The organism is Streptosporangium sp. NPDC048047 (genome assembly GCF_040653115.1).
Lineage (GTDB): Bacteria > Actinomycetota > Actinomycetes > Streptosporangiales > Streptosporangiaceae > Streptosporangium.
Genome location: NZ_JBEZNH010000021.1, coordinates 1 through 55,846, shown reverse-complemented (window position 1 = coordinate 55,846; position 55,846 = coordinate 1). Strand labels below are relative to the sequence as shown.

Here is a 55,846-nt window from a genome sequence, read left to right as displayed (position 1 = left end):
GGGGCGCAGCTTGTGCTCGCGGAACAGGTCGGCGTGCAGGTAGGGAAGCTCGATGGCGTCCCTGATCTGCTCGATCTGCCGCATGAGCCCGCCGATCTCCTCGTAGGAGATGTCGGGCACCTCCTCCAGGACGAGCTCCTCGACCTCGGACTTGGGGATGCGCTCGTAGACGTAGCCGGAGCGTGGCTCCAGCAGCAGCGAGTCGCCGGCGCGGATCGGCTGGTCGAGCAGCGACTCCGCCAGCCGCACCACCCTCTCCTCGTCGGCGTGTGAGATGACCAGCGCGCGCTGGCCGTCCTCGAGCAGCTCCTTGAGCATCACGATCTCGCCGAGGTCCTCGTATCCGAGGGCCTCCACCACGTTGAGCGCCTCGTTCAGCATGACCTCCTGGCCACGCCTGAGCGACTCGGCGTCCACCGCGGGGCTGACGTTCACCCGGAGCTTGCGGCCACCGGTGAAGACCTCCACCGTGCCGTCTTCTCTGGCCTCGAGGAAGACGCCGAACCCGGACGGCGGTTGCGCCAGCCGGTCGACCTCCTCCTTGAGCGCGACGATCTGGTCTCTGGCCTCCTTGAGGGTTGCCACCAGACGCTCGTTCTGGCCGGTGACGGCCGCGAGATTCGCCTGCACCTCATGGAGACGCTCTTCGAGGACCCTGGCCTGCCGGGGAGACTCCGTCAGCTTTCGACGCAACGCGGTGATCTCCTCCTGCAGGAAGGAGACCTGCGTTCTGAGATCAGCGACCTCCCGTTCGCGCTGCGCGGCCCGAGCCTCGGCGTCATCGCGAGCTGCCACGGCGTCACCTCCTTCCCAGTCGAGACCGACTACTCGAAACCCTACCCATCGGGGGGCTGTCAGCTACCTGGTAGAGCAGTGTTCGTATGGCTACATTAAGTATTTGGCGATTAATCCCTTATGAAGCGTTTAGTGCTTGGAAGCATAAGAACACGATGATCTGGTGTCATGTAACACGCCGATGTGCTCTCGTGGCTGAATCGTCATCATGCGGTGGAAGTCGACTCCTCGCCATACGCTCCCTTTGCCGGACGCCTGCGCCGGGGTGGTGGGGTCACCCCGTCCGCCATGCGACGGGCGGTGACGAGGAATCCGGTGTGTCCGACCATCCGATGGTCGGGCCGTACGGCGAGCCCCTCGACATGCCAGTCGCGAACCAGGGTCTCCCACGCGTGGGGCTCGGTGAAACTCCCGTGTTCGCGCAGAGTTTCCACCGTTCGCGACAACTGCGTGGTCGTCGCCACATAACAGCAGATCACGCCGCCGGGCGTGAGCGCCTTGGCCGCGGCGTCCACGCACTCCCACGGAGCGAGCATGTCGAGGATGATCCGGTCGACGTCACTCTCGTCGAGCGACTCGGCGAAGTCCCCGACCACCAGGCGCCACTGCTCCATCGGGCCGCCGTAGAACTTCTCCACGTTCTTGGTGGCCACCTCCGCGAAGTCCGCCCGCCGCTCGTAGGACGTCACCCTGCCCTCCGTTCCCACCGCGCGCAGCAGGAAACACGTCAGCGCGCCGGAGCCCACCCCCGCCTCCACGACGCGCGCGCCGGGGAAGACGTCGGCCATCGCGACGATCTGCGCCGAGTCCTTCGGGTAGATGACCGCCGCGCCGCGCGGCATGGACAGCGTGTAGTCCTGGAGCAGGTGCCGGAACGCGAGGTACTGGGTGCCGCCGGACGAACGGACCACCGACCCCTCGGGCTGCCCGATGAGGTCGCTGTGCGGGATCGCACCCTTGTGGGTGTGGAAGACCCCGTCCTCCTTCAGCGTCACCGTGTGACGCTTGTTCTTGGGGTCGGTGAGCTGAACCTGATCCCCGGCCCTGAAGGGGCCATGCCTGCGAAAACCCATGAAGGCAAGGTTATCGGCGCGCGGAGTGCCCCCGGTCCAGGGCCGCGGGACCGCCGGACGCGCGGGGAGGCCGATTCGTTCGCTCCTTTCGGGAGGAGCTGATAGCACTTGGAGTGTGTTCCCCAGAGACGTCATCCCCGCCGGTTCCCTCCTCCTGCGCGAGACGACCCCCGCCGACCTGGAGCCGATGGTCAAGGCCTACGCCGACCCGCTGATCATCCGGTTCATCCCGAGCGTCCAGGTGCCGTACACCCTCGCCGACGCGTCCTCCTACCTCGAGGTCGCCGAACGGACGTGGGGCAACGGCGGCGCCTCCTTCTCCGTGACGGACGCCGACACCGGCGAGTGGCTGGGCAACATCAGTCTCAAACCGTCCGACCCGCGCGGCAACGCCGAGGTCGGCTACCTCATCGCGCCGTGGGCGCGGGGCCGCGGCGTCGCCACCGCGGCCACCCGGGCGCTGACGGAGCGGGCCTTCGCCCACGGGGTGGCGCGCGTGGAACTGCTGGCCGACGTGGAGAACCTCGCCAGCCAGCGGGTCGCGATGGCCGCCGGCTTCGGCCGCGAGGGCGTGCGGCGCGCGGCCGAGCCCCGCCGCGACGGCACCCGCGGCGACCTGGCGGCCTTCGCCCGGCTGGCCACCGACTCGGGCGAGCGGGTACGGCCGTTCCTCCCGGCCCTGCCCGGCGGCTCCCTGACCGACGGCGTCGTCCGGCTGACGCCGCTGGGCCCGGACGACGCCGACGACTACCACGCCCTGCAGAGCCTGCCGGACGTCGTGGCCCACAGCGTCCCGCCGGAGGCGCCCGACCCGGACGACAGCGAGCGGTTCTGCCGGGAGGCGGGCATGCTGTGGCTGGCCGGCGAACGGGCCGAGCTCGCCGTACGGGACGCCGCCACCGGCGCCTTCGCCGGGCACATCCAGCTCAGCGGGGTCATCCCCCCGTTGAGCGAGGCCATGACCGGCTACAGCATGCTGCCGGAGTTCCGGGGGCGGGGGTTCGCCTCCCGGGCGGTGGTCCTGCTCACGGAGTGGGCGCTGACGCGCACGCCGCTGGCCCGGATCGTGGCCGGCGCCTCACCGGACAACACCGCCTCCCACCGCGTGCTGGAGCGCGCGGGCTTCACCCGGGAGGCGCTCCTGAACGGCCGGCTGCCCGGCCCCGGAGGCACCCGCCTGGACGACCTGCTGTGGTACCGCGCCCGGACGGCCGGGGCCTGACCACCGGCCCCTGAGGACGCTTCCCGGGCCGCCTCCGTGCCTCTCGGTGCCTCTCGGTGCCTCCCGGCGCCTCTCCGCGCCGCCCGGCGCGGAGAGGCCTCCCGGGACCTAACGGTTGCGGTGCGACTCGTAGCGCATGGTGCGGGAGACCCCGATCCGCACGGTCGTGCCGGGCATGATCGTGACCGGCTCGTTCGGCGGGATGTCGTAGAAGTTGGGGTCGCCCGGCGGCTGGATCTGCGTGCCGTTGACCGAGCCGAGGTCGATCAGGTTGACGTCCCAGCCGTCCAGCGCCACCCGCAGGTGGCGGCGCGACACCGAGCCGTCGGGGCTGGTGACCTTCGCCGGGCGGACGGAGCCGTCGGCGACCTCCGGGGCGCGGTCGGGGTCGCGGCCGACGAGGTGGTCGGCGTCGAGGCGCAGGGTCATCCCGTCGTCGAGGAGCAGCACGCCCAGCGGCGGGCGCGGCCCCTGGTAGGGGGCGAGCGAACGCTGCACGAGGGCGATGCCGCACACCGCGCAGTACGGCACGCGCGGGTCGTTGAAGTGGTCGTTCTTGCAGTCGACCCCGTAGACGAGCGGCTGCTGCCCGGGGCCGGCCTCCGGCTCGGGGGCGGCCGGAGACGCGGGCCCCGGCTGCGGGCCGCCCTGCGCCGGCGGCTCGGGGGCGAACTGCCGCTCGCGCGGACCGGCGGGCTCGCCGCCCGCCCGCGGGGTCTCCGGAGCCTCCGGGGGCGCCGTGTCCTGCGGCGCGACGACCGGGATCGGGCCGGACCCCGGGCCCTGCTGGGCCGGGACCTGCGGCCCCGGCTCGGGCTGCCACGCCTGCTGCTCCGGCCTCGGCGGCGGGGCCGGGACCGGGACCGGCGGGACGGGGTCGGGGGGCCCCATCGGGTAGGGCGCCGGAGGCGGGACCTCCGCCGCGGGCGCCTCCGCCTGCCGCGGCACGGCGTTCCGGGCCGCGGGCGGGGCTCCGGCGGCGGCCGGGTCGCACAGGATTCCGCCGCCCACGATCACGCCGCCGTCCAGCCGGGCCAGCGGGTGCGCCGGGCCGGCCTCGGGCAGGCGCAGCTCGATGCCGGTGACCGGACCGGGGACCAGCCGGTCCGACCAGGTGAGGGCGTCGCGTCCGGCGAGCCGTACCTCGCCGCCCGGACCGGTGACCGCCGCGGAGGCGGGTCCGCTGACCAGGACGGCCACCCCGTCGCCCACCGGCCCGGCGACGGCGCACGCGACGGGCTCGCCCATCATCACGGCCAGCACCTGGGCCACCCGGCGGGCCAGGGCCCGGCCGTCACCGCCGGACGCGGCGGTGTCGTTCAGCGCCCCGAGAAGGTTCGCTGCGACGTCCTCGGCCGCGTCGCACACCAGCAGCAGGCCCTCCACGCGGGCGACCAGCCCGTCGCCCGGCAGCGGGCGCACCGCCCCCAGGCCGTCCCCGCTCACCGAGCACCCCCGGCATGACGGCCCCGTCCTTCTGCGCGGGGGGAAAACGCGGCTCGTTTCTGCATTCTGTCCTCTGAGTCTCGGTGGCGGGGATGGGGCGTCCGGCCGGCCCGGGAGGGGATGCGGCGGACCGACATCGCCGATGATTCCAGGCCGTAGGAAAAAGTACAGCAGACGGACCTGGGACGGACTCCCTCCCGGCGGCCGCCGGCCGGGCCTCCGGCGCGGGTCAGACGTTGCTGAACATCCGGTTGACGTCGGAGGTGGCGAGCACACCGAAGATCGTGCCGTCGCGCTCCACCAGGAGGTACTCCCCCGACGGGGACTGGCGCATGGCGTCGATCAGGGACTCCCCCGTCAGGTCGGCGGCCAGCACCAGCGACGGTTCGAGGCTGCGCGCCAGCGAGCCCGCCGTCACCCAGGGGCGGCGGTGCTCCGGGGTGGCCTCGACCGCCGCCTCGTTGACGATGCCCGTCGGGCGGCCGTCGTGGCCGACCACGACCATCGCGCCCGCGTGGGCCTCGCCGGCCCGGCGCAGCGCCTCGGCCAGCGGCACGTCCCCGGTCACGGCGACGGCCCGGCGGGCCAGGGAACGGGCGTTCAGCTGGGGGATGCGGGCCCGCAGCCGGGCGCCCTGCAGGGCCTGGGTGGCGCCGATCCAGATGAAGCTGGCCAGCAGCACCGACCAGATGACCGTGAACCAGCTGGGGTCCTGGCCGCTCATCAGCGCCAGGCTGACCGGCACCGCGATCAGGACGACGGCCAGCACGCGGCCCGCCCAGGCCGCGGCGATCGTGCCGGAGCCGGGGCTGCGGGTCGCCTTCCAGACCCCGGCGCGCAGCATGCGCCCGCCGTCGAGCGGCAGGCCGGGCAGGAGGTTGAAGATCCCGACGACCAGGTTGGCGAGCCAGAGCTGGAAGACCAGGACGCCGAGGACGGTGCCGGGGTCGATGAACATCGAGGAGGCGTAGCCGACGGCGGCCAGGCCCAGCGACAGCAGCGGCCCGGCGAAGGCGACCATGAACTCCCTGCCGGGCGTCTCCGGTTCGCGCTCGATCTCCGAGACGCCGCCGAGGAGGTAGAGGGTGACGCGCCGGACCGGCAGGCCGTACATCTTGGCGACCACGCAGTGCGACAGCTCGTGCAGCAGCACCGACACGTACAGCAGGACCGCGAAGACGAAGGAGACGACGTAGGTGAGCGGGGTGCTGAGCTGCGGCAGCCGGTAGGCCACGACCTCCTGGAATGTGAACGTGATGAACGCCGCCACCAGCAGCCATGTCGGTGAGACGTAGACCGGGATGCCGAACGGCCGCCCCATCCGCAGCCCGGGACTCTCCTGGCGCGGGCTCTCGCTGCTCACCGCTGGCTCACCGTTCCTCGCTCGCTCGCGTCTGTTGGCCTTGATGCTACGCGCCGGCCGCTCCGGGCGCGGACGCGCGGAGCCCACCCCGGGCCCAAACTGTCGTCACCGTGACCTACAGTGCGGGCATGTCACCGACCGAGCCCACGATCATCGGAGCGCTGTCGCCGTCCCGCGCCGGCGACTTCATGACGTGCCCGCTGCTGTACCGGTTCCGAGTGGTCGACCGGCTTCCCGAGCCGCCGTCGCCCGCCGCGGTGCGCGGCACGGTCGTCCACTCGGTGCTGGAGCGCCTGTACGACCTGCCTGCGCCGGGCCGCACGGTGGCCGCGGCCCTCGACCTGCTGGAGCCGCAGTGGCGCAGGCTCCTTGAGGAGGAGCCCGCCTACGAGGGCATGTTCTCCGGGGAGCGGGAGCGGACCGAGTGGCTGGCCGGGGCCCGCGCCATGCTGGAGCGCTACTTCACCCTGGAGGACCCCACCTGCCTGGAGCCCGCCGAGCGGGAGTTGTACGTCGAGGCGGTGCTGGAGAGCGGCCTGATGCTGCGGGGCTACATCGACCGGCTGGACGTCGCGCCCACCGGCGAGGTCCGCGTGGTCGACTACAAGACCGGCAGCGCGCCGGGGCCGGCCTTCGAGGCCAAGGCGCTGTTCCAGATGAAGTTCTACGCGCTGACGCTGTGGCGGCTGCACGGGTCGGTGCCGCGCCTGCTGCAGCTGATGTACCTCGGGGGTGAGGGCGAGGTGCTGCGCTACGCCCCCGACGAGGCCGACCTGCTGGCCACCGAGCGCAAGGTGCGGGCGCTGTGGGCGGCCATCGAACGGGCGCTGGAGACCGGCGAGTGGCGTCCCCGGCCCAGCCGGCTGTGCGACTGGTGCAACTACCGCGAGCTGTGCCCGGAGTTCGGCGGCACTCCCCCGCCGGTGCCCGCGCGGCAGCCGGGCGACACCGTGCGCAGCACCCGCCGTACGCCCAGGGCCGCCACCGACGAGCTCTGAGGGAAGCCGGGTGCTCACCGCGGCGCACTGCTCGGTGCCGGTCTCCGTCGGAGATCAGGCCGTGCGGGTGGGGCTAACTTCTGCTGGAGGGTTCATCAGTTTTTCCTAGTTTCTCTCTGTCATCATCAGCTACATGCGACTCAGTGATTGGGCGCGCATTCAGGGCGTTCACTATCAGACCGCCTGGAAATGGGCGCATGAGGGCAAGATGCCCGTACCGGTGGTGAAGACGGCCACCGGCCGGTATCTCGTTCTCACACAGGGCGAACAGTCCGCCGGTGGTGCCGCGTTGTACGCACGGGTGTCGTCGGCGGACCAGAAGCCGGACCTCGACCGGCAGGTGGCCCGGCTGACCGAGTGGGCCACCGGCAACAAGCTGCCAGTGGTCAAGGTCGTCTCCGAGGTCGGGTCCGCGCTCAACGGAGCCCGGCCCAAGCTCAAGCGGCTGCTCGCCGATCCGGACGTGTCCGTGATCGTGGGCGAGCACCGCGACCGGCTCGCCCGCTTCGGCGTGGAGTACATCGAGGCCGCGTTGTCAGTGCAGGGCCGTACGGTGCGCGTCGTGGATGACGGCGAGGTGGAAGACGATCTGGTGCGGGACATGACCGATGCCCTCACCTCGTTGTGCGCCAGCCTGTACGGCCGTCGCGCTGCCCGCGACCGGGCCGAGAAGGCGCTCGCCGCAGCGGCGCAGAACGCCGGATGAGTCACAAGCAGGGCTTCCGGGTCGAACTGGCCCCCACCGAGGAGCAGGCGATCCTTATGGGCCGTCACTGCGGCCTGTCGCGGGTCGTGGAGAACTTCTGCCTGGAGACCGTGCAGAAGAAGAAGGCCCAGCAGGAAGCGGAGAAGACCTATGGCATCACCGGCGAGGACCTGACCAAGGTCCCCTGGTCCGCCCCGGCGCTGGAGCGGGAGTGGCGGGCAGCCCACCCCGAGCGCTACCCGTGGTTCGCCGACGGCAAGCTGTCCTCCCGCGTGCCGAAGGAGGCGTGCCGGGTCCGGGCGGTCGGCATCAAGAACTTCTTCGACTCGAAAACCGGCAACCGCAAGGGCGCCAAGCTTGGCTGGCCGAAGTGGCGCAAGCGCAAGCACGGTTCCCGCTTCCGCTACGACGCCGACCGCGCCAAGCCCCTGGGCGCCCACGCCGTTCGCCTCCCGGCGATCGGCGACGTGGCGACGTGGCGACCCGTGAGGACATGTCCTGGCTCACCGACCGCATGGCCACCGGCAACGCCCGCATACTCGGCGCGACCATCCGCGAGCAGGCCGGACGCTGGTGGATCTCCTTCCAGGTCGAGGTGGACCGCGACGACATCAACAAGCGCCACCAGGTCGACGACGACGCACCCGCGTGTGGCATCGACCTCGGCCTGAAGACGTTCGCCGTCATCCGCGACAGCGACGGCACTCGTGAGGAGATCCACGCGCCCAAGCCGCTCAAGGCCGCCCTGCGGCAGTTGAAGCGGGCCAACCGCAAGCTGGCCCGCTCGGCTGAGGACTCCAAGAACCGGGCCAAAGCCCGCAAGCGCGTCGGGCAGGTCCACCTTCGGGTGGCCGACCGGCGAGGAGACTTCCTGCACAAGACCACGACCCGGCTGACGAGAACCAAGTCCGCCATCGCCGTGGAGACCCTGCACGTCAAGGGCATGGTCAAGAACCGCAGGCTGTCCCGCGCCATCTCCGACGCCGGATTCGGCGAGTTCATCCGCCAGCTCGGCTACAAGGCCGACTGGTACGGCTCCCGCATCTGGAAGGCCGACCGCTGGTTCCCCAGTTCGAAGACCTGCGGGCACTGCAAGCAGATCAACCGCGCCCTGGCCCTCGCCGACCGCGTATGGGTCTGCACCGGCTGCGGCACCCTGCATGACCGAGATGACAACGCGGCAGGCAACCTCCTCGCCGCGATGCTCGCCGACACGAACGCTTGACATCGCAACCCTCGCCGGGAAGTTGCCCGGAGAGGAGAAACGCCTCGTGGAGACCACGTAAGACCTCACTCTCCGGAGTTGGCTGCGGTCGATGAAGCAGGAAGAGACTCAGTGAGAGAACTACTGAGAATCACTCAACGGAACAACGTGTCCGCCACCGGCGGCGAATTCCGCAGGATCCCCCGGATCCTGCGCCACCCCGCCTGCTCAAGGCCGCCGGCTGCGGGGGGATCGCCTCCTACAGCGAGGTGGGCGCCGGCGGGAATCGCGGCTGGATCCTCAGCCAGGTCACCAGGCTGCCGTACAGCTTCTTCGGGGCGACGGACTGGGACCGTGACGGCCACCAGGACCTCATCACCCGCCAGGACACGACAGGCGACCTCCTCCTGTACCCGGGACAGAGCACCCGCGGCTACAGCACCACCCCACCGGTGAAGATCGGCAACGGCTGGTAGACGGGTCCGTCCGGTCTCGCCGGGGACGGGTCTCCGGCGAGACCGGACGGATTCGCGGGCGCCGGGGGGCGTGCCGCCCCTCTATGGTGGAGTCCTGCGGACCGGCCCGTGCGGAGGGCGGGTCCGAGGCCGGCGCCCGGTTCCCCTCGAAGGTGTGTGATGACGATCAGAGTGCTGCTGGTCGACGACCAGCCACTGCTGCGTACCGGTTTCCGCCTCATCCTGGAAGCCGAGCCGGAGATCACCGTCGTCGGTGAGGCCGGGGACGGCAAGGCCGCCCAGGAGCAGGCGCGGGCGCTGCTGCCCGACGTGATCCTGATGGACGTCCGGATGCCGGGCGTGGACGGCATCGACGCCACCCGCCGGATCGTCCGGGAGGCGGGGCGCGGCGCCCACGTGCCCAGGGTGCTGGTGCTGACCACGTTCGACCTGGACGAGTACATCGTGGAGGCGCTGCGCGCCGGGGCCAGCGGCTTCCTGCTCAAGGACGTCCCGCCCGAGGAGCTGGTGCAGGCCATCCGGGTGGTCGCGGCGGGCGACGCCATCGTCGCGCCGAGCGTCACCCGGAGGTTGCTCGACCGGTTCGGCGCGCACCTGCCGTCCACCCGCCGCCCGTCGGCCCCGGCCCGGCTGGGGCGTCTCACCGAGCGCGAGCTGGAGGTGCTGCGGCTGATCGCCCGGGGCATGTCCAACGCCGAGATCGCCGCCGAGCTGGTGGTGAGCGAGACGACCGTCAAGACGCACGTCGGCAACGTCCTCACCAAGCTGGGCCTGCGCGACCGCGTGCAGGCCGTGGTCCTGGCCTACGAGACCGGCCTGATCACCCCGGGCGCCCCCTCCTCCTAGGAACCGTCCGGGGCCGGTCACGTCCGCCGGGATGGCGGACGAGTCGGCGGCGACGGGCGTGGGACACCGGGCCGCGTCACCCGGCGGCGTCGAGCACCGCTTTGAGCGACGCCTCGAGGATGTCCACGCCGGCGTGCAGCTCGTCGTCGCTGATCGTGAGAGGCGGGGCGATGCGGAAGATGCCGCCCATCTCGGGCAGCTGAACGATGTTCATGTGCAGGCCCCGTTCGAGGCAGGCCGCGGTGATCGCTTTACCCAGCGCGTCGGCGGGCGCCTTGCTCTTCTTGTCCTTGACGAGCTCGACGCCCTGGAGCAGGCCACGGCCGCGGACGTCACCGACGACCTCGTAGGCGTCGCGCAGCGCCAGCAGCCGGTCGGTGAGCTGGTCGCCCAGCGCCGCGGCACGCTCCGTGAGGTTCTCTCGCTGGACGACGTCGAGGACCGTCAGCGCGACGGCGGCCGCCAGGGGGTCGGAGACGTGGGTGGTGTAGAAGAGGAAACCCCGGTCGTGGCATACCTGCTCGATCTCGGCGGTCGTGATGACGGCCGCCACGGGCAGTCCGGCTCCCAGGGTCTTCGACAACGTCAGGATGTCGGGTGCGACGCCGTCGCGCTCGAACGCGTACATCGTTCCGGTGCGGCCGAGGCCGGTCTGCGCCTCGTCCAGGATGAGCAGCATCCCGCGTTCGTCGCACATCTCCCTGAGACGACGCAGATACCCCGGCGGCAGGTCGATGATCCCGCCCGAGGACAGGATGGGCTCGATGAGGCAGGCGGCGAGGCTCCCGGCGGACTGCCGGTCGACCAGGGCGAAGCCGTAGGCGAGCTCGGCCTCCCAGTCATGTGACCCGTCGGAGGCTCGGAACGGCGAACGGTAGGCGTTCGGCGCGGGCAGCGCCAGGTTGCCCGGTGCCGGGGGGCCGTAGCCGCGCCGCCCGGCGGAGAAGGTCGCGGAGGCGGCCCCCTGGGTCATTCCGTGCCACGAGCGGTCGAAGGAGACGATCTCGAAGCGGCCGGTGGAGAGCTTGGCCATCTTGATCGCGGCCTCGTTCGCCTCGGCTCCCGTGGTGAGCAGCAGCATCTTGCCGAGCTCCGGGGGCAAGGTCGCGGTGAGCCTTTGGGCGAGTTCCAGCACGGGAGCGCTGAGCATGCCGCTGAAGAGGTGGTCCAGCGACGCGACCGCGGACGAGACCGTCGCCACGATGTCCGGGTGCGCATGGCCGAGGATGGAACTCATCTGCCCCGAGGTGAAGTCGAGGATCGGCGTGCCCTGGCGGTCGAAGACGTACGCGCCGGAGGCTCGTTCGATGACCCGCGGGGTGAAGCCGGCTCCGTAGCGGACCAGGAGGCGGTCCGCCTCGTCCCAGAACGTCGTGTCCATCGTCAACCTCTCTCACCGCGTCCGAGCAGATGTCGGATCTTCTGCTCGGTGCCATCCTGCATCGACGACAAAACTCGCAACAAGCAGACAAATACGACCTATCATTCGGCATTGCCTTACGATCGATGCCATGCTCAGCCCGCAACGCCTCGCGATCCTGCGCGCGGTCCTGGCCGCCGGGTCGATCAACCAGGCGGCGCGGAACCTCAGCTACTCCCCCGCGACGATCAGCCAGCACATGACCGCCCTGGCGAAGGAGACCGGGCTGGTCCTCTTCGAGAAACAGGGACGCGGCATCAGCCCCACCGACGCCGCGCGGCACCTGGCGGATGAGGCCCAGTCGCTCCTCGCCGACTTCGGGCGCCTCGAACGTGTCGTCGCGGACCTCAGGAGCGGTCAGGCGCAGCATCTGGCGATCACCTGCTTCGCCTCCGCGGCCGAGCGGTGGATCCCGGAGGTCGCGCGGACCGTTCGCCGGCACCGGCCGAACCTCACCGTCGAGATCAGCCTCAACGAACCCGTCGACGGGCGCGGTCGCCGGCGGCCGGACCTCGACATCCGGACCGAGCCCGCCGACGGGGCCGAGGTGCACCTCGACGGTTACCGGCGTCACGAACTCGCCGTCGAGGAACTCGTCGCCGTGCTCCCCGCCGCCCACCCCCTCGCCGATGCCCGCGAACTCGCCTTCCGGGACCTCGAAGACGAGCCCTGGGTGGACCACGACATCTACGACAGCCCGATCGGGCAGATCATCCTGACCGCCTGCAGGGCCGCCGGATTCACGCCACGCTACGCCGCCCGCCTGGACGATCACCGGGCGGCGCTGCGGCTGGTGGAGACGGGCATCGGCGTCACCGTCCTGCCGCGCCTGGCCGTCGCGGAGCTCCCCGGCGGGGTCGTCACCAGGCCTGTGGTCCGCCCCACCGTCTTCCGGCGCATCGTCGTCCACGCCCGCCAGGATCGGCGGCGCGGCGACCTCATCGCCCGCGCGGTGGCACAGCTTCGCGACAGCGCCCGCGAGGCGGTGTCGCCGTAACGCGGCGCCCCGTGTTCCGCGTGCCGCCGGGAACCCGCGGTCACGGCGCGGGCGGGTGGCCCGCCGGGGCGTGCCGGCGCAGCTCGGCGAGGATCCGGGCGAGCACCGGCCGGGTGTCGGCGCGCCGCCAGGCGACGGCGACGGTGCACCGCAGGTCGCCGGAGAGCGGCACGAACACCACCCCGGTGCGGGCGTAGTGCTCGTCGGTGCTCTGCGACAGCAGGGCGATCCCCTGACCCGCCGCCACCAGCTCCAGGGTCTCCTCGATCGCGTCGGACCCGATCTCACCGGCGACGTCCGTCACGCCGAGCGACCCGGGGCCGCGGAAGTCCCGCCAGACCGGGTCGGGACTGCGCGGTACCACCCACACCCGGCCGCCCAGGTCTCCCGGGCCGAGGACGGGGGCCCGGGAGAGCGGGTCACCGACGGGCACGGCGACGGCCCGGCGGTCGGCGCCGACGATCCTGGTCTCCAGGGCGTCGCCGGTCAGCGGCGGCCACACCACGGCCAGGTCGCTGGCCCCGGTCAGCAGGCCGCAGGAGGGGTCGTCGAAGTCGAAGCGGCGCAGCCGTACGTCCCGGCCGGAGGCCCGCCGTACGGCGCCGAGCAGGGCCGAGGTGCGCGTCCCCGCCGCCTCGCCCATGAAGCCCACGGTGAGGCCCGGGGCGTCCCCGGCGAGCAGGGCCTCGAACTCGTCGGCGGCGGCGGTCACCGCGACCGCGTGGGCCAGCACTCCGGCGCCCAGCTCGGTCAGACGGGCGCCGTCGCGGTCTCGGACCAGCAGCGGACGGCCCGCGGCGGCCTCCAGGCGGCGCACCGCGGCGCTCACCGTCGGCTGGCTGACCCCGAGCGCGGCGGCGGCCCCCCGGAAGGAGCCGGCGCGGGCGACGGCGACGAACGCCCGTACGGCGGGCAGCGTGACCTCCATCCGGCGATGATAGCCGTCGGCTATCGGCATAGCGGGAAACTGTCGGAGCGCCGGCGTCCCGTGCCCGAGGATCGCCTCGTGATGTCCGCGGGACGGGCGGGCCGGGCCCGTCCGGGCGGTGCTCTCCGGCACCGCTGTCCGGGCGCCCGGGACCTTGGAGGAACGTGATGATGATCCGGGAGCTGACGCCCGGCGACCTCGACGGCTGCCTGCGGCTCGCCGAGGACCGGGGCTGGGGCAGGGAGGAGCGCAAGTGGCGTTTCCTGCTGGAGGGCGGTGAGGGGTACGGGATCGTGGACGACGCCGGGGAGCCGGTGGCGACCGCGATCCTGACCCGGTACGGGGACCGCACCGCGGCGGTCAGCATGGTGCTGGTGGCCTCCCGCCTCGCACGGCGGGGCCTGGGCACCCGGCTGATCTCCCACGTGCTGGACCGGGCGGGCGGAACGACCGTGTTCCTGAACGCCACCGCCCAGGGACGGCCCCTGTACGAGAAGCTGGGGTTCCGGGTGACCGGTGGGGCCTCCATGCACGTCGGGCTCTTCACCGGGCCGCCGTCGGGCGCCTCCCGCGCCGCGCGGCCGGAGGACCTGAAGGCGATCGCCGACCTGGACGCGGAGGTCGTGGGCGCGGACCGGTCCGGTCTGCTGCGGCGCTACGCGGGCTTCGCCGAGGAGATCCGGGTGATCGACCACGGCCGGGGCGTGTCGGGGTACGCGGGGATGTGGCGCAACGTCTCCGACACGGTCGTCGGCCCGGTGATCGCGGCGAGCCCGGAGGACGCCCGGGCACTGGTCGCCGACCTCGCCTCACGGGCCGGGCGGCCGGTGCGGCTGGAGATCGAGGACCGGCGCCCGGAGCTGGCGGCGTGGCTGGCCGGGCACGGTGTGACCGCGGGGATGCGGACATCGGACATGGTCGCCGGGTCCGGGCCGCTGCCCGGCGACCGGTCGCGGTTCTTCGCCCCGGTCATGTCGGCGCTCGGCTGAGGGCCCGCGGACCGGACGCGGCTCCCGGGCCCGGAGCGGCTCGCCGGGCGAAGCGGCTCACGGGCCGGGAACCGCTCGTGAGCCGGACGCCGGGGCCGTCGGGCCGGGCACGGACGGGCACGTGGGAGGAGACGCCGGGCGCCGGGACGGGGCACGCCCGTCCCGGCGTCACGCGGGATGCCCGGCCGGGCGGTCCGCCCGGCGGGAGGGTCAGGCCGGGACGGTCTCCCCCGGTGCGGGCCTGGCGGCCGGGCCGGGGGCGTTCTCCGGGAAGTGGCAGGCGACCTGGTGGCCTGCGGCCAGCTCGACCAGCGGCGGCTCCACCGTCTTGCAGACCTCCTGGGCCTTCCAGCACCGGGTGTGGAAGCGGCAGGCGGGCGGCGGGTTGAGCGGGCTGGGCACGTCGCCCTGGAGCCGGATGCGCTCGCGGTCCTTGCGCCGACCCGGGTCGGGGACCGGGACCGCCGACATCAGCGCGTTGGTGTACGGGTGCATGGGCGACTCGTACAGGTCCTTGCGGTCGGCCAGCTCGACGATCTTGCCGAGGTACATGACCGCGACCCGGTCGCTGATGTGCCGGATGACCGACAGGTCGTGCGCGACGATGACGTAGGTCAGGTCGAGCTCGTTCTGCAGGTCCTCCAGGAGGTTGACCACCTGCGCCTGGATCGACACGTCGAGGGCGGAGACCGGCTCGTCGGCGATGATGAGCTTGGGCTTGAGCGCGAGCGTGCGGGCGATGCCGATGCGCTGGCGCTGACCGCCGGAGAACTCGTGCGGGTAGCGGTTGTAGTGCTCGGGGTTGAGCCCGACCAGCTCCAGGATCTCCTGGACGGCCTTCTTGGTGCCCTGCTCGGTCTGGATGCCCTGGATGCGGAAGGGCGCGCCGACGATGGCGCCCACCGTGTGCCGGGGGTTGAGCGAGGAGTAGGGATCCTGGAAGATCATCTGCATGTCGCGGCGGAGCGGCCGCAGGGACGACTGCGACCTGTGGGTGATGTCCTCGCCCTCGAACACGACCTTCCCGCCGGTCGGCTCCAGCAGGCGGGTGATCAGGCGGCCGGTGGTGCTCTTGCCGCAGCCGGACTCGCCCACGAGGCCGAGCGTCTCTCCCTTGCGGACGTCGAAGCTGACCCCGTCGACCGCCTTGACCGCGCCGACCTGACGTCTGAGCAGGCCCTTGGTCACCGGGAAGTGCTTCTGCAGCCCCTGGACGGACAGCAGCGCACCGGAGTCGGTCACCGCGGCGCCCTTGTCGTCAGTCACGTGCTCTCCAACATCGGCTTGATCTCGTTTTCCCAGATGGCCCGCCGCTCCGCGGGCGGCATGTGGCAGCGGACCAGGTGGCCGCCCTCGGTCTCGGTGAGCAGGGGCACCTCGGTGGTGGCCTTGCCCCCGGTGCGGTCCTCGTAGGTGCAGCGCGGGTTGAAGGCGCAGCCGGACGGCACGTTGATCAGGGAGGGCGGGCTGCCCTTGATCGGCATCAGCCGCTCGGTGGGCTCGCGGTCCAGGCGGGGCATGGAACCCAGCAGACCCCAGGTGTAGGGGTGCTCGGGCCGGTGGAAGATGTCCTCGGCGCTGCCGTACTCGATGCACCTGCCGCCGTACATCACCAGGATGTCGTCGGAGAGCTCGGCGACCACGCCGAGGTCGTGGGTGATGACGATCAGCGCGGAGTTGAACTCGCGCTGCAGGTCGAGCATCAGGTCCAGGATCTGCGCCTGGACCGTCACGTCGAGGGCGGTGGTGGGCTCGTCGGCGATCAGCAGCTCCGGGTCGCACGACAGGGCCATGGCGATCATGGCGCGCTGGCGCATGCCGCCGGAGAACTCGTGCGGGTAGCTGTCGACGCGCTTGTCGGGCTGCGGGATGCCCACCCGGCCGAGCATGTCGATGGCGTGCTTGCGGGCCACCTGCTTGCTGACCTTGTGGTGGATCCGGTACGCCTCGATGATCTGGGCGCCGACCGTGTAGTACGGGTGCATGGACGACAGCGGATCCTGGAAGATCATCGCCATCTTCTTGCCGCGCAGCGTCCGCACGTGATCGGCGCTCGCCCCGACGAGCTCCTCGCCGTCCAGCCAGATCTCACCGGAGATCTTCGCCCGGCCGCCCTTGTGCAGGCCGAGGATGCCGAGGCTGGTGACGCTCTTTCCGGAGCCGGACTCGCCCACGATGCCCAGGGTCTTGCCCCGGTCGAGCTTGAACGACAGGCCGTCGACCGACTTGACGACCCCGTCCTCGGTCGGGAAGTGGATGCGCAGGTCGCGCAGCTCCAGGAAGGAGTCGGGCGCGGGGGAACCGGGCGCCGCCGTCATGAGAGCCTCACCCTCGGGTCGACCACCGCGTACAGGATGTCCACGATGAGGTTGGCCAGGACGATGAAGAAGGCCGCGAACATGGTCACGCCGAGCACGACCGGCAGGTCGTTGCCGCGGATCGCGTCGATGACCAGCTTGCCGACGCCGGGGATGGAGAAGGTGCTCTCGGTGAGCACGGCTCCGCCCAGCAGCAGGCCGACGTCGAGCCCGAAGATGGTGAGGATCGGGGTCAGCGTGGCGCGCAGCGCGTGCTTGGTGACGACCGTGCTCTCCTTGAGACCCTTGGCCCGGGCCGTGCGGATGTAGTCCTCGCCCATGGTCTCCAGCATGCCCGCCCTGGTGAGCCGGGCGTACAGGGCCGCGTAGAGGAACGCCAGGGTGATCCAGGGCAGGACGAGCGCCTGGAACCACATGACGGGGTTGTCGGTGAACGGGGTGTAGCTGCCGCCGCCGGGGAAGATCCCGAGTGTGTAGGCGAACACCGCCAGCGAGACCAGGCCGGTGAAGTAGATGGGCAGCGAGACGCCGGCGAGCGCCACGGTCATGGCCGCGCGGTCGAGCGCGGTGCCGCGTCTCAGCGCGGAGACGATGCCGATGCTGACACCGGTGATGAGCCAGATGATCGCCGCGCCCGCGGCCAGCGACATCGTCGCGGGCAGCCGGTCGAGCAGCGTCGGCCAGACCGGCTGGTTGTTGTTGAAGGAGTAGCCGAAGCAGGGCGCCGGGCACTCGGCCTTGCGCGGGCCGAGCGAGTAGTCCTCGCCGACGACGATGCCCTTGGCGAACCGCCCGTACTGCACGATGAGCGGGTCGTCCAGGTGCAGCCGCTTGACGGCGCCCTGGATGGCCTCGGGGGTGGCATCCCGTCCGACGTAACGCGACGCCATGCCCTCGGGGGTCTGTCCCAGGGCCCGTGGGATGAGGAAGAAGATCGCGAAGGTGGCGGCGCTGACGACGGCGAGCATCAGCACGGCGGCGATCACGCGGCGGACGATGAATGCGACCACGATCGTTCGGCCGGGTGCCCGGGAGGGTCGCTCCCGGGCACCGTGGCCTTCACCTGCCTTTGGTTGGCTAGAGAAGTACTGCTACTACTGCTGCTTGACGCCGAGCCACGTGTAGTCGTACATGCCGTAGGCCGGGTGCACGTACACGTTGGTCAGGGTCGAGGGGCGGAAGAGGAGCGTCTTCTCGTAGACGAACGGCATGAACGCGGCCGACTCCATGACCTTCTTGTCGACCTCGGCCCAGATCTCGTTGCGGGCCGCCGTGTCGGTGGTCTGGATGCCCTTGTCGAGCAGCTCGTTCACGGTCGGGTCGTTCAGCTCCATCATGTTGTAGTTGCCGGAGTCCTTGATGAAGCGACCGTCGACGATCTGCGACAGGAAACCGAAGCCGGACGGCCAGTCGGAGCCCCAGCCGGCGATCATGATGCCCAGGTTGTTCTTGTGCACGAAGTCCGGCTTGCCGGCGTACTGCGAGCTCCAGTCACCCGAGGGGTACTTCTTGATCGTGGCCTTGATGCCGACCTTGTCGAGCGAGGCCTGCAGGGCCTCGGCGACCTGGACCTCCTTGACCCGGTCACCGCGGACCGCGATGTTGGTCTCGAAGCCGTTCGGCTGGCCGCAGGCCTTGAGGCTCTCCTGGGCCTTGGCCTTGTCGCCCTTGTGGTCCTGCCCGTTGGGGAACAGGTCGAACGCCTTGTAGCCCACGGTGGTCGGGGTCATCGCGGTGCTGCCGATGTCACCGCCGAGCGGGCCGCCCCACGGCGCCTGGGTGGCGACCTTGTCGGTGATGTACTGCACGGCCTTGCGGCACTCGATGTTGTCGAACGGCTTGACCTTGGTCGACATCATCGCGTAGCGGTTGAACGGCGTGTACGGGTTGTCCGACGAGTTCTTCAGCTGCGGGTTGCTGACGATCTTGGCGCGGGCGGCGGGCTGGACGCCGGTGCCGCCCAGGTCGACGTGGAGCTGCCCGTTGATCAGGCGCTGGTCGATGTCGTCGGCGTTCTGCTTGTACTGGACCTCGATGCGGTCCGGCAGCTGCTTGCGGGTGGTGTCGGTGGAGGGGTCCCAGTTCTCGTTCTTGACGAGGGTCAGCTGCTTGCCGACGTCGTAGCTCTCGAACTTGTAGGGGCCGGTCGAGGCGACGTTCTTCTCGTAGTCGAGACCGTTGTCCTTGGCCTGCGGCACCGGAGCCGACTGCGGGTTGGCGACCAGGAAGTCGAACTCCGCGAACGGGGCCTTGAGCTTGAAGACGACGGTGGAGTCGTCGGGGGTCTCGACGCCCTTGAAGTCGTCGAGGTTCTTGTCCTTGTACGGGCCCTTGTAGTCGCCGGCGTCGAGGTACTGGGCGAAGTACTTCGGGCCGTCGGTGAGCTCGGAGGTGAAGTTGCTGCGGGCGATGGCGTACTTGACGTCGGCGGCCTTGACCTCGGTGCCGTCGTCGTACTTGATGCCCTTCTTCAGCTTGTAGGTCCAGGTCTTGCCGTCGTCGCTGGCCTGACCGGGGCCCTCGGCGAGGTCGGGGACGAGCTTCAGTCCCTCCTCACCCGGGGCGGGCTGGTAGGTCATCAGCGGACGGGCGTACAGCCGCGAGAAGTTCCAGTTCCAGGCGTAGTAGGTGTTGCCCGGGTCCGTGGAGTCCGGCTCGTCGGTCAGCGCGAACTTGAGCGTGCCGCCCTTGGCGTCGGAGGCGTTGATGACCTTGGTGTAGCCATCGTTGAAGGCCGTGCCGGAGGCTCCGGTGCCCTGGTTGCCCGAGCCGGTGTTGTTGCCGCCGCCGCCGGCCGTGCCGCCGCAGGCGGCGAGACCCATGCTCAGCGTGGTACCCAGCGCGGCGAGCGCCAAGGCTTTGGTCTTCCTCATCGTGGTGGTACACCCCTTGTCGTGAAGTGGCGGTGGTGGAGACGGACGGGCGCGACGGTCGCTTCGCGCTACCTGGCTCGCGGGTCGAGGGCGTCCCGCAGCCCGTCGCCCAGGAGGTTGAAGGCCATCACGGTGATGAAGATCGCGAGGCCGGGGACGATCATGAAGTGCGGGGCGATCTGGTAGTAGTCGACCGCCCGGGTGAGCATGCCTCCCCAGGACGCCTGGGGCTCGTTCACACCCACGCCGAGGAACGACAGCGACGCCTCGAACATGATGTTGGTGGGGATGAGCAGCGTGGAGTAGACCAGGATCGGCGCCACGAGGTTCGGGAACACCTCGCGGAAGATGATGTAGCCGTTGCTCGCCCCCAGCGAGCGGGCGGCGTCGACGAACTCGCGCTCGCGCAGCGACAGCGTCTGGCCGCGCACGATGCGCGCGATGTAGGGCCAGCTGAAGAACCCGATGATGAACACGATCACCGCGAGGCGCAGCGTGTTGCCCTTCATGCCGATCGCCTGGTCGGGCAGCGCGCCGACGATGGCGATCGCGAACAGCAGCAGCGGGAAGGCCAGGAAGACGTCCATCAGCCGGCTGATGAACGTGTCGATCCAGCCGCCGAAGTAGCCGGCGAGCACGCCGAGCAGCGCGCCGATCACCACCGAGACGAGCGTGGCGAGGAAGGCGACCAGCAGCGAGATCTGGGCGCCGGACAGGATGCGGGCGAAGACGTCGCGGCCGTTGACCGGCTCCAGGCCGAAGGGGTGCTCCAGGCTGATGCCGCCGAAGGCGCCCGTCGGCGCGCTGGTCATCGGGTCGATGAGATCGTTGTTGGGGATGTTGGGCGAATCGCCGAAGAGGGCGACCAGTCCCCCGAAGGGACGCTCGGCGAAGATCGCCACCAGGACGAGGAACACCACCACGACCGCGCCGGCGACGGCGGCCTTGTCACGCTTGAGACGGGTCCAGGCGATCTGGCCGAGCGAACGGCCTTCGATGGCCTTTCCGCCCGTCCCCTGGAGAACGGCCTCCGGCTGGGCCTCCAGGGCCTGTCCGGAGACGTCGAGCGGTGTGGTCATGCGTGTGGCCCCCTGGGTCCCAGACGACGTTGTCCGACGGGTGCGCCCGGGTGGGGTGCGCCCTCCTGCTGTTCGGAACCGTGCTCACGGTCCTGGACGCAGAATCTATGGGCTGATCTGCACAGACCAACCCCTGAGGGCGCTATGTGGCTCAACTGTGATTCATGCGCAATTCATTTGTTTTGATCATCGGCCGAATGTCTGGAAGCCGTTCCGCTTCTGTCTCGGATTCGTGACATTGCACTGACAGGTAACTCAGTGTCAACCGATCCCACGTCGCTTGAGGATGTCCTCGATATCCGAGAAGTCGTCGTCGGAGGAGGCCGCGGGCTTCCCGGCGGGCTTCCCGGCGGGCTTCGCGCCGGGCCGGGCCATGGGCTGGGTGCCGGACCCGGAGGCGGACCGGGCGGGATCGGCGGGCGCCGCCCCGGGGCGCGACAGCGGCCGGGTGCCCGAGGAGCCCCGTACGGCGCCGCCCCCGGCGGCCCCCGCTCCCCCGTCGGGCGACTCCGCCGCCCTCCCGGACCCGGCCGTCCGCAGCCGGCGGCCGCGCACCGCCCCGGTCACCACGAACAGCACGGCCGACAGTCCGGCCAGGGCCACCCCCGCCCACACCATGGGGTTGAGCACCGCGCCGGTGACGAACCCGACGATCGCCGTGCCGATCCGCCAGACGGTGGGCAGCGCGCCCGTCAGGTAGGCCGCCAGCGGCAGCAGCGACCAGGCCACCCCCCGCAGCCCGGACAGCGCTCCCGCGCGGCGCATCCGCAGGAAGCTGAGCAGCAACCCCACCCCGGTCAACCCGGCGCAGAGCGGCAACCACGCGATCTGGTCGAACGACATAGCGGACCGTCCCTCGTATCGGCGTACCCGTCCTCCATCCTGGCACGCGGAATCGCGGGGATCCCTCCTCCCCTGGGAGGGACGGTCCCCTAGGGGACGGATCCGGGGGCGGCGGCGGCCTCTCGGGGATGTCCCCGGGTCGGCGGACCGCTTCGAGGACCGGGCGCCTCCCGGGGCTGCGGGCTTTCCAAAGGCGAGGCCGGGGGGCCGGGGGGCCGAGGGGGACGCGCGGCCGGCCCTCTGAGGGGGCCGGCCCGGGTCAGGCGGCGCCGACGACGTGCGCCCGGAGCACCTCGACGTCGACCTCGCGCAGGGAGGCCACGACCAGGCGGCCGGGGGCCGGGGGGATCGGCAGCACGCTGGGCACGGCCACCACCCGGCAGCCGGCGGCGGTCGCCGCGTTCACGCCGTTCGGCGAGTCCTCCAGGGCGACGCACCGGGCCGCGGCCACCCCCAGCAGGCGGACGGCCGTGAGGTACGGCTCCGGGTCCGGCTTGGTCCGCGCCACGTCGTCACCGGTCACCACGCGGTCGAAGTGGTGACGGCCGATGGAGGCCAGGCAGGCGTCGGCGATCGGCCGGACCGAGGAGGTGACCAGGGCCGTGGGCAGGCCGGCCCGCCGTACGGACGTCAGCAGCCCGGCGGCGCCCGGCATCATCTCCACTCCGGCGGACAGCCGGCGGGTCATGCCCTCCAGCATCCACGCCTCCACGTCGGCCGGGTCGGCGGCCGACCCGGTGACCCGGAGCATGTACTCCACGGCGGCCGGCATGGAGCCGCCCACCAGGTGCCGCTGGTCGGCGGGACCCCACTCGCCGCCGAGCCGCGCCATCACCTCGCTCTCGACCTCGAACCACACCTTCTCGCTGTCCACGAGAAGCCCGTCCATGTCGAACAGAACCGCGTCCATATAACGGTGGAACCCCTGACGGTCAGACGTTGAAGTAGCCGGCCTCGGGATGGTGGGCCACGAGCGCGGAGGTCGACTGCTCGGGGTGCAGCTGGAACTCCTCCGACAGGCTCACCCCGATCCGCCCGGGGTCCAGCAGCCCGGTGAGCTGCACCTGGTCCTCCAGGTTGGGGCAGGCGGGGTAGCCGAAGGAGTAACGGCAGCCGGTGACGTCGACCTTCAGCATGGCCTCCAGCGACTCGTCGCCGCCGATGCCGAGCTCGGCGCGGACCCGGGCGTGCCAGTACTCGGCCAGCGCCTCGGTGAGCTGCACCGACAGGCCGTGCAGCTCCAGGTAGTCGCGGTAGGCGTCCTTGGCGAACAGCTCGGCGGTGGCCTCGGCGATCCGGCTTCCCATCGTGACGATCTGGAAGGCGACCACGTCGGTCTCACCGGACTCCCGGGGGCGGAAGAAGTCCGACAGGCACAGGTGCCGGTCGCGCCGCTGGCGCGGGAAGGTGAACCTGGTCCGCTCGCGGCCCGCGTCGTCCAGGATCACCAGGGAATCGCCCTCGCTGACGCACGGGAAATAGCCGTAGACGACCGCCGCCTCCAGCAGCCCCTCGGTCTGCATCCGGTCCAGCCACATCCGCAGGCGCGGCCGCCCCTGGGTCTCGACCAGCTCCTCGTAGGAGGGGCCCGCGCCGCCGCGGGCGGCCTTGAGGCCCCACTGGCCCATGAACGTCGCCCGCTCGTCCAGGAACGCGGCGTAGTCGGCGAGCGGGATGCCCTTGACCACGCGGTCGCCGTGGAAGGGCGCGGCCGGCACGGGGTTGGCGGTGCTCACGTCGGAGCGGGCGGGCAGCTCCTCCTCCGGGGTGCGCCTCAGGGTCGCGCCGGTCCTCACCCGCCGCTCCCGCAGCGGCGGCAGGGCCGCGCCGTCCACGCCGCGCTTGACCGCCATGAAGGCGTCCATCAGCCGCAGCCCCTCGAAGGCGTCGCGGGCGTAGCGGACCTCGCCCTCGAACCGCCCGGCGAGGTCCTGCTCGACGTAGGCGCGGGTCAGCGCGGCGCCGCCGAGCAGCACCGGGTACCTGCCGGCCAGCCCCCGGGAGTTCATCTCCTCGAGGTTCTCCTTCATCACGACCGTGGACTTCACCAGCAGCCCGGACATGCCGATCACGTCGGCCCGCTGCTCCTCGGCGGCCTCGAGGATCGCCGACACCGGCTGCTTGATGCCGAGGTTGACGACCTCGTAACCGTTGTTGGACAGGATGATGTCCACCAGGTTCTTGCCGATGTCGTGCACGTCTCCCTTGACGGTGGCCAGCACGATGCGGCCCTTGGTCTCGCCCTCGACGCGGTCCATGTGCGGCTCCAGGTAGGCCACGGCGGCCTTCATCACCTCGGCCGACTGCAGCACGAACGGCAGCTGCATCTGCCCCGAGCCGAACAGCTCGCCGACGGTCCTCATGCCGTCGAGCAGCACGTCGTTGACGATCTCCAGGGCGGGGCGCCGGGTGAGCGCCTCGTCGAGGTCGGCCTCCAGACCCTTGCGCTCACCGTCGACGATGCGGCGCCTGAGCCGCTCCCACAGCGGCAGCGCGGCCAGCTCCTCGGCCCGGCCCGCCTTCACCGCGGCGGCGTCGACGCCCTCGAACAGCTCCATGAACCGCTGCAGCGGATCGTAGCCCTCGCGCCGGCGGTCGTAGATCATGTCCAGGGCGACCTGGCGCTGCTCGTCGGGGATCCGGGCCATCGGCAGGATCTTGGAGGCGTGCACGATCGCCGAGTCGAGGCCGGCGTTGACGCACTCGTTGAGGAAGACGCTGTTGAGGACGACCCGCGCGGCCGGGTTGAGGCCGAAGGAGATGTTGGACAGCCCGAGGACCGTCTGCACGCCCGGGTGGCGGCGCTTGATCTCGCGGATCGCCTCGATCGTCTCGGCGCCGTCGCGGCGGGTCTCCTCCTGGCCGGTGGCGATGGGGAAGGTGAGGGCGTCGATGACGATGTCCTCGACCCTCATCCCCCAGCCGGCGGTGAGGTCGCCGATGAGGCGGTCGGCGATCCCGGTCTTCCACTCGGCGGTGCGGGCCTGACCCTCCTCGTCGATGGTCAGCGCCATGACGGCGGCGCCGTGCTCGCGGACCAGCCGCATGATCCTGGTGAAGCGGGAGTCGGGGCCGTCGCCGTCCTCGTAGTTGACCGAGTTGACGATCGCGCGGCCGCCGAGCGCCTCCAGCCCGGCCTCAAGGACGGCGGGCTCGGTGGAGTCGAGCACGATGGGCAGCGTGGAGGCGGTGGCGAAGCGGAACGCCAGCTCCCGCATGTCGGCCACGCCGTCGCGGCCGACGTAGTCGACGCACAGGTCGAGCATGTGCGCGCCGTCGCGGGCCTGGGCGCGGGCGATCTCGACGCACTCCTCCCAGTCCCCGGCGAGCATCGCCTCGCGGAACGCCTTGGAGCCGTTGGCGTTGGTGCGCTCGCCGATGGCGAGGTAGGAGGTGTCCTGCCGGAAGGGGACGGTCTGGTAGAGGGAGGCGGCGCCGGGCTCGGGGCGCGGGCGCCGCGCCCCGAGCTCGCGGCCGCGCACCCGCTCGACCACCCGGCGCAGATGCTCGGGGGTGGTGCCGCAGCAGCCGCCGACCAGCGACAGGCCGAAGTCGCGGACGAAGTGGTCGTGGGCGGCGGCCAGCTCGTCGGGGGTGAGGGGGTAGTGGGCGCCGTCGGCGGTCAGCACCGGCAGCCCGGCGTTGGGCATGCAGGACAGCCGCACCCGGGCGTGACGCGCGAGGTGGCGCAGGTGCTCGCTCATCTCCGCCGGGCCGGTGGCGCAGTTCAGGCCGATGACGTCGACGCCGAGCGGCTCGATCGACGTCAGTGCCGCGCCGATCTCCGAGCCCAGCAGCATCGCGCCGTTGGTCTCGATCGTCACCTGGGCGATGACCGGCACGTCGCGGCCGGCCTCGGCGATGGCCCGCCGCGCGCCGACGACGGCGGCCTTGACCTGGAGGAGGTCCTGGGCGGTCTCGATGATCAGCGCATCGGCGCCGCCGGCGATCAGGCCGGCCGCGTTCGCCTGGTAGGCGTCGCGCAGCTCGCCGTACGGCTTGTGCCCGAGGGTGGGCAGCTTGGTGCCCGGGCCGATGGAGCCGAGGACGAAGCGGGGGTGGTCAGGGGTGGACCAGGCGTCCGCGGCCTCCCGGGCGACGCGGGCCCCGGCCTCGGAGTACTCGTGGACCCGGTCGGCGATGTCGTACTCGCCCAGCGCGCTGAGGTTCGCGCCGAAGGTGTTGGTCTCGACGCAGTCGACGCCGACCTCGAAGTACGCCTCGTGCACGGCGCGGACGATGTCGGGGCGGGTGACGTTGAGGACCTCGTTGCAGCCCTCGTGGCCCTCGAAGTCGTCGAGGCCGACGTCGTGGGCCTGGAGCATCGTCCCCATGGCCCCGTCGGCGACCATCACGCGCTGGGACAGGACGTCACGGAAGGACGGGATGCTCGTCATGGCCCCAAGGGTACTAATCGATCCGACCTCGGTCGTTCACGACGGCGTCCGGATGCTGACATCGGAATGACCGGATGCTGAACCCCGCGCGCCGGGCGCCCTCCCCCTCCGGAGATCCCGGAGGGGTCCCGGGAGCCGTCGCGGGCGGGGGGCCGGAGCCGTCGCGGGGAGGCCCCGGGCCGGCCCCGCCCCGGCCGGCGGGAGACCGGGTCCGCCGCGGCGGACAGGCCGGGCGACCCCGCCCGGACGAGGTACGCGAGCCCCGGCGCAGCGGGGGAAGCGGCCCGTGTCCTGGGAATTCGGTGATGGCCACCGCACCGCATAGGCTTATCCGGTAGACGGCCACGGCTGGGTCCTGTTTCGTGGATCCTCGCCGTGACGAGGATCCACGAAACAGGACCTGGGCGAGGAAGGAGGCCGCGCGTGATCGAACTCGAAGGTCTACCCAAGCTCGTCGACCCGGTGCTCATCGCCGCGTTCGAGGGGTGGAACGACGCGGGCGAGGCCTCGAGCGGAGTGATCGCGCATCTCGAGAACGAGTGGAAGGCCACACCGCTGGTCTCCTTCGACCCCGAGGACTACTACGACTTCCAGGTCACCCGCCCGATCGTGGAGATGGGCGACGGGCTGACCAGGTCGATCACCTGGCCGACCACCCGGCTGCTGGTGGCCCGGCCGCCGGGGGCCGACCGCGACGTCGTACTGCTGCGCGGCATCGAGCCCAACATGCGCTGGCGCACGTTCTGCCAGGAGATCACCGATGTCTGCCGTCACGTGGGAGTGGAGCTGGCGGTGCTGCTCGGCGCGCTGCTCAACGACTCCCCGCACACCCGGCCGGTGCCGATCGTGGGCTCGGCGAGCGACGAGGACCTGGCGCGGGCGATCAACCTGGAGCTGAGCCGCTACGAGGGGCCGACCGGCGTCGTCGGCGTCCTCCAGCACATCCTGGGGGAATCCGGGATACCCGCGGTCTCGCTGTGGGCGTCGGTGCCGCACTACGTCGCCCAGCCGCCCAACCCCAAGGCCACCCTGGCGCTGCTGCGCCGCATGGAGGACCTGCTCGACATCCCGATGCCGCTGGGTGAACTGGCCGAGGAGTCCAGGGCGTGGGAGCACGGCGTGGACGAGCTGGCCTCCCAGGACAGCGAGGTGGCCGAGTACGTCAAGGAGCTGGAGGAGCGCAAGGACGCCGCGGAGCTGCCCGAGGCCAGCGGCGACGCCATCGCCGCCGAGTTCGAGCGCTACCTGCGCCGCCGCGACCGCGACGGCGACGGCTGAGACCCCGGGAGCGGACACGGCCCCGGGCTGCGGCCCGGGCCGGCGGGCCCCGACCCCTCCCGGGCGTCCCTGGGAAAACACTCAGCGCATCGTTACCGTTACTCCATCCCCGGCGCGCCCACGCGGGTCCATAATCGGCCCCACCCGGTTCGGCTGCGGACCGTCCGCCGGGTGACCGCTGTGTAACGATCAGACGACCCGGAGGGACACAGCTCCGTGAACTCCGGTGAACGACCCCTCCCCCACGCCGCACATTGTCCGGGTGACTGCGCACGTTAGGGCAACCATGGCGACTCCCCAGCTCGACCCCCGTCGGCTCGACCCCTATCAGAAGGCCCAGGAGACGCGGCGCCGTGTCCTCGAGCTGGCCGGGCTGATGAAACGCGAGGACGGCGAGAACGCCGCCTCCTCACCCCGCGCGGGCGGCGCCGCCCCCGGCCAGGCGGTCGACATGTTCCTCGCCCTGCTGCAGGACCGGCTGCCGGTATGGCTGCGCATCCTCGACGACCTGGCGCACCTGGTCGGCCGGGGCGAGGTCGGCGGCAACCTGCTGCCCGTCGCGCGGGCCGGCATCGACTACTACGTCGAGGTGCAGTCGGCGGCGCTGCCGGTCTTCAGCTCCCCCTCCGTCACGGTGCGCTTCCGCGAGGCGCTGCGCGACTCCGCGCTGGGGCCGATGGCGGAGGTGGTGCCGCTGACCGCCTACCTCGCGGCCGAGCAGCGCGCGGGCCGGATCTCCTCCGGTGTGGACCCGATCGCCAGCGCGCGCCTGCTGCTGGCCGGGTGCTTCCGCCACGCCTACTACGAGATGCTCGTCGGCACCGACCTGCTGCCCTCGCGCGACGCCGCGGCCGGGGAGATCGTCCGGGAGCTGAGGCTGGACCCGTCCTGAGGCCGCCGCCCCGGCGGCGCCGACCGGCCGTGGTACGGCGCGGGCCCCCGGTGCCGCCCCCGCCGTCCGGCGCCGCGGCCTCGGAGGGGGCGGAGCGACACCAGGCGGCGCGGCCCCGGAAAGGGGCGCGGAGCGGCGTCAGGCGGAGCGGTCGCAGGCCAGGCGGTAGCCGCGCTTGATGACCGTCTCGACGATGCCGGACCGGCCCAGCGCCCGGCGCAGCCTGGTGACGGCCATCTCGACGGCGTGCTCGGCGGAGTCGCGGGACGTGGCGCCGGGCAGCACGGTGCGCAGCTCCGAGCGGGCCACCACGTGGCCCGGTTTGACGGCCAGGCGCTTGAGCACCGCCATCGGGGCGGGCGGCAGCGTCCGCAGGCCGCCGTCCACGGCGACGGCGTGCCCGCGGATTTCCAGCTCGCAGCCGGCGGCGACCAGGCGGGTCACGCCGTGCTCGGGCAGGTGCCGGGCGAGGGCGCGGGCCAGCGCGCCCAGCCGGGGCCGCTCCGGGCACACCACCGGCACGCCCCTGGCCAGGAGGGGTCCGGCGGTGACCTGGCCCACGCAGGCCGCGACGACCGGGCCGGCGAACGCGGCGACGAGCGCCTCCTCCAGTCCCTCGGCGCGGGCCGCGGCGAGCATGGCCAGCACGGCGGGGGCGCTGGTGAAGGCCACCGCGTCCACCGCCCCGGTGACCGTCTGGCTGATCAGCCGGCGCAGGGGCGAGGGGTCGCGGTACGGCAGCCAGCGGTAGACCGGCACCTCGACGACCTCCGCCCCGGCCGCGCGCAGCTCCGCCACGAAGCCGGTCAGCGGCTCGCCGTGCAACTGCACGGCGACGCGGCGTCCGGTGAGGTCCTGGGTGAGGAGGTGGCGTTTGATCTCCTCGCACGACTCGGAGGGCGCCGTCCAGTGGTCGTCCAGCCCGGCGGCCCGGACCGCGCCGCGCGCCTTGGGACCGCGGGTCAGCAGCCGGGCGCGGGTCAGGTGGTCCGCCAGGTCGCCCGACAGCCCCCAGCCCTCGGCGGCGGCCATCCAGCCCCGGAAGCCGACACCGGTGGTGATCACCACGTCGTCGATCGGGCCGGACAGGGCCTCCCGGGTCGCGGCCAGCAGGTCGGCGTCCTCCTCCAGGGGGACGAGCCGGATCGCCGGGGCCCGCACGACCCGCGCGCCGCGTCGTTCCAGCAGGGCGCAGAACTCCTCGCGCCGCCGGGTCGCGGTGACCCCGACGGTGAACCCGGCCAGCGCGTCGGGCGCGGTCTCGGGGGAGGTGACGGCGCGGCCCCCGGGTGTCCCTCCCCGGCCCGGGGCGTGCTCCACGTCCGTCCCCGCTCCGAGGGCGTCGTGCTCCGTGCCCGCCCCGGTCCCGGCGTGTCCCGGGGTCACCGTGGTCCCAGTCACGGAGCGCTCACCTCCACCGCGCCGTCCGCGAGCCGTACCGGATAGGTCGGCACGGTCACCGCCGGGTCGTCGAGGCAGACCCCGGTGACCAGGGAGAACGCCTGCCGGTGCATGGGCGAGATCACGACGGGCGAGCCTCCGCGGGTGCCGACGATCCCGCGGGAGAGGACCTGGGCGCCGCTGAACGGGTCGTGGTTGCCGATCGCGAACAGCTCGCCGTCGAAGGTCCGGAACAGCGCGATCTGGTGGCGGCCGACGAGCGCGCACACCCCGCGTTCGGGCAGCAGGTCGGTGTAGGCGCACACCGGCGTCCAGCGGGGCGCCGCGTCCTCCCCCGACGGGGCCGCGGGCGGGGTCCCGGACGGGGCGGCGGGCGGAACGACGGATGGAACGGCGGACGGCGTCTCGTGCAGAACGGTCATCGGCTGACCTCTCCTTCGGTTCGGACGGATCTTCCGGGACGGCGGCCCGGCGCCGGAGGCGGGGCGGCGCGGTATCAGGCGCGATGTCGGGCGCGATGTCGGGCGCGACGTCGGGCGCGATGTCAGGAGCGGACCGCCTCCAGCGGGATGAGGACGGGCTTGATCTGGTCGCGTTCGGGCTCGAAGGCGATCGACGGGTCGGGGGTCTGCGGGGCGTTGACGAAGGAGACGAAGCGCCGCAGCTTGTCCGGGTCGTCGAGGACGGCGCGCCACTCGTCGGCGTAGGTGGCGACGTGACGCTCCATCTGGGCGTCGAGGTCGGCGCAGATGCCGAGGGAGTCCTCCAGGACGACCCGCCTGACGTGGTCGAGGCCCTGCTGCTCCAGCCACGCCGAGGTGCGCTGGAGCCGGTCGGCGGTGCGGACGTAGAACATCAGGAACCGGTCGACGACGCGGACGAGCTCCTCGGTGTCCAGGTCGGCGGCGAACAGGTCGGCGTGGCGGGGGGAGAACCCGCCGTTGCCGCCGACGTAGAGGTTCCAGCCCTTCTCGGTGGCGATGATCCCGAAGTCCTTGCTCCGGGCCTCGGCGCACTCGCGGGCGCAGCCGGAGACGGCCGACTTGATCTTGTGCGGTGAGCGCAGGCCCCGGTAGCGCAGCTCCAGGGCGATGGCCAGGGCCGCCGAGTCCTGCACGCCGTAGCGGCACCAGGTGGAGCCGACGCACGACTTCACCGTGCGCAGCGCCTTGCCGTACGCGTGGCCGGACTCGAAGCCGGCGTCGACCAGGCGCCGCCAGATGAGCGGGAGCTGCTCGACCCGGGCGCCCAGCAGGTCGATCCGCTGCCCGCCGGTGATCTTGGTGTAGAGGCCGAAGTCGCGGGCCACCTCGCCGATCACGATCAGTTTCTCGGGGGTGATCTCCCCGCCGGGGACGCGGGGCACCACCGAGTAGGTGCCGTTGCGCTGGATGTTGGCCAGGAAGTGGTCGTTGGTGTCCTGCAGGGCGGCCTGCTCGCCGTCGAGGATGTGGCCGCCGCCGAGCGAGGCGAGGATCGAGGCGACGGCGGGCTTGCAGACGTCGCAGCCGCGGCCGGTGCCGTGCTCGGCGATGAGCCGGGAGAAGGTGGTGATGCCGCGCACCCTCACGATGTCGAACAGCTCGGCCCGGCTGTGCGTGAAGTGCTCGCACAGGGCGGTGGAGATCTCGACGCCCGCCCCGGCCAGGATCTTCCGCAGCGCCGGGACGCAGCTGCCGCAGGTCGTCCCGGCGCGGGTGCAGGACTTGACGCCCGCGACGTCGGTGAGCCCCTCCTCGGCGATGGCGGCGCGGACCCGCCCGGCGGTGACGTTGTTGCAGGAGCAGACCTGCGCGTCGTCGGGGACGTCGATGTCGGCCGGGCCGCCGGTGAACAGCAGCTCGCCCGGCGCGGCCGGCAGGTCGCGGCCGACGAAGGGCCGCAGCGTGTCGTACGGCGCGGCGTCGCCGACGCAGACGCCGCCGAGGAGGGTGCGGGCGTCGTCGCTGACCAGGAGCTTCTGGTAGACGCCGCCGACGGGGTCCATGAAGGTGACGTCCAGCGCGCCCTCGGCGGCGCCGAACTGGGCGACCTCCACGCCGAGCAGTTTGAGCCTGGTGGAGGTGTCAGCCCTGGCGAAGGCCGCCTCGCCGCCGAGGACGCGGTCGGCGGCCACCTCGGCCATCGTGAAGCACGGCCCGGCCAGGCCGTAGACGACGCCGTCGTGCAGGGCGCACTCGCCGACGGCGTAGATCGCGGGGTCGGAGGTGCGCATGCCGTCGTCGACGACGACGCCGCCGCGCTCGCCGACCGCCAGGCCGGCCTGCCGGGCCAGCTCGTCACGCGGCCGGACGCCCGCCGAGAAGACCACCACCTGGGCCTCGATCGTCTCGCCGCCGGAGGTGACGAGACCGGCGACCCGTCCGTCCGGCCCGGCGACGACCTCCTGGACGCCGGTCCCGGTGTGAACGGCCAGGCCCAGCGCCTCGATGTGGCGGCGCAGCACGGCGCCGCCGCCCTCGTCGACCTGCCGGGGCATGAGCCGGCCGGCCATCTCCACGACGTGGGTGGTCAGGCCGAGGCCGCGCAGCGCGTCGGCGGCCTCCAGCCCCAGCAGACCGCCGCCGACGACCACCCCGGCGCGGGCGCCGGCGCAGGCGGCCCTGATCGCGTCCAGGTCGTCGATCGTCCGGTAGGTGAAGCAGCCGGGCAGGTCGCGGCCGGCGACCGGCGGGACGAAGGGGCTGGAGCCGGTGGCCAGCACCAGCGTGTCGTACGGCTCGGCGCGGCCGTCGGCGGTGGTCACCGTGCGGGCGTCCCGGTCGATCCCGGTGACCGGGTGGCCGAGCCGCAGCTCGACGCCCTCGGGCACCGGGTAGGTGAGGTCCTCGGCGCTGCGGCCGGACAGGTAGGAGGTCAGCGCCACCCGGTCGTAGGCGGCTCTCGGCTCCTCGCCCAGCACCGTGACGCGCCCGGCGAAGCCGCCGGCGGCCAGCGCCTCGGTCAGACGCGCGGCGGCCGGGCCGTGTCCCACCACGACGAGCCTGGTCCCGGCTCCGGCGGGGAGATGGTCGGAAGATCTCATGCGGGTATGCCCTCCTGCTCGCACAGCCAGCCGACGATGCCCTCCACGGCGTCGCGGCAGCTTCCGCAGCCGGTCGTGGCGCGGGTCGCGGCGACGACCGCCGCTACGTCCCTCGCGCCCGACTCCCAGCAGCTCCGGATCTGTCCCTTGGTGACGTTGTTGCACTGGCAGACGCGCGCGGCGTCCGGCATCCGGACCGGGCTGTCGGCCTCGGTGCCGCCGTCGAGGCCCGGGAACAGCAGCCCGGCCCGGTTCGCGGGCAGCGGGCCTCCGTGGTCGAACATCCGGGTGACGGTGCCCACCGCAGGCGTCTCGCCGAGGAGGATCGCGCCGACCAGGCGGCCGTCGCGGATGACGAGCTTGCGGTAGGCGCCCCGGGCCCGGTGGCTGAACCGCACGATCTCGGCCTCGTCCTCGGTCAGGTGGGTCTCGCCCATCGCCGCCAGTTCCACGCCGCGCGCCTTGAGCCGCGTCACCAGCCGCGAGCCGCGGTAGCGGGCGGTCTTGTCCGCGGCGGTCACCAGGTCGGCGACCACGGCCGCCTGCTCCCAGGCGGGCGCGACCAGGCCGTAGACCGTGCCGTCGTGCTCGGCGCACTCGCCGATCGCGAAGACCGACGGGTCGCCGGTGCGCATCTCGTCGTCCACGACGACGCCGCGGGCCACCGCGAGCCCGGCGTCCCGGGCCAGCCGGGTCACCGGCCGCACGCCGCAGGCGAGGACCACCAGGTCGGCCTCGACGACCTCCTCCCCGAGCTCCGCGAGCTCCGCGAGCTCCGCGGGCTCCCCGCGCCCGGACGTCCCGGCTCCGGGCGCCCCCGGACCGGCGGTGAGCCGTACGCCGCCGTCGAGGATCTCCCGGACGGTCACGCCGGTACGGATCTCCACGCCCAGTCCGGCGAGGCTCTCGCCCAGCACCAGCCCGGCCTCGGCGTCGAGCTGGCGTTCCATCAGGTGACCGGCCAGGTGCAGCAGCGTCACCGGCAGCCCGCGCCCGGCCAGGCCGCGGGCGGCCTCCACGCCGAGCAGGCCGCCGCCGACGACCACCGCGCGCCGCGCCGTACCGGCCGCGTCGAGGATCGCCTCGCAGTCACCCAGCGTCCGGAACGCCACGGCCCGTTCCGCGCCGGGCAGCGGCGGCACCACGGCCTCGCTGCCGGTGGCCAGCACGAGCACGTCGTACGGCTCACGGCGGCCGCAGGCGGTCCGCACCTCCTGGGTCTCCCGGTCGATCCCGGTGACCTCGACGCCGGGCAGGGCCGTCACCTCGTGGTCGGCGTACCACTCCGCGTCCAGCAGCCGCACCTGGCCGGGCGTCATCGTCCCGGCCAGCACGTTCGACAGCAGCGCCCGGTTGTAGGGCCGCCCGGTCTCGGCGCCGAACACGGTGATCCGGATGTGCGGGTCGCGGGCGCGGACCTCGCTCACCAGGCGCGCGCCGGCCATCCCGTTGCCCACCACCACCAGCCGGGTCACGCGGCACGCTCCAGGCGGACCGCGCAGACCTTGAACTCCGGCATCCGCGACACCGGGTCCAGCGCCGGGTTGGTGAGGAGGTTCGCCCCCGCCCAGTGGAACGGCATGAACACCGTGTCCGGGCGGATCGCCTGGCTGACCCTGGCCACCGCCTCGGCCGTCCCCCGGCGGCCGACCACCCGCACCCGGTCTCCGGATTCCACCTCCAGCCGCTCGGCGAGGTCGGGGTGCAGCTCCACGAAGACCTCCGGGGCCGCCTCGTTCAGCGCGGCGATCCGCCTGGTCTGGGCGCCGCTCTGGTAGTGCGCCAGCACCCGGCCGGTCGTCAGGTACAGCGGGTGGTCGTCGTCGACGTCCTCCTCGGGCGGGCGGTGCTCGACCGGCGTGAACCTGGCGCGGCCGTCGGGGGTGGCGAAACGGTCCAGGAACGGCCGGGGCGTGCCCGGGTGGGCGGTGTCCGGGCAGGGCCAGAACACGCCCGTCTCCGCGGCGATCCGCTCGTAGGTGATGCCGGAGTAGTCGGCGATCCCCCCGGCGGAGGCCCTCCGCAGCTCGTCGAAGACCTCGCGCGGCTCGGCGGGGAAGCCCTCCGGGCCGCGCAGCCGGGCCGCCAGGCCCCCGAGGATCTCCAGGTCGCCGCGGACCCCGGACGGCGGAGCGACGGCCCTGCGGCGCAGCAGCACCCGGCCCTCCAGGTTGGTCATCGTGCCGTCCTCCTCGGCCCATTGGGTGCTCGGCAGCACGACGTCGGCCATCGCCGCCGTCTCGGACAGGACGAAGTCGGAGACGACGAGCAGGTCCAGTGAGGCGAGCCGCTCGGTGACGCGCCCGGCGTCGGGCGCCGAGATCACCGGGTTGGAGCCGAACAGCAGCAGCGCCCGGGGGCCCGCGGCGGTGCCGAGGGCGTCCAGCAGCTCGTAGGCGGACCGGCCGGGACCGGGCAGCTCGGCGGGGTCGATCCCCCACACCGCGGCCACGTGGGCGCGGGCGGCGGGGTCGTCGATCCTGCGGTAGCCCGGGAGCTGGTCGGCCTTCTGGCCGTGCTCGCGGCCGCCCTGGCCGTTGCCCTGGCCGGTGACGCAGCCGTAGCCGGATCCCTCGCGGCCGGGCAGTCCGAGGGCGAGGGCGAGGTTGATGAACGCGCTGACGGTGTCGGTGCCCTTGGCGTGCTGCTCGGCGCCGCGGCCGGTGAGGACCATCGCCCGGCGGGCGTCGCCGAGGATCGCCGCGGCCTGGCGCATGCGGGCGACGGGCACGCCGGTGATCCGCTCCACCCGCTCGGGCCACCAGGCGGCGGCCGAGGCGCTCACCCGCTCGAACCCGGTGGTGCGGGCGGCGACGTACGCCTCGTCCACGTGCCCCTCGGTGATCACGAGGTGCAGCAGGCCCATGGCCAGCGCCAGGTCGGTGCCGGGGACCGGCTGCAGGTGCAGGTCGGCCCGCCGGGCGGTGGCGGTGGCCCGGGGATCGATGACGATGAGCCGGCCGCCCCGCTCCCGCATCGCGGTCAGGTGCCGCATGAACGGCGGCATGGTCTCGGCCATGTTGCCGCCGGCGACGAGGATCGCGTCGGCCTCGGCCAGGTCGGTGATCGGGAACGGCAGGCCGCGGTCCATGCCGAAGGCCCGGTTGGAGGCCGCGGCGGCCGAGGACATGCAGAACCGGCCGTTGTAGTCGATCTGGCTGGTGCGCAGCACCATCCGGGCGAACTTGCCGAGCTGGTAGGCCTTCTCGTTGGTGAGCCCCCCGCCGCCGAACACGGCCACGCCGTCGGGGCCGTGTTCCGCCTGCACCGCGCGGATCCGCGCCGCGACGGTGTCGAGCGCCTCCTCCCAGGTCGCGGGCCGGCCGTCCACGAGCGGGGTGGTGAGACGGCGGTCGCGGCCCAGCAGCTCCCCGGCGGTCCAGCCCTTCTGGCACAGCCCGCCGGCGTTCGCCGGGATGTCATGCCTCGGGGTGATCGTCACGACCGGCCCCGCGGTCTCCCCCGCCGCTTCCCTGACTCCGGCGGTGACGTTCATGCCGCACTGCAGCGCGCAGTACGGACAGTGCGTCGAGGTACCCACCCTCACAGGCGCGGGAGCGGCGGGTGAGATCGTCATGTGTCCGATGGTGCTTTCAGGCGGTTTCACCACTGGGTCCCCTCTGTTACTGGTGTGCTACAAGCCGCCAACACGGTTCACATCGGCGATCGGTGGGTGTGAACCGCGCCTCGGGCGGTTCACACCCGGGCGGTGGCCAGGCCCGTCACCGGCCCGGCCGACCGCAGGTAGCAGGCCCACGTCAGCAGCGCGCACACCGCGTAGAAGCCGGCGAAGGCGGCCAGCGCGGCGCCCGCGCCGCCGGTCCCGGCGATCGAGCTGCCGAACCCGCGGTTGATGAAGAAGCCGCCGAACGCGCCGATCGCGGAGATGATCCCGACCGCGGCCGAGGCGTCACGCCTGCCGGCGGTCAGGGCGGCCTCGTGGGCGGGGGTCCCGGGTGCGAGCCCCGCCGTGGCCTTGGCCCGGAAGATCGCCGGGATCATCCGGTAGGTGGAGCCGTTGCCGACCCCGGTGGCGGCGACCAGGAGCAGGTAGGCGCCGAAGAACAGGAGGAAGTCGTGACGGGCCAGGCCCTGCCACACCAGCGCGGCCGCCGCCGCCATGGCGGCGAAGTTCACGAGCGTCACCCGCGCCCCGCCGAGCCGGTCCGACAGCCAGCCGCCGGCCGGGCGGACCAGCGAGCCGAGGAGCGGGCCGAGGAAGGCCAGCCAGACCAGGGAGGCCCGCTCCGGGAACTGGCTCTTGATGAGGAGCGGCAACGCGGTGGAGTAGCCGATGAAGGAGCCGAAGGTGCCGATGTAGAGGAGGGACATGATCCAGGTCTGGGCCCGTCCGGCGATCCTCAGCTGCTCGTGCGCCGGGGCCCGGGCGGCCGACAGGTTGTCCATGAAGAAGAACGCGCCGAGCGCGGCGGCGGCGATGAAGGGGATCCAGAACAGCCCGGCGGCGGCCAGCCCGAAGGCGCCGATCACCAGGGGCATGAGGAGCTGGACGGAGCTGACGCCGATGTTGCCGCCGGCCGCGTTGAGGCCGAGCGCCGCGCCCTGCCGTTCCTGGGGGTAGAAGTGGGTGATGTTGGCCATGCTGGAGGCGAAGTTGCCGCCGCCCAGGCCCGCGGTGGCCGCGATCACCAGGAACATCCAGTACGGCGTGGCCGGGTCGCTCACCGCGACGGCCAGCAGCACGGCGGGGACGAGCAGGAGCAGCACGCTGACCACGGTGAAGTTCCGGCCGCCGAACCTCGCCGGGCCGAAGGTGTAGGGAAGGCGCAGCGCCGAGCCCACCAGGTTGGGCAGGGAGACGATCCAGAAGAGCTGGTCGGTGGAGAACCGGTAGGAGCCGAGCTGCACGGCGACGATGCTCCACACCGTCCAGAGTGTGAAGCCGAGGTGCTCGGCGAAGATCGAGAAGACGAGGTTGCGCCGCGCGATCCTCCGCCCCCTATCGGCCCAGAATCCGGGGTCGTCGGGCCGCCACTCAGCGATCCAGCGGTTCGCCATCGTTCCTCCTGCTCGCTTCTGTCCTGTCGGACCGCCGGACGCGGTTCGTCCGGCAAGATCAGCCAGCATCCTAGGAGGGTTGGTTACTCACTTTCGTGACTCGGGATAGTGAGCCGGTTAAATACGGCTAACCGTGGAAATGCGCAACGCACGAGCCGCACGGATGAAACATCCCGGAAACCCGGCGGCGGTAGGGCCCGCCACCCGGCCGGCCCTACCGGGCCGGAGCCGGATGCCGGGCGGGCGCGGAGAGGACGACCGGCAGGGGTGTCCGGCGGACCGCAGGGAGGACCCGGTGATCCGCGGTTGAGACGACGCCGGAGCGGGAATCGTCCGCCTGACCTTCCGCCTGACCTTCCGCCTGTCGTTTCGCCGCCCCGGGGAGTGCGCGTGGCCGTCCAGCCGATCCGACTGTTCGCCGATCCCGTCCTGCGCACCGCCGCCGAGCCGGTGACCGCCTTCGACCGGTCCCTGCGGGAGCTGGTCAAGTCGCTCCAGGCCACGCTGCGCGCAGGCGCCGGCCGGGCGGGCCTGGCCGCCCCGCAGATCGGTGTCCCGCTGCGGGTCTTCGTCTACGACGTGGACGGCCGGTCCGGCCACCTGGTCAACCCGCGCGTCGAGGCGTCCGAGCGAACGGTGCTGGCCGACGAGGCGTGCCTGTCGGCGCCCGGCGTCTGGTGGCCGCTGGAGCGTTCCTACATGGTCACCGCCCGCGGGCGCGACATGTACGGCAAGCCCGTCACCCTCCGCGGTCTGGGCACGCTCGCGCGGGTCCTGCAGCACGAGGCCGACCATCTCGACGGCGTCCTGTTCGTCGACCGCCTGCCCGATGACGAGCGCGAACGATTCCTGCAGGAGATCTCCTCCTGAGTGTCGGTACCGTTCACCGCCGGGAGCATGTAGAGTTGTGGTGTTGCAGTCGCAGTTCTTGATGACGCTTGACGACGTTTGTCAGCTCAGGTGTTCCGGGAAGCCGCCGACAACGGGCGCCCCATTTTCTCCGGTGATTCTGGCGGATACGAGGTGGTCCGCGCAGCCCCGAGCCGTCACCTGACGGATCGGTGAGACTAGATCAGGAGAAAAAGTTTTGTCTGAGGGCACCGTCAAGTGGTTCAACGCCGAAAAGGGCTTCGGATTCATCGCGCCGGATGACGGCAGCGCTGACGTCTTCGTGCACTACTCGGCCATCGCCTCCAGCGGCTACCGCAGCCTGGAGGAGAACCAGCGTGTCAGCTTCGTCACCACTCAGGGCCAGAAGGGCCCGCAGGCCGAGCAGGTCCAGCCCCTCTAATCAGGGCTGACCGCGCTCGACCGGTCTGGGCCCTGCTTCTGTGGATCCTCACCACGGTGAGGATCCACGAGAACAGGACCTGAGGGGGCCATGGGCTTCCATCCGGGCCCGCACCGCTTCGGCGGTGCGGGCCCGGACTCGTTCTACGGCGTCAGAGGGCGACGACGGCGCTCCGGCCGGGGCTCAGCAGGGTGAGCCGGTCGGCGAGTCCGGCCTGGCTGAACGCCTCGCGCAGCTCGTCGCCGCCCTCGGTGAAGTGGCTCCAGCCCTCGAAGTGCAGCGGAACCACGTGCCGGGCGCCGAGGAGGGCCGCCGCCTCGGCGGCCTGGGCGCCGGTGAGCGTGAGGTGTCCGTCGATCAGCGCGGTCCGTGCCGCGCCCGCGAAGAGGACCGCCACGTCGATCGGGCCGGTCCGCGCGGCTATCTCGCGCACGATCCGGAGAGAGGCGTTGTCCCCGCTGACGTAGACGGTCGGCAGGTCCTCCCCCGACAGCACGAACCCGGCGACCTCGCCGACCAGGTGCTCGCTGCCCTCGGGCCCGTGCAGGGCCGGCACCCGGGTCACGCGCAGCGTGCCCCCGCCGGGGCGCGGCAGGTCGGCGTGCTCCCAGGGGGCGAGCGCGCGGGCGGTTCCGGCCAGCCGTACGGCGGCGCCCGCGGTGGTCAGCACGAGCGGCGCCTCGGCGAGGTAGGCGCGGCCGGAGACGTCGAGGTTGTCGGGGTGCTGGTCGTGCGAGAGCAGCACGGCGTCGATCGGCCCGAGTCCCGGGGGCCGCAGGGCGGGCGGGGTCGTCTTGACAAGGACCCGCCCCTGGCCGACCGGGTACTCCCCCGGCTCGTCGAAGGCCGGGTCGGTGAGCAGGCGGAGCCCGCCGATCTCCAGTACGGCGGTGGGCCCGCCGAGCAGGTGGACGCCGAGTCCCCGGCCCGAGCCGGCGGCCGGAACGGACGTCGGGGAAAGGGCGGATGGCGAGGTGCGGTGGTTCATGCCGACGATCGTCCCGTTCGACCGCGGTGCCCCGGGAGTGGCCTGAAAGCCATCAGGCGATAGGTTCACGCCATGCGAGAGCCGTACGGGGACCGCGCTGAGGCGATGTGGGGGCTCGATGAGCGCGCGTGACCCGCTGGCCGTCGCGGTGCTGATGTTCGACCACGCGCCGCTGTTCGAGACCAGCGTGCCGATCAGCGTTTTCGGCGGCGGCGGCCGCGGCGACACCGGCGCCCCCCGGTTCGACGTGCGCGCGGTCGCCTGCGACCCGGGGCCCCTGCGCACCAGCGCCGGCGTCACGTTCCGCGCCCCGCACGGGCTGGAGGCTCTGGAGACGGCCTCCACGGTCGTCGTGCCGAGCTGGCGGATCGCCGACGAGCGGCCGCCGGAGGCGGTGCTCGGCGCGCTGCGTTCCGCGCACGCCGGCGGCGCCGTGGTCGTGGGGCTGTGCCTGGGGGCGTTCGTGCTGGCGGCGGCGGGACTCCTCGACGGCAGGCGGGCCGCCACCCACTGGATGTTCGCGCCCGCCCTCGCGGCCCTCCACCCGGAGGTGCGGGTGGACGCGTCGGTCCTGTTCGTCGACGACGGCGACATCCTCACCTCCGCGGGCACGGCCGCCGGCATCGACGCCTGTCTGCACCTGGTGCGGCGCCGGTTCGGGGCCCGGGCGGCCGGGGCGATCGCCCGCCGCATGGTCGTCCCGCCGCAGCGCAGCGGCGGGCAGGCGCAGTACATCGAACGACCTCTGCCCGAACCGGAGACCGGTGACCCGCTGGGCGAGGTGCTCGCCCACGCCATCCGGCATCTCGACGACCCCGGCCTCGACGTGGACGCCCTGGCGGGCCGGGCGTTCATGAGCCGGCGCAGTTTCGACCGGCGCTTCCGGGCGCTGACCGGCAGCTCGCCGTTGCAGTGGCTGCTGGCGCAGCGTGTCATGCAGGCGCAACGGCTGCTGGAGGGCACCGGGCTGAGCGTGGACGAGGTCGCCCGCCGGGTGGGCTTCGCGAACGGCGTCGCACTGCGCCCCCATTTCCGCCGCCTGGTCGGCGTCGCGCCGCAGACCTACCGCGACACCTTCCGAACCGGCGACGCGTTCCGGGCCGGTCACCCCGCCGGGGCCGGCGGCATCTGAGGCCCCGTTGGCGGCCAAGTGGTATCGGTCCGCTCGCTCCGGTCACGATCTGTAGGGCATGACCCCACTTTACGTTCATGCCGGTGGACTTCCCGAGCGATGGCAAGGCCGCCCGGTACGGGCGCTTTGCCGGGACGCGCGGAGCCGGGAAAGCCGTTCTTCCTGGACAACGTGGACAAGGCGCCGAGCTGGGCCCGGCCGGCGCGAGAGCCGGATATGTGACAGGGAAGGCTCATTCCCTGCCACTCGTGGACACCGCCGATGCGCCGAGGTGACCAGCGGCGCGCAGCCCTCTTCCGTGGACGCAGCCTTCCGGATTGACATTGCTAGTTATTTCAGTCATGTTTGAAATAACTAGCCAACAAGCACGGAGCAGGCCATGGAACACGTGACCTTCAACAGCCTCGGCACCCGCTGCGCGGGCGATCCGTACCTGCCCGAGGCGAGCGGCCCGGCCCCCGGGCTGGTGAGGATCCGGCTCGCGGACATCACCCCGGCACCCACCTACGAGTCGGTGGCCGCCATGACACAGTGAACCCGCACGCGATCGACAACGGAGGACGCGACGATGAGCACTGAGGAACAGCAGGACCGGCTGCTCCGCTGGGTGGAGCGGGTGGCCGCCTTCTGCGTCGAGGAGTGGGGGCTGCCGCCCATCACCGGACGCATCCTCGGCTGGCTCATGATCTGCGATCCGGCCGAGCAGTCCGCCGGGCAGATCTCGGAGGTCATCCAGGCCAGCCGGGCCTCGCTCACCTCGAACATGCGGTTTCTCACGGCCATCGGCCTGGTCAAGAAGGTGAGAAGACCCGGCGATCGCGTCTCCTACTACCGCATCGAAGACGACGCCTGGCAGAAGGTCATCCAGCGCAAGCTCGAAAGCCTGAGCGCGTTCGGCGAGATCGCCGAAGAAGGGTTCGGCATCGCGGGCGGCGAGGGATACCGCACCGAGCGCATCAAGGCCGCCCACGACTCCCTGACGTGGCTGCAGAACCTCGCGGCCCGTCATCCGCTACGCCGTTAAGGAATCCCCATGCACCGCTGGCGACCCGAGCTCGGGCTGATCCAGGAAACGCTGCTGCTCACCCTCCACGCCAGAGCCCTGGACGCCGGGCGGCCCAGCCCGATCCTCGGCGACACGTTCTCCGCCGACCTGGCCGGCAAGATCGATTACGACTTCGGCAGGCTGCGGGTCAAGCCCAGCCTCGTCCTCACCACGGCACTGCGCGCCAAGAAGCTCGACGGCTACACCCGCTTCGCCGCCTGGGCCATGAAGTACCACCCGACCATCAAGGCGCTCGGCATCAAAGCCGCCCAGGGCTTCGACGACCCGCACGAACCGGAGCACTGGGACGCCGGCCTCGAACTGATCGAGGAGCGGATCCTCACCCGCGCACCGGAAGTGGCCCGGTTCCCGCAACCCCTACGCGCGCTCACCCGTCTCACCGCCCGCAGTACGGCCTTGTCGCGGCAAGGGGCCCGCATTCTCCGCTACCGATTCTGACCGCCCCGGTCCCGCGCGGCGTCCGCGCGGGACCGGCGAGGCCGGTGTCAGCCCGGCCGACCGGCGAGGCGACTTCAGAGGGCGACGCCCAGCAGGGCGTCGGCGAGGTCGCGGACCAGGGCGGGCGCCTGCGGCTCGGCCCCGCCGCCCGCCAGGGCCTCCTCCACCCAGGCGTCGACCGCGGCGAGCGCCCCGGGGGTGTCGAGGTCGTCGGCCAGGCGGGCGCGAACCTCGCCGAGCAGGGCCAGGGCGTCCGGACCGGCGGGCAGCGCCGCGGCCGAGCGCCAGCGGGCCAGCCGGGCCTCGGCGCCGGCGAGCTGGCCGGCGGTCCACTCCCAGTCGGCGCGGTAGTGGCGGGCCAGCAGGGCCAGCCGGATGGCCATCGGGTCGGTCTCCTCGCGCAGCCGCGAGACGAACACGAGGTTGCCCTTGGACTTGGACATCTTCTCGCCGTCGAGGGCGACCATCCCCGCGTGGACGTACGCCCTGGCGAAGGGCCACTCGCCGCAGGCGACGTGCCCCTCGTGGGCGCCGCACTCGTGGTGCGGGAAGATCAGGTCGGAGCCGCCGCCCGCGACGTCGAAACCGCTGCCGAGGTTGTCCAGCGCAATCGCGGTGCACTCGATGTGCCAGCCCGGCCGGCCCGGCCCGAACGGCGAGGGCCACGAGGGCTCACCGGGACGCTCGGCGCGCCAGAGCAGCCAGTCGAGGGGGTGCTTCTTGCCCGCCCGGCCGGGATCGCCGCCCCGCTCGGCGGACAGGGCCAGCATCGTCTCCTCGGAGTACCCGGAGACGGCGCCGAACTTGGGGGCGGCGGCGACGTCGAAGTAGACGTCGCCGTCGAGGTCGTAGGCGGCGCCCTTGTCGCGCAGGGTCTCGATGAGCTCGACGACCTGGCCGATCACCTCGGTCACGGCGACGTACTCGCGCGGCGGGATGATCCGCAGCGCCTCCATGTCGGTGCGGAACAGCCGGATCTCCCGCTCGGCCAGGTCACGCCAGTCGACGCCGGTCTTCTCGGCGCGCTCCAGCAGCGGGTCGTCCACGTCGGTGGTGTTCTGGGTGAAGTGCACCTCGTGCCCGCCGTCCCGCCAGACGCGGTTGACCATGTCGAAGGCGAGATAGGTGTTGGCGTGGCCGAGGTGGGTCGCGTCGTAGGGCGTGATGCCGCAGACGTACATCCGCGCCGTGGGGCCCGGCCGGGTGGGGACGACCTCTCCCGCGGCGGTGTCGAACAGCCGCAACGGGACACCGGCACCGGGGAGCGGAGGGACCTTCGGCGCAGACCACGATTTCATATGACGAACCTATCCAGCAGACAGACCGCCCCGATCGCCTCGGGGCGGTGGACACACAAAGGGCAATGATGTCAACCGCGGTGACGCACCGGCTCATTCCGGCCGGGGCGGCACCGGGCGGCGTCAGATGGGGGGCCAGGGGATGGCGGGCCAGTCCTGGGAGGGCAGCGGGTGCAGGCCGGTGTCGAGGAGCCTGCGGACCCTGACCCAGGTGGCCTCGACCTCGGCGAGGGTGAGCAGCTCACGCAGCCGGCGGCCGAGGCGGCCCTGCTCCAGGTCGCGCTCCAGGCGGGCCAGGACGTTCATGGCCTCGCGCGACAGGGGCTTGCCGCGCCACTGCCACAGCACGGTGCGCAGCTTGTCGTCGGTGGAGAAGCAGACGCCGTGGTCGACGCCGTAGACGTGCCCGTCGGGCAGCGGGAGCAGGTGCCCGCCCTTGCGGTCGGCGTTGTTGATGACGGCGTCGAAGACGGCCATCCGGCGCAGGGCCGGCTGGCGTCCGCGGATCAGCGCCATCAGGTCGGCCTCGGGGTCGGCGTCGACCCACAGCTGGCACATGCCGGGGCCGAAGGGGCCCTCGCGGTAGACGGTCGGCGGCACGATCCGCCAGCCGGTCGCCGCCGACACCTCGAAGGCGGCCACCTCGCGGGCCGCCAGGGTGCCGTCGGGGAAGTCCCACAGGGGACGCTCCCCCCGCACGGGCTTGTAGACGCAGGCGGCGGTCAGCCCGCCGTGCCGGATCGAACAGTAGAGCGTCATGTTGGTCGCCTCGACCAGCCGCCCGGCGATCTCCATATGCCCCTCGCGGAGCAGACGCAGCGCGGTCTCGTCGTCCATTCCCGCCGTGGACGCCGCGCTCAGCGCAGGCTCGCTCTCGGCACTCATTCGCCTCCCTCGCCCGGTGAAACGCTCCTACCCCGATAACCGTTGAGACGCACGCAGATATGCCCCTCGGCGTCGAGAGGCTGGCCGCACAGCGGGCACGGCGGCCGCCCGGCCGCGACGAGGGCCAGGGCGCGCTTGCTGAACGCGCGGGCCGCACCGGGGGTGATGTGCACCCTCAGCAGGGCCGGCTCGGCGAGTTCCTCCTCGAACGCCTCGCCCTCGGCGCCCTCGGCGGTGACCTCCTGGGCCTCGATGACCACCATGGAGGCGTCGGCGTCCCAGGCGAGCGCCATCGTGCCGACCCGGAAGTCCTCGCTGATGGGCATGTCGAGCGGGTCGTTGTCGGTGAGCGCGAGCGGCGCGGCGGCGGGCACCTCCGCGGTGCCCCCGCTGCGCCGCAGCACCTCGTCGAGAAGCTCGTCCAGACGATCGGCCAGGGCCGTGACCTGGAATTTCTCCAGGGAGACGGTGGTCAGTCTGCCCTGTGCCCTGGCCTGGAGGAAGAAGGCGCGTGACCCCGGCTGCCCAACGGCACCGGCCACGAATCTGTCGGGCGGGTCGTAGTCGAAGACCGGCATAGTCCTGACCTTACGTCGTTCCGGCTCCGCCGCCGACGGCGGCGTCGCTTCCGGACGGGTTTTCTCCTCCGCCGGCGTCGTCCGCGCCCTCCGGGGGCCGCAGGCCGGCCACGTCTCCCCCGATGTCGTTGAGCCTGAGCACGAAGGGACGCACGGGGGTGTAGCGGATCGCGGTGAGCGACGCCGGGTCGGCGGATATCCGCTGGAACTGGTCCAGGTGGAGCCCCATGGCGTCGGCCACGATCGCCTTGATGACGTCCCCGTGGCTGCAGACGAGGTAGACGGCCTTCGGGCCCAGCCGCTCGTTCCACTCCCTGACGGCGCTCACCGCGCGGTGCTGGACCGCCGCGAGGGACTCACCGCCGGGGAAGGTGACGGCGCTGGGGTGGTTCTGCACGACCGGCCAGAGCGGGTCCTTGGCGAGCTCGCCGAGCGGGCGTCCGGTCCAGTCGCCGTAGCGGCACTCGCCGAACCGCTCGTCGGTCCGCACCGGCGTCTCCCGGCCGGCGGCGACCGCCAGGGCCGTCTCCTGGCAGCGTTCCAGGGGACTCGAGACGATCGCGTCGAGCTCCAGGGCCGAGAGCCGGGAGGCCAGCGCCCCGGCCTGTTCTCGCCCCCTGTCGCTGAGGTGGACTCCGGGGGTCCATCCGGCCAGCACCGGGCCGGTGAGGTGGGTGAGGCCGTGTCTGGCCAGCAGCAGGGTCGTCACGCGGCCAAGTCTTGCAGGCGGTGCTCCACTACTTTTAACTGGCCGGACGGTAATCTGGCCGGATCATGGAGCAGCGCTATGTGGGCCGGAGCGGGCTGTCGGTCTCCCGCCTCGGACTGGGGACGATGACGTGGGGGAGCGACACCGCCGCCGAGGAGGCCGCGGCCCAGCTCCGCGCCTTCGCCGAGGCCGGGGGCACGCTCATCGACACCGCGGACGTCTACACCGGCGGCGAGGCCGAGAAGCTGCTGGGGCGGCTGCTCCGCGACACGGTGCCGCGGTCGCGGCTGGTGCTGTCCACCAAGGCGGTGCTCACCCCGGCCGGCCACCGGCCCCGGGACGCCTCCAGGCGGCACCTGATCGCCGCCGCCGACGCCTCGCTGGCCCGTCTCGGCGTGGACGAGGTGGACCTGTGGCAGCTGCACGCCTTCGACCCGGAGGTGCCGCTGGAGGAGACCCTGGCCGCGGTGGACACCATCGTGGCGTCCGGGCGGGCGGCGTACGCGGGGGTGTGCGACTACACGAGCTGGCAGCTGGCGGCGGCCGCGGCCGGGCAGCGGGCGGTCCACGGCCGGGCGCCGATCGTCGCGGCGCAGGTCGAGTACTCCCTGCTGGCCAGGGACGCCGAGCGGGAGCTGATCCCGGCGGCCGAGCACTCGGGAGCCGGCGTGCTGGCCTGGTCCCCGCTCGGCAGGGGCGTCCTGACCGGCAAGTACCGCACGGGCGTCCCCGCCGACTCCCGGGCGGCGACCCCGCACTTCGCCGACTTCGTCAAGCCGTACCTCGACGAGCGGTCGCGCCGGGTCGTGGAGTCGGTGGCGACCGCGGCCGAGGGCCTGGGCGTATCGCCGCTCTCGGTCGCGCTGTCCTGGGTGCGCGACCAGCCGGGGGTCGTCGCGGCCATCGTCGGCGCCCGGACCTCCGCCCAGCTCGCCGGAGCGCTCCAATCCGAGGAGCTGACGCTGCCGCTGGAGATCAGGGAGGCGCTGGACGACGTCTCGGCCGACTGAGGCCCGCCGGAGCGGGCACCGGCCGGGCACCGCGTGCGACGCCTCCCCGGGCCGGGGATCGGTGGTGACGGCCCGCGCGGAACGGACGCCGACGAGTAGAACAAGAATCGATCTCGTTTATCACGCGTCAATACCGAATCGTCCCTTCATCTGGCGAGACCGGCCCTTCCCGCAAAACTGTCGATTAGCGCATCGGGAGGGGAGCCCGGTGGCCAGCGAGGCGTCGTCGAGCGAGGGGGACCGTTGCGAACTGCGATCTCGGCCGGTGCGCTCGCGCTCGCACTGATCGGGGCCGTCCCCCTGGCCGCCGCGGCGCCCGCGGGAGCCGCCGTGTGGCCGGCGCAGCCGGGCTGCGAGCACCGGGGGCCGCTGGGCGGCGTGACCGGCGGGCTGTGCGAGACCCTCGGCACCGTCGGCGACACCGTCGGCAGGGCGGTGGACGGCGTCGGCAAGGCGGTGGACAGCGTGGGCGAGACGGTGGGCGGCGCCGTGGACCGCCCAGCCGAGACGGTGGACACCGGACGGTTCGGCGTCACCGCCGAGACCACCACCGGCACCGGCACCGGCGACGCCGGTCTCGGCGTCGAGGTCGGCGTCACCACCGGCACCCGTACCACCGGCCCGGACACCGGCACCGGGACGAAGATCTCCGACACCGCTCCCCGGTCCGCCGGACCGGGCGACGACTCCTCTCCACCGGGAGACGGCGCTGCCGGGCCCGCCACCGCCGCGCCGCGGGCCTCCGCCGGCCCCTGCGCCCCAGCGGCCTCCTCCCCGTGCGTGGAGGCCGAGCCCTCCGGCCGGAAGCCTCCCCCCAGCAGGATCCCGCCGACCGCGAGGCCGCTCCCCCGCCCCTCGCGGAGCGACGAGCCCGAGCAGACCGTACGGCGGGACACGTCGTACGGCCCGCCCCGCCCGGAGCCGGCCCCGCCTGTCCGCGACACGGACGCGGGGCCGGTGACCGCCGAACCGTCCCCCCCGGTGGCCGATCCCGAGGCTCCGCGGGTGGAGCTGCTGTGGCCGGGCGCCGGGATGCACGAGTTGCGCGACCGGATGCCCACGGACCGGCCCGTCAGGCCCACCCGGTCGTCCGACCCGGCCGGCACGGCGCTCACCACCGTGCTGCTCGTCGTGGCGATCCTCGCGGTCCGCCTGCTGTACGTCCGGCGGGGCGGCAGGGAGTCGATGCCCTTCGAGCCGCTGAGACTTGGCCGGCACCGGACGGCGCCGGCCTCCCGGCTCTGAGCGGCCCAGGGCTCCGCAGGGATCCCGCCGGATCCGGGCGGTTCACCGGCTCCCGACCCCGGAGAGCCCCGGAGACGTGGGTCCGCGAGACGCCGGAAAGCACGGGGGGCCGGCGCCATGGGCGCCGGCCCCCCGCTTCGGCACGTCGTACGGCCCGTCAGCCGCCGATCGCGTGCACGCCCCCGTCGACGTGCACGATCTCGCCGGTCGTGGCGGGGAACCAGTCGGACAGCAGCGCCAGGCACGCCTTGGCCGCGGGCACGGTGTCGCCCAGATCCCAGCCGAGCGGCGCCTTGCCGGGCCAGCTGTCCTCGAACTCGGCGAAGCCCGGGATGCTCTTGGCCGCCATGGTCCGCAGCGGCCCGGCCGCCACGAGGTTGACCCGGATGCCGTGCCCGCCGAGGTCGCGGGCGAGATACCGGGAACAGGACTCCAGGCCGGCCTTGGCCACGCCCATCCAGTCGTAGACGGGCCAGGCCTTGCTGGCGTCGAAGTCGAGGCCGACGATCGAGCCGCCCTCCTTCATCAGCGGCAGGCATGCCTGGGCGAGCGCCTTGAACGAGAAGGTGGAGACGTGCAGGGCGGTGGAGACGTCCTCCCACGGCGTGTTGAGGAAGTTGCCGCCCAGGCAGCTCTGCGGGGCGAAGCCGATGGAGTGGACCACGCCGTCGAGTCCCCCGACGTGCTCGCCGACCCGGTCGGCCAGCGAGTCGAGGTGCTCGGTGTTCTGCACGTCCAGCTCGATCACCGGCGGCGGCTCGGGGAGCCGCTTGGCGATCCGCTCGACCAGGCTGAGCCGGCCGAAGCCGGTCAGCACGACCTGCGCCCCCTCCTCCTGGGCCAGCTTGGCCACGGAGAAGGCGATCGAGGCGTCGGTCAGGACGCCGGTGACCAGGATGCGCTTGCCTTCGAGGATTCCCATGCTCAGTGCCCCATTCCCAGGCCGCCGTCGACGGGGATGACCGCCCCGGTGATGTAGGCGGCGTCTTCGCTCGCCAGGAACCTGACCACGCGGGCGACCTCGTCGGCGCTCGCGTAGCGGCCCAGCGGGATGCTCTTGCGGATCATCTCCTGATGCGCCTCCTCCAGCTCCGCCGTCATGTCGGTCTCCACGAAACCCGGGGCGACGACGTTGACGGTGATGCCGCGCGAGCCGAGCTCACGCGCCGCGGAGCGGGCGAAGCCGATCATGCCGGCCTTGGAGGCGGCGTAGTTGGTCTGGCCGGCGGAGCCCAGCATGGCCACCACCGAGGAGATCAGCACCATCCTGCCTCGCTTGAGGCGCAGCATGCCGCGGGTGGCCCGCTTGGCCACCCGGTACGCGCCGGTCAGGTTGGCGTCGATGACGTCGGTGAAGGTCTCCTCCTTCATCAGCGGAAGCAGGGTGTCGCGGGTGATGCCCGCGTTGGCGACCAGCACCTCGACCGGGCCCTGCTCGGCCTCGACCTTCCCGAACGCCTCGTCGACGTCGGCCGCGCTGGTCACGTCGCACCGCACGGCGAGGAAGCCCTCCGGGGGCTCCCCGGAACGGTACGTCACGGCGACCGAGTCACCGGCCTTGGCGAGTTCGCGGGCGATCGCGAGGCCGATGCCGCGATTGCCGCCGGTTACGAGAACAGATCGAGCCATGTGAGCGACGCTATCGCCTACCGGGGGGTAAACCACTTGTCCGCCAGGGACAAGATCACAGGGCTAGGATCGTCGACATGCGCCAGATCGACTCCGATTTCCTCGCCCTTCCCCTGAGACGGCTGGCCGACGCGGCCCTGCAGCGCGCCCGCGACCTCGGCGCCGAGCACGCCGACTTCCGGCTGGAGCGCATCCGCTCGGAGGTGCTGCGGCTGTCGGACGCCTCCTTGGAAGGTTCCATGGACGCCGACGACCTCGGCTACGCCGTACGGGTCGTCAAGGACGGCACCTGGGGCTTCGCCGCGGGCATCGACCTCACCCCCGAGGCGGCGGCGCGGGTCGCCGAGCAGGCGGTGGAGGTGGCGGCCGTCTCCGCGGCGGTCAACCGCGAGCCGGTCGAGCTGGCCCCCGAGCCGGTCCACTCCGACGTCACCTGGGTCTCCTCCTACGAGATCGACCCGTTCGAGGTGCCGGCGCGCGACAAGGCGGCGCTCCTCGCCGAGTGGTCGGACGGCCTGCTGCGCGACCCGCGCGTGGACCACGTCCGGGCCTACCTCAACCAGGTCAAGGAGCAGAAGTTCTACGCCGACACCGCGGGCACGGTGACCACCCAGCAGCGGGTGCGCCTGCACCCGTATCTGGAGGCGACGAAGGTCGAGGCCGACCGCTTCGACTCGATGCGCACCCTCGCCCCGCCGGTCGGCCGGGGCTACGAGTACCTCACCGGCACCGGCTGGGACTTCCCCGCCGAACTGGCCGTCCTCCCCGAGCACCTCGCCGAGAAGCTCAAGGCCCCCTCCGTCGAGGCCGGCGTCTACGACCTGGTCGTCGACCCGTCGAACCTGTGGCTGACGATCCACGAGTCCATCGGGCACGCCACCGAGCTGGACCGCGCCCTGGGTTACGAGGCCGCCTACGCCGGCACCAGCTTCGCCACCTTCGACCGGCTCGGGTCGCTGGTGTACGGCTCGCCGGCGATGAACGTGACGGGCGACCGCACCGTCGAGCACGGCCTGGCGACCGTCGGCTACGACGACGAGGGCGTGGCGACCCGGGAGTTCGACATCGTCTCCGGCGGGATCCTGACCGGCTACCAGCTCGACCGGCGGATGGCGCTGCTCAAGGGGCTGGGCGCCTCGAACGGCTGCGCCTTCGCCGACTCCCCCGGGCACATGCCGATGCAGCGCATGGCCAACGTCTCACTGCGGCCCGCCGACGGCGGCCCCTCCACCGAGGAGCTGATCTCCGGCGTGGAACGCGGCGTCTACGTCGTGGGCGACAAGAGCTGGTCCATCGACATGCAGAGGTACAACTTCCAGTTCACCGGCCAGCGGTTCTACCGGATCGAGGACGGCCGGCTCGCCGGGCAGCTCCGCGACGTCGCCTACCAGGCCACGACCACCGACTTCTGGGGGTCGATGGAGGCCGTGGGCGGGCCGCGGACCTACGTCCTGGGCGGCGCGTTCAACTGCGGCAAGGGGCAGCCCGGCCAGGTCGCCGCGGTCAGCCACGGCTGCCCGTCGGCGCTCTTCCGCGGCGTGCGCATCCTCAACACCCTCAAGGAGAGTGGCAAGTGAGCCCCCAGGAGATGATCGAGAAGGCTCTCGACCTCTCCACGGCCGACGACGTCGTGGTGATCGCGGACGAGAGCTCCAGCGCCAACCTGCGTTTCGCGGGCAACACGCTGACCACCAACGGCGTGACCCGCTCGACGCGGCTCACCGTGATCTCGGTGGCCGGGCGGGGCGTGGGCGTGGTGTCGCGGTCGGCGGTCCGCCCCGAGCAGCTCGCCGACATCGTCGCCGAGGCCGACCACGCCGCCGAGGACGCCGCCCCGTCCGAGGACGCCCGCCCCCTGGTCGAGGGGTCCCTCTCGGCCGGCTGGGACGACCCCGCCGAACCCACCTCCATCGGGGTGTTCGGCGACTTCGCCCCCGCGCTGGGCGAGGCGTTCGCCGCCGCCGAGGCGGGCGGGCGCAGGCTGTACGGCTTCGCCGAGCACATCGTGACCACGACCTACGTCGGCACCTCGGCCGGGACCCGGCTGCGGCACACCCAGCCCACCGGCCGGCTGGAGCTCAACGCCAAGTCGGCCGACATGAGGCGCTCGGCCTGGACGGGCGTGGCCACCCGCGACTTCGCCGACGTCGACGTGGCGGCGCTGGACGCCTCGCTGGCCCGGCGGCTGAAGTGGTCCGAGCGGCGGATCGACCTGCCCGCGGGCCGGTACGAGACGCTGATCCCGCCGTCGGCCGTCGCCGACCTCATGATCTACATGTACTGGACGGCCGGCGCCCGGGACGCCCTGGAGGGCCGCACGGTCTTCTCCAAGCCCGGCGGCGGCACCCGCGTCGGGGAGTCGCTGGCCCGGCTGCCGGTCCGCCTGTACAGCGACCCGGCCGCGGCGGGCGTCGAGTGCGCGCCGTTCGTGGTGGCGCACTCCTCCGGTCGGCAGAGCTCTGTGTTCGACAACGGCCTGCCGCTGGCGCCCACCGACTGGATCTCCGGCGGCGCGCTGTCCGGCCTGATCCAGACCCGGCACTCGGCCGGGCTGACCGGCCTGCCGGTGACGCCGGCCGTCGACAACCTCCTCATGGAGGGGCCCGGGGGCGGGCGGTCGCTGGAGGAGATGATCGCCTCCACCGAGCGCGGCCTGCTGCTCACCTGCCTGTGGTACATCCGCGAGGTCGACCCGCAGAGCCTGCTGCTGACCGGACTGACCCGGGACGGCGTCTACCTGGTGGAGAACGGCGAGGTCGTGGGCGAGGTGAACAACTTCCGCTTCAACGAGAGCCCGGTCGGCCTCCTCGGCCGCCTCACCGAGGTCGGCGCCTCCGAGCAGACCCTGCCCCGGGAGTGGAACGACTACTTCACCCGCGCCGTCATGCCGCCGGTCCGGGTGCCGGACTTCAACATGTCCACGGTCAGCCAGGCCAGCTGACCGCCTCCGCCGTACGGCGGGACCCCGGCCCCGGGGCCCCGCCGTACGGTCAGGTGTCCTCCAGGCGGAAGCCGATCTTCATCCCGACCTGGAAGTGCCCGACCTCGCCGTCGACGATGTGTCCCCTGACCTCGGTCACCTCGAACCAGTCGAGGTGACGCAGGGTCTGCGAGGCGCGCCGGACGCCGTTGCGGACGGCCGCCTCGATGCTCTCCTCCGAGGTGCCGACGATCTCGGTCACCCGGTACGTTCGATCCGTCATACCGTCCTCCTCCATGGCCATGATCGCACGGCCGTCCACGAGGCCCGGGTTGGACCCGCCCCGGCCGGGGTCTAGGTTGGATACGTGAAGGTATGGCACAGGCGCCAGACGGTCCACCAGGTCACCGATGCCCGCCCGTCCCTGACCGAGGACATCGGCAAACGCGAGAAAAGCTATCTGATCAAGATGGGGATCCGGCTGGCCTGCCTGATCCTCGCCTTCACCGTGCCCGCCCCGCTGCCCGTACGGCTCCTGCTCTTCGCGGGGGCGATTTTTTTGCCGTACGTTGCCGTGATCGGGGCCAACGCCCCGCAGAAGAGCACCCCGCTTGACCCTGACATGCACGAAACAGGACAGAGTGAAATACCTCGCCACCGACGCGAGATCGGGTCGTGACTAAGTCTTGACGCACCTTGGGGGTAGTAGGTGTACGCTTTAGCCAAGTGCCCTGGTCCCCCGTCGGGGCACTGGTGCCGGCGTTCCGGGCCCCCGTCGGAACGCCGATGAAGCGGCGCCGGGTGGTTTGCCCCCGTAACCACCCGGCGTCGCCTTTTCTCCCTCTTTTCCTCTCCCGCCCGATTCTCCGGCGCGCATGCTCTCCGGCATGCGGGCGGAGACAGTCGGCCTCGCCGTCCCTCTCCGCCGCGCGGCGGTCCTCCAGCGCGGAGGCGGTTCTCCTCGCGCGGAGGCGGTGACTAGGCGGTCTCGCCGCCGGCCCGCCGTTCCCAGTCCCTGGCCAGCCCGGTCAGCCGCTCCACCGCGTCCGGCGGCGCCGTGCCCGCGCCCTGGGCCAGCCCCAGGAGATACGCCGTCAGCGGCGCGGCCGGGCGGGTCACGCCGTGCGCGACCTCCTTGGTCAGGTCCAGCAGCTCGTCGCGGTCGACCACCGAAGGGTCGATGCCCAGCTCGCGGCAGGCCAGGGCGGTCCACTCCGTCAGCACGTTCACCTGTTCACTCCTCGTTCGGAAGCGGCCCGGCCTCACCCCGGGCGCGCAGCAGATCGTCCATCGTGTCGCAGTCGAACCACGGCGAGCCTCCGAGACGGAGCCCGGTGGGCGCCAGGGGGGCGAGGAGCCCGCGCAGCGATCGCCCGTCGTAACGCGCGAGGGCCCGGGTGAGCTCCGCGGTGCGCCAGGCACCCGCGAGCCACTGCTCCCGGCCCTCGTCGTCGACGAGCACCGCCCCGGGGTCGGCCGCCTCCAGCAGCGCCCGGACGTGGCCGGCGGTGAGGAACGGCAGGTCGGCGGCGAGCAGCGCGACCAGCGGCGCGGTCACCTCGGCCAGCCCCGACCGCAGCGCGGGAACCGGCCCGCCGCCGGGCGGGTCCTCCCGCAGGAAGACCGCGCGCGGCAGGCCGGGACGGGGCGGCCCGACGACGACGAGCCGCCCGGCGTCGGGGACGGCCGCGGCGACCGTCTCGATCAGTGGGCGGCCCGCGACGAGCATGCCGGGCTTGTCGCGGCCGCCGAGCCTCCTGGCCTGGCCGCCTGCCAGCACGCACGCGTCGTAGCGCACACTCAGCCGCCGATGGCCGACATCGGCCGGGACGGCTGCAGGAACGCCGGGTCGTCGATGCCGTGGCCCGCCTTCTTCCCGCGGACCGCGGCCGTCCATCGCTCGGCGAGCTCGTCGTCACCGGCGCCGGAGCGCATGGCCGCGCGCAGGTCGGACTCCTCGGTGGCGAACAGGCAGTTGCGGATCTGGCCGTCGGCGGTGAGCCGTACGCGGTCACAGGCGCCGCAGAACGGCCGGGTGACGGAGCCGATGACCCCGACCCTGGCCGGCCCGCCGTCGACGACGAACAGCTCCGCCGGGGCGCTGCCGCGCTCCACCGGGGAGTCGGGGGCCAGGTCGAAGGACTCCTTCAGCAGCGCGAGGATCTCGTCGGCCGTGATCATGTCGTCCCGGCGCCAGCCGTGCTGGGCGTCCAGCGGCATCTGCTCGATGAACCGCAGCTCGTATCCCCGCTCCAGGCAGTGGCGCAGCAGCGGCACCGCCTCGTGGTCGTTGACGCCGCGCATCAGCACCGCGTTGACCTTGACCGGGCGCAGCCCGGCGGCGTCGGCGGCGGCCAGGCCGTCGAGGACGTCGGCGAGCCGGTCGCGGTGCGCGAGCCGTTTGAAGGTCTCGCGGTCGAGGGTGTCGAGGGAGACGTTCACCCGGTACAGGCCCGCCGCGGCGAGCGGCGCGGCCAGCCGGGCCAGCCCGATGCCGTTGGTGGTCAGGGAGACCTGGGGGGCGGGGTCCAGCGCCGCGGTCCGGGTCACGATGTCGAGGAGCTCGCGGCGGAGCAGCGGCTCACCGCCGGTGTAGCGGACCTCGGTGATGCCGAGGCGCTCCACGCCGATGGTCACCAGGCGGACGATCTCGTCCGCGGTCAGCAACTCGGGTTTGGGCAGCCAGTCGAGGCCCTCGGGCGGCATGCAGTAGGAGCACCGCAGGTTGCAGCGGTCCGTGAGGGACACCCGCAGGTCCGTCGCCACCCGGCCGAACGAGTCCTGCAACATGGGACGTCACCTCCCTTGTCAGTGCTGACCGGACGGGACCGGTCGGAAACCGGCCCGGTGCGCCCATGAAACCACGTCCGGCCGATGAGGACATCATCGACCGAATCGCCGGTTTCGCGGGCGGACGCCCATTCTCCCGCACCGCCGCCGGACCGCCATCCCCTGATCGGCCCCGTACCTCCCCTGAAGCGCCGGCCGCCGCCCAGCAGCGCCCGGCGGGGGCCCGGGCGCGGGGGGTCCAGATCAGCCAGGGCCGGGGGGGTGGGGTGGACGTGATGT

The 55,846-nt window shown here is 72.4% G+C and carries 53 protein-coding genes (1 of these 53 cut by a window edge); 22 read left to right on the top strand and 31 right to left on the bottom strand.

All coding sequences use genetic code 11. The annotated features are described in order from the left end of the window. Together arc and AB0D67_RS19815 are read right to left on the bottom strand one after the other, a co-directional pair. Positions 1–795: the start of a proteasome ATPase gene (gene arc, locus AB0D67_RS19820; RefSeq protein WP_362937270.1), read on the bottom strand. 969 nt of this gene lie to the left of the window's left edge; only the first 795 of its 1,764 coding nucleotides appear in the window; the start codon lies at positions 793–795; its stop codon lies off the left edge, out of view. A 206-nt stretch (positions 796–1,001) separates the two neighbouring features. Next, entirely contained in the window at positions 1,002–1,868 is an 867-nt protein-coding gene (locus AB0D67_RS19815; RefSeq protein WP_362937267.1) for a tRNA (adenine-N1)-methyltransferase, read from the bottom strand. Between the two features lie 115 nt (positions 1,869–1,983). Between AB0D67_RS19815 and AB0D67_RS19810 the strand changes: the two genes are divergently transcribed. Then, positions 1,984–3,090 (top strand): GNAT family N-acetyltransferase, encoded by a 1,107-nt coding sequence (locus tag AB0D67_RS19810; protein ID WP_362937264.1) that lies wholly within the window; start codon positions 1,984–1,986, stop codon positions 3,088–3,090. A gap of 108 nt (positions 3,091–3,198) precedes the next feature. Here the strand turns inward: AB0D67_RS19810 and AB0D67_RS19805 are convergent, their stop codons facing one another. Beyond that, entirely contained in the window at positions 3,199–4,536 is a 1,338-nt protein-coding gene (locus AB0D67_RS19805) for an FHA domain-containing protein (protein ID WP_362937261.1), read from the bottom strand. 229 nt (positions 4,537–4,765) lie between these two features. Next, positions 4,766–5,857 carry a site-2 protease family protein gene (locus AB0D67_RS19800; protein WP_362937435.1) on the bottom strand — a complete coding sequence of 364 codons (1,092 nt, stop codon included), beginning with the start codon at positions 5,855–5,857 and terminating at the stop codon, positions 4,766–4,768. Between the two features lie 170 nt (positions 5,858–6,027). On the opposite strand from AB0D67_RS19800, the gene AB0D67_RS19795 reads away from it, so the two are divergent. The 6 genes from AB0D67_RS19795 (at position 6,028) to AB0D67_RS19770 (ending at position 10,129) form a co-directional block, all read left to right on the top strand. Next, positions 6,028–6,897, top strand: a complete 870-nt coding sequence (locus tag AB0D67_RS19795) for a RecB family exonuclease (RefSeq protein WP_362937258.1) — start codon at positions 6,028–6,030, stop codon at positions 6,895–6,897. Positions 6,898–7,030: 133 nt separating this feature from the next. Continuing rightward, complete coding sequence (locus tag AB0D67_RS19790) at positions 7,031–7,603, top strand: IS607 family transposase (RefSeq protein WP_362937255.1); 573 nt, start codon at positions 7,031–7,033, stop codon at positions 7,601–7,603. Next, complete coding sequence (locus AB0D67_RS19785; RefSeq protein ID WP_362937252.1) at positions 7,600–8,274, top strand: helix-turn-helix domain-containing protein; 675 nt, start codon at positions 7,600–7,602, stop codon at positions 8,272–8,274. Before AB0D67_RS19790 ends, AB0D67_RS19785 begins: the two co-directional genes overlap by 4 nt. Then, positions 8,199–8,828: an RNA-guided endonuclease TnpB family protein gene (locus tag AB0D67_RS19780; protein WP_362937249.1), complete on the top strand. Its 630-nt coding sequence runs from the start codon at positions 8,199–8,201 to the stop codon at positions 8,826–8,828. The genes AB0D67_RS19785 and AB0D67_RS19780 overlap by 76 nt, the downstream gene beginning before the upstream one ends. Positions 8,829–9,076: 248 nt before the next feature. Continuing rightward, entirely contained in the window at positions 9,077–9,283 is a 207-nt protein-coding gene (locus AB0D67_RS19775; RefSeq protein WP_362937246.1) for a hypothetical protein, read from the top strand. A 159-nt stretch (positions 9,284–9,442) separates the two neighbouring features. Continuing rightward, positions 9,443–10,129, top strand: coding sequence for a response regulator transcription factor (locus AB0D67_RS19770; RefSeq protein WP_362937243.1), 687 nt, complete (start codon positions 9,443–9,445; stop codon positions 10,127–10,129). Positions 10,130–10,205: 76 nt separating this feature from the next. On the opposite strand, the gene AB0D67_RS19765 is transcribed toward AB0D67_RS19770, so the two are convergent. Beyond that, positions 10,206–11,510 carry an aspartate aminotransferase family protein gene (locus AB0D67_RS19765; RefSeq protein WP_362937240.1) on the bottom strand — a complete coding sequence of 435 codons (1,305 nt, stop codon included), beginning with the start codon at positions 11,508–11,510 and terminating at the stop codon, positions 10,206–10,208. Positions 11,511–11,640: 130 nt separating this feature from the next. On the opposite strand from AB0D67_RS19765, the gene AB0D67_RS19760 reads away from it, so the two are divergent. After that, positions 11,641–12,546 (top strand): LysR family transcriptional regulator, encoded by a 906-nt coding sequence (locus AB0D67_RS19760; protein WP_362937237.1) that lies wholly within the window; start codon positions 11,641–11,643, stop codon positions 12,544–12,546. A 40-nt stretch (positions 12,547–12,586) separates the two neighbouring features. On the opposite strand, the gene AB0D67_RS19755 is transcribed toward AB0D67_RS19760, so the two are convergent. Then, positions 12,587–13,474, bottom strand: a complete 888-nt coding sequence (locus AB0D67_RS19755; protein WP_362937234.1) for a LysR family transcriptional regulator — start codon at positions 13,472–13,474, stop codon at positions 12,587–12,589. Between the two features lie 167 nt (positions 13,475–13,641). Between AB0D67_RS19755 and AB0D67_RS19750 the strand changes: the two genes are divergently transcribed. Continuing rightward, the gene (locus tag AB0D67_RS19750; RefSeq protein WP_362937231.1) at positions 13,642–14,463 is read left to right on the top strand and encodes a GNAT family N-acetyltransferase; all 822 of its coding nucleotides are present in this window, start codon (positions 13,642–13,644) and stop codon (positions 14,461–14,463) included. Positions 14,464–14,673: 210 nt separating this feature from the next. On the opposite strand, the gene AB0D67_RS19745 is transcribed toward AB0D67_RS19750, so the two are convergent. The 8 genes from AB0D67_RS19745 to metH all read right to left on the bottom strand — a co-directional run bounded on the left by AB0D67_RS19745 (position 14,674) and on the right by metH (position 25,973). Beyond that, positions 14,674–15,729 carry a dipeptide ABC transporter ATP-binding protein gene (locus AB0D67_RS19745; protein WP_362937228.1) on the bottom strand — a complete coding sequence of 352 codons (1,056 nt, stop codon included), beginning with the start codon at positions 15,727–15,729 and terminating at the stop codon, positions 14,674–14,676. Next, a complete protein-coding gene (locus AB0D67_RS19740; RefSeq protein ID WP_362937225.1) occupies positions 15,726–16,781 on the bottom strand; it encodes an ABC transporter ATP-binding protein in 1,056 nt (351 codons plus the stop codon). Before AB0D67_RS19740 ends, AB0D67_RS19745 begins: the two co-directional genes overlap by 4 nt. Beyond that, positions 16,778–17,791, bottom strand: a complete 1,014-nt coding sequence (locus AB0D67_RS19735; RefSeq protein ID WP_362937222.1) for an ABC transporter permease — start codon at positions 17,789–17,791, stop codon at positions 16,778–16,780. Before AB0D67_RS19735 ends, AB0D67_RS19740 begins: the two co-directional genes overlap by 4 nt. Positions 17,792–17,875: 84 nt before the next feature. Further along, the gene (locus AB0D67_RS19730; protein ID WP_362937219.1) at positions 17,876–19,654 is read right to left on the bottom strand and encodes an ABC transporter substrate-binding protein; all 1,779 of its coding nucleotides are present in this window, start codon (positions 19,652–19,654) and stop codon (positions 17,876–17,878) included. Positions 19,655–19,722: 68 nt separating this feature from the next. Beyond that, positions 19,723–20,733, bottom strand: coding sequence for an ABC transporter permease (locus AB0D67_RS19725; RefSeq protein WP_362937216.1), 1,011 nt, complete (start codon positions 20,731–20,733; stop codon positions 19,723–19,725). Between the two features lie 261 nt (positions 20,734–20,994). Continuing rightward, positions 20,995–21,576 carry a cellulose synthase gene (locus AB0D67_RS19720; protein ID WP_362937213.1) on the bottom strand — a complete coding sequence of 194 codons (582 nt, stop codon included), beginning with the start codon at positions 21,574–21,576 and terminating at the stop codon, positions 20,995–20,997. Positions 21,577–21,835: 259 nt separating this feature from the next. Continuing rightward, on the bottom strand, positions 21,836–22,486 hold the full coding sequence (locus tag AB0D67_RS19715) for an HAD family phosphatase (RefSeq protein ID WP_362937210.1): 651 nt from the start codon (positions 22,484–22,486) through the stop codon (positions 21,836–21,838). Between the two features lie 22 nt (positions 22,487–22,508). Beyond that, positions 22,509–25,973 carry a methionine synthase gene (metH, locus tag AB0D67_RS19710; protein ID WP_362937207.1) on the bottom strand — a complete coding sequence of 1,155 codons (3,465 nt, stop codon included), beginning with the start codon at positions 25,971–25,973 and terminating at the stop codon, positions 22,509–22,511. A 423-nt stretch (positions 25,974–26,396) separates the two neighbouring features. Here metH and AB0D67_RS19705 point away from each other — a divergent pair, with 423 nt between their 5' ends. After that, entirely contained in the window at positions 26,397–27,251 is an 855-nt protein-coding gene (locus AB0D67_RS19705) for a PAC2 family protein (RefSeq protein ID WP_362937204.1), read from the top strand. A 286-nt stretch (positions 27,252–27,537) separates the two neighbouring features. Next, positions 27,538–28,143, top strand: a complete 606-nt coding sequence (locus AB0D67_RS19700; RefSeq protein WP_362937201.1) for a hypothetical protein — start codon at positions 27,538–27,540, stop codon at positions 28,141–28,143. Between the two features lie 138 nt (positions 28,144–28,281). On the opposite strand, the gene AB0D67_RS19695 is transcribed toward AB0D67_RS19700, so the two are convergent. The 6 genes from AB0D67_RS19695 to AB0D67_RS19670 form a co-directional block, all read right to left on the bottom strand. After that, positions 28,282–29,388 (bottom strand): uroporphyrinogen-III synthase, encoded by a 1,107-nt coding sequence (locus AB0D67_RS19695; RefSeq protein ID WP_362937431.1) that lies wholly within the window; start codon positions 29,386–29,388, stop codon positions 28,282–28,284. A 152-nt stretch (positions 29,389–29,540) separates the two neighbouring features. Continuing rightward, positions 29,541–29,966 (bottom strand): nitrite reductase small subunit NirD, encoded by a 426-nt coding sequence (nirD, locus tag AB0D67_RS19690; RefSeq protein ID WP_362937199.1) that lies wholly within the window; start codon positions 29,964–29,966, stop codon positions 29,541–29,543. 122 nt (positions 29,967–30,088) lie between these two features. After that, positions 30,089–32,569 carry a nitrite reductase large subunit NirB gene (nirB, locus tag AB0D67_RS19685; protein WP_362937196.1) on the bottom strand — a complete coding sequence of 827 codons (2,481 nt, stop codon included), beginning with the start codon at positions 32,567–32,569 and terminating at the stop codon, positions 30,089–30,091. After that, positions 32,566–34,044: an FAD-dependent oxidoreductase gene (locus tag AB0D67_RS19680; RefSeq protein WP_362937193.1), complete on the bottom strand. Its 1,479-nt coding sequence runs from the start codon at positions 34,042–34,044 to the stop codon at positions 32,566–32,568. Before AB0D67_RS19680 ends, nirB begins: the two co-directional genes overlap by 4 nt. Beyond that, positions 34,041–36,146: a molybdopterin oxidoreductase family protein gene (locus AB0D67_RS19675; protein ID WP_362937190.1), complete on the bottom strand. Its 2,106-nt coding sequence runs from the start codon at positions 36,144–36,146 to the stop codon at positions 34,041–34,043. The genes AB0D67_RS19680 and AB0D67_RS19675 overlap by 4 nt, the downstream gene beginning before the upstream one ends. A 119-nt stretch (positions 36,147–36,265) precedes the next feature. Continuing rightward, positions 36,266–37,588 carry an MFS transporter gene (locus tag AB0D67_RS19670; protein ID WP_362937187.1) on the bottom strand — a complete coding sequence of 441 codons (1,323 nt, stop codon included), beginning with the start codon at positions 37,586–37,588 and terminating at the stop codon, positions 36,266–36,268. A gap of 390 nt (positions 37,589–37,978) precedes the next feature. On the opposite strand from AB0D67_RS19670, the gene def reads away from it, so the two are divergent. Then, a complete protein-coding gene (def, locus tag AB0D67_RS19665) occupies positions 37,979–38,458 on the top strand; it encodes a peptide deformylase (RefSeq protein WP_362937184.1) in 480 nt (159 codons plus the stop codon). Between the two features lie 217 nt (positions 38,459–38,675). Continuing rightward, entirely contained in the window at positions 38,676–38,879 is a 204-nt protein-coding gene (locus AB0D67_RS19660) for a cold-shock protein (protein ID WP_179828083.1), read from the top strand. Positions 38,880–39,030: 151 nt separating this feature from the next. Here AB0D67_RS19660 and AB0D67_RS19655 read toward each other — a convergent pair whose 3' ends face one another. Beyond that, positions 39,031–39,867 carry an MBL fold metallo-hydrolase gene (locus AB0D67_RS19655; RefSeq protein ID WP_362937180.1) on the bottom strand — a complete coding sequence of 279 codons (837 nt, stop codon included), beginning with the start codon at positions 39,865–39,867 and terminating at the stop codon, positions 39,031–39,033. A gap of 118 nt (positions 39,868–39,985) precedes the next feature. On the opposite strand from AB0D67_RS19655, the gene AB0D67_RS19650 reads away from it, so the two are divergent. From AB0D67_RS19650 to AB0D67_RS19635, 4 genes are all read left to right on the top strand, one after another. Beyond that, the gene (locus tag AB0D67_RS19650; protein ID WP_362937177.1) at positions 39,986–40,999 is read left to right on the top strand and encodes a helix-turn-helix domain-containing protein; all 1,014 of its coding nucleotides are present in this window, start codon (positions 39,986–39,988) and stop codon (positions 40,997–40,999) included. A gap of 379 nt (positions 41,000–41,378) precedes the next feature. Beyond that, positions 41,379–41,534, top strand: coding sequence for a hypothetical protein (locus tag AB0D67_RS19645; RefSeq protein WP_362937175.1), 156 nt, complete (start codon positions 41,379–41,381; stop codon positions 41,532–41,534). Between the two features lie 33 nt (positions 41,535–41,567). After that, the gene (locus AB0D67_RS19640) at positions 41,568–42,023 is read left to right on the top strand and encodes a transcriptional regulator (RefSeq protein WP_362937173.1); all 456 of its coding nucleotides are present in this window, start codon (positions 41,568–41,570) and stop codon (positions 42,021–42,023) included. A gap of 9 nt (positions 42,024–42,032) precedes the next feature. Beyond that, positions 42,033–42,503: a hypothetical protein gene (locus AB0D67_RS19635; RefSeq protein ID WP_362937170.1), complete on the top strand. Its 471-nt coding sequence runs from the start codon at positions 42,033–42,035 to the stop codon at positions 42,501–42,503. 74 nt (positions 42,504–42,577) lie between these two features. Here the strand turns inward: AB0D67_RS19635 and mshC are convergent, their stop codons facing one another. The 4 genes from mshC to AB0D67_RS19615 all read right to left on the bottom strand — a co-directional run bounded on the left by mshC (position 42,578) and on the right by AB0D67_RS19615 (position 45,973). Then, positions 42,578–43,801, bottom strand: coding sequence for a cysteine--1-D-myo-inosityl 2-amino-2-deoxy-alpha-D-glucopyranoside ligase (gene mshC, locus AB0D67_RS19630; RefSeq protein ID WP_362937167.1), 1,224 nt, complete (start codon positions 43,799–43,801; stop codon positions 42,578–42,580). Positions 43,802–43,924: 123 nt separating this feature from the next. Further along, positions 43,925–44,686, bottom strand: coding sequence for an SCO1664 family protein (locus AB0D67_RS19625; protein WP_362937164.1), 762 nt, complete (start codon positions 44,684–44,686; stop codon positions 43,925–43,927). Beyond that, positions 44,683–45,264 carry a DUF3090 domain-containing protein gene (locus AB0D67_RS19620; protein ID WP_362937161.1) on the bottom strand — a complete coding sequence of 194 codons (582 nt, stop codon included), beginning with the start codon at positions 45,262–45,264 and terminating at the stop codon, positions 44,683–44,685. Before AB0D67_RS19620 ends, AB0D67_RS19625 begins: the two co-directional genes overlap by 4 nt. A 10-nt stretch (positions 45,265–45,274) precedes the next feature. Next, the gene (locus tag AB0D67_RS19615; protein WP_362937158.1) at positions 45,275–45,973 is read right to left on the bottom strand and encodes a histidine phosphatase family protein; all 699 of its coding nucleotides are present in this window, start codon (positions 45,971–45,973) and stop codon (positions 45,275–45,277) included. 65 nt (positions 45,974–46,038) lie between these two features. Here AB0D67_RS19615 and AB0D67_RS19610 point away from each other — a divergent pair, with 65 nt between their 5' ends. Beyond that, the gene (locus AB0D67_RS19610) at positions 46,039–46,983 is read left to right on the top strand and encodes an aldo/keto reductase (RefSeq protein WP_362937155.1); all 945 of its coding nucleotides are present in this window, start codon (positions 46,039–46,041) and stop codon (positions 46,981–46,983) included. A gap of 243 nt (positions 46,984–47,226) precedes the next feature. Further along, positions 47,227–48,228 carry a hypothetical protein gene (locus tag AB0D67_RS19605; protein WP_362937152.1) on the top strand — a complete coding sequence of 334 codons (1,002 nt, stop codon included), beginning with the start codon at positions 47,227–47,229 and terminating at the stop codon, positions 48,226–48,228. A gap of 157 nt (positions 48,229–48,385) precedes the next feature. Here the strand turns inward: AB0D67_RS19605 and fabI are convergent, their stop codons facing one another. Further along, on the bottom strand, positions 48,386–49,150 hold the full coding sequence (gene fabI, locus AB0D67_RS19600) for an enoyl-ACP reductase FabI (protein WP_362937149.1): 765 nt from the start codon (positions 49,148–49,150) through the stop codon (positions 48,386–48,388). A gap of 2 nt (positions 49,151–49,152) precedes the next feature. Further along, the gene (locus AB0D67_RS19595) at positions 49,153–49,857 is read right to left on the bottom strand and encodes a beta-ketoacyl-ACP reductase (RefSeq protein ID WP_362937146.1); all 705 of its coding nucleotides are present in this window, start codon (positions 49,855–49,857) and stop codon (positions 49,153–49,155) included. A gap of 77 nt (positions 49,858–49,934) precedes the next feature. Between AB0D67_RS19595 and AB0D67_RS19590 the strand changes: the two genes are divergently transcribed. Together AB0D67_RS19590 and AB0D67_RS19585 are read left to right on the top strand one after the other, a co-directional pair. After that, the gene (locus AB0D67_RS19590) at positions 49,935–51,434 is read left to right on the top strand and encodes a TldD/PmbA family protein (RefSeq protein WP_362937143.1); all 1,500 of its coding nucleotides are present in this window, start codon (positions 49,935–49,937) and stop codon (positions 51,432–51,434) included. Next, the gene (locus AB0D67_RS19585) at positions 51,431–52,798 is read left to right on the top strand and encodes a metallopeptidase TldD-related protein (protein WP_362937140.1); all 1,368 of its coding nucleotides are present in this window, start codon (positions 51,431–51,433) and stop codon (positions 52,796–52,798) included. Before AB0D67_RS19590 ends, AB0D67_RS19585 begins: the two co-directional genes overlap by 4 nt. Before the next feature lie 49 nt (positions 52,799–52,847). On the opposite strand, the gene AB0D67_RS19580 is transcribed toward AB0D67_RS19585, so the two are convergent. Then, the gene (locus AB0D67_RS19580) at positions 52,848–53,060 is read right to left on the bottom strand and encodes a dodecin (protein ID WP_362937137.1); all 213 of its coding nucleotides are present in this window, start codon (positions 53,058–53,060) and stop codon (positions 52,848–52,850) included. Positions 53,061–53,144: 84 nt separating this feature from the next. Between AB0D67_RS19580 and AB0D67_RS19575 the strand changes: the two genes are divergently transcribed. Next, the gene (locus tag AB0D67_RS19575; protein ID WP_362937134.1) at positions 53,145–53,456 is read left to right on the top strand and encodes a DUF3099 domain-containing protein; all 312 of its coding nucleotides are present in this window, start codon (positions 53,145–53,147) and stop codon (positions 53,454–53,456) included. A 299-nt stretch (positions 53,457–53,755) separates the two neighbouring features. On the opposite strand, the gene AB0D67_RS19570 is transcribed toward AB0D67_RS19575, so the two are convergent. The 3 genes from AB0D67_RS19570 to moaA are packed head-to-tail and all read right to left on the bottom strand — an operon-like array spanning position 53,756 to position 55,567. Then, positions 53,756–54,007 carry a DUF6457 domain-containing protein gene (locus AB0D67_RS19570; RefSeq protein WP_362937131.1) on the bottom strand — a complete coding sequence of 84 codons (252 nt, stop codon included), beginning with the start codon at positions 54,005–54,007 and terminating at the stop codon, positions 53,756–53,758. A gap of 4 nt (positions 54,008–54,011) precedes the next feature. Beyond that, positions 54,012–54,581, bottom strand: coding sequence for a molybdenum cofactor guanylyltransferase (locus AB0D67_RS19565; RefSeq protein ID WP_362937428.1), 570 nt, complete (start codon positions 54,579–54,581; stop codon positions 54,012–54,014). Further along, complete coding sequence (gene moaA / locus AB0D67_RS19560; RefSeq protein ID WP_362937128.1) at positions 54,578–55,567, bottom strand: GTP 3',8-cyclase MoaA; 990 nt, start codon at positions 55,565–55,567, stop codon at positions 54,578–54,580. The genes AB0D67_RS19565 and moaA overlap by 4 nt, the downstream gene beginning before the upstream one ends. Positions 55,568–55,846: the final 279 nt, after the last annotated feature.

Excerpts from the sequence above, each read along its gene's own strand:
- AB0D67_RS19815 (WP_362937267.1), bottom strand. The coding sequence starts at position 1,868 with ATGGGTTTTCGCAGGCATGGCCCCTTCAGGGCCGGGGATCAGGTTCAG.
- AB0D67_RS19800 (WP_362937435.1), bottom strand. The coding sequence starts at position 5,857 with ATGGGGCGGCCGTTCGGCATCCCGGTCTACGTCTCACCGACATGGCTG.
- AB0D67_RS19795 (WP_362937258.1), top strand. The coding sequence starts at position 6,028 with ATGTCACCGACCGAGCCCACGATCATCGGAGCGCTGTCGCCGTCCCGC.
- AB0D67_RS19790 (WP_362937255.1), top strand. The coding sequence starts at position 7,031 with ATGCGACTCAGTGATTGGGCGCGCATTCAGGGCGTTCACTATCAGACC.
- AB0D67_RS19785 (WP_362937252.1), top strand. The coding sequence starts at position 7,600 with ATGAGTCACAAGCAGGGCTTCCGGGTCGAACTGGCCCCCACCGAGGAG.
- AB0D67_RS19770 (WP_362937243.1), top strand. The coding sequence starts at position 9,443 with ATGACGATCAGAGTGCTGCTGGTCGACGACCAGCCACTGCTGCGTACC.
- AB0D67_RS19765 (WP_362937240.1), bottom strand. The coding sequence starts at position 11,510 with ATGGACACGACGTTCTGGGACGAGGCGGACCGCCTCCTGGTCCGCTAC.
- AB0D67_RS19760 (WP_362937237.1), top strand. The coding sequence starts at position 11,641 with ATGCTCAGCCCGCAACGCCTCGCGATCCTGCGCGCGGTCCTGGCCGCC.
- AB0D67_RS19755 (WP_362937234.1), bottom strand. The coding sequence starts at position 13,474 with ATGGAGGTCACGCTGCCCGCCGTACGGGCGTTCGTCGCCGTCGCCCGC.
- AB0D67_RS19750 (WP_362937231.1), top strand. The coding sequence starts at position 13,642 with ATGATGATCCGGGAGCTGACGCCCGGCGACCTCGACGGCTGCCTGCGG.
- AB0D67_RS19740 (WP_362937225.1), bottom strand. The coding sequence starts at position 16,781 with ATGACGGCGGCGCCCGGTTCCCCCGCGCCCGACTCCTTCCTGGAGCTG.
- AB0D67_RS19730 (WP_362937219.1), bottom strand. The coding sequence starts at position 19,654 with ATGAGGAAGACCAAAGCCTTGGCGCTCGCCGCGCTGGGTACCACGCTG.
- AB0D67_RS19725 (WP_362937216.1), bottom strand. The coding sequence starts at position 20,733 with ATGACCACACCGCTCGACGTCTCCGGACAGGCCCTGGAGGCCCAGCCG.
- AB0D67_RS19720 (WP_362937213.1), bottom strand. The coding sequence starts at position 21,576 with ATGTCGTTCGACCAGATCGCGTGGTTGCCGCTCTGCGCCGGGTTGACC.
- AB0D67_RS19715 (WP_362937210.1), bottom strand. The coding sequence starts at position 22,486 with ATGGACGCGGTTCTGTTCGACATGGACGGGCTTCTCGTGGACAGCGAG.
- metH (WP_362937207.1), bottom strand. The coding sequence starts at position 25,973 with ATGACGAGCATCCCGTCCTTCCGTGACGTCCTGTCCCAGCGCGTGATG.
- AB0D67_RS19700 (WP_362937201.1), top strand. The coding sequence starts at position 27,538 with ATGGCGACTCCCCAGCTCGACCCCCGTCGGCTCGACCCCTATCAGAAG.
- nirD (WP_362937199.1), bottom strand. The coding sequence starts at position 29,966 with ATGACCGTTCTGCACGAGACGCCGTCCGCCGTTCCATCCGTCGTTCCG.
- nirB (WP_362937196.1), bottom strand. The coding sequence starts at position 32,569 with ATGAGATCTTCCGACCATCTCCCCGCCGGAGCCGGGACCAGGCTCGTC.
- AB0D67_RS19675 (WP_362937190.1), bottom strand. The coding sequence starts at position 36,146 with ATGACGATCTCACCCGCCGCTCCCGCGCCTGTGAGGGTGGGTACCTCG.
- AB0D67_RS19670 (WP_362937187.1), bottom strand. The coding sequence starts at position 37,588 with ATGGCGAACCGCTGGATCGCTGAGTGGCGGCCCGACGACCCCGGATTC.
- AB0D67_RS19655 (WP_362937180.1), bottom strand. The coding sequence starts at position 39,867 with ATGAACCACCGCACCTCGCCATCCGCCCTTTCCCCGACGTCCGTTCCG.
- AB0D67_RS19650 (WP_362937177.1), top strand. The coding sequence starts at position 39,986 with ATGAGCGCGCGTGACCCGCTGGCCGTCGCGGTGCTGATGTTCGACCAC.
- AB0D67_RS19645 (WP_362937175.1), top strand. The coding sequence starts at position 41,379 with ATGGAACACGTGACCTTCAACAGCCTCGGCACCCGCTGCGCGGGCGAT.
- AB0D67_RS19640 (WP_362937173.1), top strand. The coding sequence starts at position 41,568 with ATGAGCACTGAGGAACAGCAGGACCGGCTGCTCCGCTGGGTGGAGCGG.
- AB0D67_RS19635 (WP_362937170.1), top strand. The coding sequence starts at position 42,033 with ATGCACCGCTGGCGACCCGAGCTCGGGCTGATCCAGGAAACGCTGCTG.
- mshC (WP_362937167.1), bottom strand. The coding sequence starts at position 43,801 with ATGAAATCGTGGTCTGCGCCGAAGGTCCCTCCGCTCCCCGGTGCCGGT.
- AB0D67_RS19625 (WP_362937164.1), bottom strand. The coding sequence starts at position 44,686 with ATGAGTGCCGAGAGCGAGCCTGCGCTGAGCGCGGCGTCCACGGCGGGA.
- AB0D67_RS19620 (WP_362937161.1), bottom strand. The coding sequence starts at position 45,264 with ATGCCGGTCTTCGACTACGACCCGCCCGACAGATTCGTGGCCGGTGCC.
- AB0D67_RS19610 (WP_362937155.1), top strand. The coding sequence starts at position 46,039 with ATGGAGCAGCGCTATGTGGGCCGGAGCGGGCTGTCGGTCTCCCGCCTC.
- fabI (WP_362937149.1), bottom strand. The coding sequence starts at position 49,150 with ATGGGAATCCTCGAAGGCAAGCGCATCCTGGTCACCGGCGTCCTGACC.
- AB0D67_RS19595 (WP_362937146.1), bottom strand. The coding sequence starts at position 49,857 with ATGGCTCGATCTGTTCTCGTAACCGGCGGCAATCGCGGCATCGGCCTC.
- AB0D67_RS19590 (WP_362937143.1), top strand. The coding sequence starts at position 49,935 with ATGCGCCAGATCGACTCCGATTTCCTCGCCCTTCCCCTGAGACGGCTG.
- AB0D67_RS19580 (WP_362937137.1), bottom strand. The coding sequence starts at position 53,060 with ATGACGGATCGAACGTACCGGGTGACCGAGATCGTCGGCACCTCGGAG.
- moaA (WP_362937128.1), bottom strand. The coding sequence starts at position 55,567 with ATGTTGCAGGACTCGTTCGGCCGGGTGGCGACGGACCTGCGGGTGTCC.